Annotated in this window: 52 protein-coding genes (2 of these 52 running past the window's edge); 31 read left to right on the top strand and 21 right to left on the bottom strand. The window is 35.8% G+C overall.

What is annotated here, in order from left to right; genetic code table 11:
• From ACMA47_RS19890 to ACMA47_RS19860, 7 genes are all read right to left on the bottom strand, one after another.
• Positions 1–976 carry the 5' portion of a phosphotransferase enzyme family protein gene (locus ACMA47_RS19890; protein WP_413931181.1) on the bottom strand. The gene continues 56 nt to the left of window position 1, outside the view, so 976 of the gene's 1,032 nt are visible here — the first part of the coding sequence; the start codon lies at positions 974–976; the stop codon falls past the left edge of the window.
• Entirely contained in the window at positions 967–1,881 is a 915-nt protein-coding gene (locus tag ACMA47_RS19885) for a sugar phosphate nucleotidyltransferase (RefSeq protein WP_413931180.1), read from the bottom strand. The genes ACMA47_RS19890 and ACMA47_RS19885 overlap by 10 nt, the downstream gene beginning before the upstream one ends.
• On the bottom strand, positions 1,871–3,268 hold the full coding sequence (locus ACMA47_RS19880; RefSeq protein WP_062672061.1) for a Gfo/Idh/MocA family protein: 1,398 nt from the start codon (positions 3,266–3,268) through the stop codon (positions 1,871–1,873). Before ACMA47_RS19880 ends, ACMA47_RS19885 begins: the two co-directional genes overlap by 11 nt.
• A gap of 221 nt (positions 3,269–3,489) precedes the next feature.
• Positions 3,490–5,025: a hypothetical protein gene (locus ACMA47_RS19875; RefSeq protein ID WP_413931179.1), complete on the bottom strand. Its 1,536-nt coding sequence runs from the start codon at positions 5,023–5,025 to the stop codon at positions 3,490–3,492.
• Positions 5,026–5,080: 55 nt separating this feature from the next.
• Positions 5,081–5,773 (bottom strand): AIM24 family protein, encoded by a 693-nt coding sequence (locus tag ACMA47_RS19870; protein ID WP_034696363.1) that lies wholly within the window; start codon positions 5,771–5,773, stop codon positions 5,081–5,083.
• A 37-nt stretch (positions 5,774–5,810) separates the two neighbouring features.
• The gene (locus tag ACMA47_RS19865; RefSeq protein WP_413931178.1) at positions 5,811–6,299 is read right to left on the bottom strand and encodes a hypothetical protein; all 489 of its coding nucleotides are present in this window, start codon (positions 6,297–6,299) and stop codon (positions 5,811–5,813) included.
• 12 nt (positions 6,300–6,311) lie between these two features.
• The gene (locus tag ACMA47_RS19860; protein WP_413931177.1) at positions 6,312–6,524 is read right to left on the bottom strand and encodes a hypothetical protein; all 213 of its coding nucleotides are present in this window, start codon (positions 6,522–6,524) and stop codon (positions 6,312–6,314) included.
• Between the two features lie 154 nt (positions 6,525–6,678).
• Here ACMA47_RS19860 and queA point away from each other — a divergent pair, with 154 nt between their 5' ends.
• The 6 genes from queA to ACMA47_RS19830 all read left to right on the top strand — a co-directional run bounded on the left by queA (position 6,679) and on the right by ACMA47_RS19830 (position 13,213).
• Positions 6,679–7,728, top strand: a complete 1,050-nt coding sequence (gene queA, locus ACMA47_RS19855) for a tRNA preQ1(34) S-adenosylmethionine ribosyltransferase-isomerase QueA (RefSeq protein ID WP_034696367.1) — start codon at positions 6,679–6,681, stop codon at positions 7,726–7,728.
• Between the two features lie 70 nt (positions 7,729–7,798).
• Positions 7,799–8,833: a 23S rRNA (adenine(2503)-C(2))-methyltransferase RlmN gene (gene rlmN / locus ACMA47_RS19850; protein ID WP_413931176.1), complete on the top strand. Its 1,035-nt coding sequence runs from the start codon at positions 7,799–7,801 to the stop codon at positions 8,831–8,833.
• Between the two features lie 74 nt (positions 8,834–8,907).
• Positions 8,908–9,858 (top strand): sterol desaturase family protein, encoded by a 951-nt coding sequence (locus tag ACMA47_RS19845; RefSeq protein ID WP_413931175.1) that lies wholly within the window; start codon positions 8,908–8,910, stop codon positions 9,856–9,858.
• Between the two features lie 342 nt (positions 9,859–10,200).
• Positions 10,201–11,109 (top strand): hypothetical protein, encoded by a 909-nt coding sequence (locus tag ACMA47_RS19840; protein WP_413931174.1) that lies wholly within the window; start codon positions 10,201–10,203, stop codon positions 11,107–11,109.
• Between the two features lie 71 nt (positions 11,110–11,180).
• Positions 11,181–12,158 carry a polyprenyl synthetase family protein gene (locus ACMA47_RS19835; protein ID WP_413931173.1) on the top strand — a complete coding sequence of 326 codons (978 nt, stop codon included), beginning with the start codon at positions 11,181–11,183 and terminating at the stop codon, positions 12,156–12,158.
• 260 nt (positions 12,159–12,418) lie between these two features.
• Positions 12,419–13,213 carry a hypothetical protein gene (locus tag ACMA47_RS19830; protein ID WP_413931172.1) on the top strand — a complete coding sequence of 265 codons (795 nt, stop codon included), beginning with the start codon at positions 12,419–12,421 and terminating at the stop codon, positions 13,211–13,213.
• A gap of 210 nt (positions 13,214–13,423) precedes the next feature.
• Here the strand turns inward: ACMA47_RS19830 and ACMA47_RS19825 are convergent, their stop codons facing one another.
• Entirely contained in the window at positions 13,424–13,720 is a 297-nt protein-coding gene (locus tag ACMA47_RS19825; protein ID WP_413931171.1) for a hypothetical protein, read from the bottom strand.
• Between the two features lie 135 nt (positions 13,721–13,855).
• Between ACMA47_RS19825 and ACMA47_RS19820 the strand changes: the two genes are divergently transcribed.
• The 3 genes from ACMA47_RS19820 (at position 13,856) to ACMA47_RS19810 (ending at position 17,078) form a co-directional block, all read left to right on the top strand.
• Positions 13,856–16,288, top strand: coding sequence for a thiamine pyrophosphate-dependent enzyme (locus ACMA47_RS19820; protein WP_413931170.1), 2,433 nt, complete (start codon positions 13,856–13,858; stop codon positions 16,286–16,288).
• Between the two features lie 84 nt (positions 16,289–16,372).
• On the top strand, positions 16,373–16,723 hold the full coding sequence (locus ACMA47_RS19815; RefSeq protein WP_413931169.1) for a hypothetical protein: 351 nt from the start codon (positions 16,373–16,375) through the stop codon (positions 16,721–16,723).
• 67 nt (positions 16,724–16,790) lie between these two features.
• Positions 16,791–17,078, top strand: coding sequence for a hypothetical protein (locus ACMA47_RS19810; RefSeq protein ID WP_413931168.1), 288 nt, complete (start codon positions 16,791–16,793; stop codon positions 17,076–17,078).
• A gap of 38 nt (positions 17,079–17,116) precedes the next feature.
• Here ACMA47_RS19810 and ACMA47_RS19805 read toward each other — a convergent pair whose 3' ends face one another.
• Positions 17,117–17,509, bottom strand: coding sequence for a winged helix-turn-helix transcriptional regulator (locus tag ACMA47_RS19805; RefSeq protein ID WP_047388122.1), 393 nt, complete (start codon positions 17,507–17,509; stop codon positions 17,117–17,119).
• Between the two features lie 167 nt (positions 17,510–17,676).
• On the opposite strand from ACMA47_RS19805, the gene ACMA47_RS19800 reads away from it, so the two are divergent.
• Entirely contained in the window at positions 17,677–18,738 is a 1,062-nt protein-coding gene (locus tag ACMA47_RS19800) for an NADH:flavin oxidoreductase (RefSeq protein ID WP_413931167.1), read from the top strand.
• A 225-nt stretch (positions 18,739–18,963) separates the two neighbouring features.
• Here ACMA47_RS19800 and ACMA47_RS19795 read toward each other — a convergent pair whose 3' ends face one another.
• Positions 18,964–19,128, bottom strand: a complete 165-nt coding sequence (locus tag ACMA47_RS19795; RefSeq protein WP_157885757.1) for a bacteriocin-like protein — start codon at positions 19,126–19,128, stop codon at positions 18,964–18,966.
• Positions 19,129–19,323: 195 nt separating this feature from the next.
• Positions 19,324–20,526 carry an aminopeptidase C gene (locus ACMA47_RS19790; protein ID WP_413931166.1) on the bottom strand — a complete coding sequence of 401 codons (1,203 nt, stop codon included), beginning with the start codon at positions 20,524–20,526 and terminating at the stop codon, positions 19,324–19,326.
• Positions 20,527–20,732: 206 nt separating this feature from the next.
• Between ACMA47_RS19790 and ACMA47_RS19785 the strand changes: the two genes are divergently transcribed.
• The 13 genes from ACMA47_RS19785 (at position 20,733) to ACMA47_RS19725 (ending at position 40,279) form a co-directional block, all read left to right on the top strand.
• The gene (locus ACMA47_RS19785; RefSeq protein WP_413931165.1) at positions 20,733–21,251 is read left to right on the top strand and encodes an RNA polymerase sigma factor; all 519 of its coding nucleotides are present in this window, start codon (positions 20,733–20,735) and stop codon (positions 21,249–21,251) included.
• A 12-nt stretch (positions 21,252–21,263) separates the two neighbouring features.
• Positions 21,264–23,609: a T9SS type A sorting domain-containing protein gene (locus tag ACMA47_RS19780; RefSeq protein ID WP_413931164.1), complete on the top strand. Its 2,346-nt coding sequence runs from the start codon at positions 21,264–21,266 to the stop codon at positions 23,607–23,609.
• Positions 23,610–23,674: 65 nt separating this feature from the next.
• Positions 23,675–26,443 (top strand): hypothetical protein, encoded by a 2,769-nt coding sequence (locus tag ACMA47_RS19775; RefSeq protein ID WP_413931163.1) that lies wholly within the window; start codon positions 23,675–23,677, stop codon positions 26,441–26,443.
• Positions 26,444–26,446: 3 nt separating this feature from the next.
• A complete protein-coding gene (locus ACMA47_RS19770) occupies positions 26,447–30,967 on the top strand; it encodes a TonB-dependent receptor plug domain-containing protein (protein WP_413931162.1) in 4,521 nt (1,506 codons plus the stop codon).
• Positions 30,968–31,091: 124 nt separating this feature from the next.
• Positions 31,092–31,595, top strand: coding sequence for a GbsR/MarR family transcriptional regulator (locus ACMA47_RS19765; protein WP_034696386.1), 504 nt, complete (start codon positions 31,092–31,094; stop codon positions 31,593–31,595).
• A gap of 428 nt (positions 31,596–32,023) precedes the next feature.
• Complete coding sequence (locus ACMA47_RS19760) at positions 32,024–32,434, top strand: hypothetical protein (protein ID WP_413931161.1); 411 nt, start codon at positions 32,024–32,026, stop codon at positions 32,432–32,434.
• 132 nt (positions 32,435–32,566) lie between these two features.
• Positions 32,567–32,941 carry a hypothetical protein gene (locus ACMA47_RS19755; protein WP_413931160.1) on the top strand — a complete coding sequence of 125 codons (375 nt, stop codon included), beginning with the start codon at positions 32,567–32,569 and terminating at the stop codon, positions 32,939–32,941.
• Entirely contained in the window at positions 32,938–33,762 is an 825-nt protein-coding gene (locus ACMA47_RS19750; protein WP_413931159.1) for a DCC1-like thiol-disulfide oxidoreductase family protein, read from the top strand. The genes ACMA47_RS19755 and ACMA47_RS19750 overlap by 4 nt, the downstream gene beginning before the upstream one ends.
• Before the next feature lie 20 nt (positions 33,763–33,782).
• Positions 33,783–34,259 carry an SRPBCC family protein gene (locus tag ACMA47_RS19745; protein ID WP_413931158.1) on the top strand — a complete coding sequence of 159 codons (477 nt, stop codon included), beginning with the start codon at positions 33,783–33,785 and terminating at the stop codon, positions 34,257–34,259.
• A gap of 18 nt (positions 34,260–34,277) precedes the next feature.
• Complete coding sequence (locus ACMA47_RS19740; RefSeq protein WP_413931157.1) at positions 34,278–34,982, top strand: YqjF family protein; 705 nt, start codon at positions 34,278–34,280, stop codon at positions 34,980–34,982.
• A gap of 241 nt (positions 34,983–35,223) precedes the next feature.
• Complete coding sequence (locus ACMA47_RS19735; protein ID WP_413931156.1) at positions 35,224–36,123, top strand: TIGR01777 family oxidoreductase; 900 nt, start codon at positions 35,224–35,226, stop codon at positions 36,121–36,123.
• A 50-nt stretch (positions 36,124–36,173) separates the two neighbouring features.
• Complete coding sequence (locus tag ACMA47_RS19730; protein ID WP_413931155.1) at positions 36,174–37,616, top strand: alpha-L-fucosidase; 1,443 nt, start codon at positions 36,174–36,176, stop codon at positions 37,614–37,616.
• Complete coding sequence (locus ACMA47_RS19725) at positions 37,616–40,279, top strand: glycoside hydrolase family 3 N-terminal domain-containing protein (protein ID WP_413931154.1); 2,664 nt, start codon at positions 37,616–37,618, stop codon at positions 40,277–40,279. Before ACMA47_RS19730 ends, ACMA47_RS19725 begins: the two co-directional genes overlap by 1 nt.
• Positions 40,280–40,336: 57 nt before the next feature.
• Here the strand turns inward: ACMA47_RS19725 and ACMA47_RS19720 are convergent, their stop codons facing one another.
• Together ACMA47_RS19720 and ACMA47_RS19715 are read right to left on the bottom strand one after the other, a co-directional pair.
• Positions 40,337–41,218, bottom strand: coding sequence for a hypothetical protein (locus tag ACMA47_RS19720; protein ID WP_413931153.1), 882 nt, complete (start codon positions 41,216–41,218; stop codon positions 40,337–40,339).
• Positions 41,219–41,344: 126 nt separating this feature from the next.
• Positions 41,345–41,731 (bottom strand): hypothetical protein, encoded by a 387-nt coding sequence (locus ACMA47_RS19715; RefSeq protein ID WP_413931152.1) that lies wholly within the window; start codon positions 41,729–41,731, stop codon positions 41,345–41,347.
• Positions 41,732–41,920: 189 nt separating this feature from the next.
• Here ACMA47_RS19715 and ACMA47_RS19710 point away from each other — a divergent pair, with 189 nt between their 5' ends.
• From ACMA47_RS19710 to ACMA47_RS19700, 3 genes are all read left to right on the top strand, one after another.
• Positions 41,921–42,184: a hypothetical protein gene (locus ACMA47_RS19710; protein WP_238594268.1), complete on the top strand. Its 264-nt coding sequence runs from the start codon at positions 41,921–41,923 to the stop codon at positions 42,182–42,184.
• A gap of 227 nt (positions 42,185–42,411) precedes the next feature.
• Positions 42,412–43,800 carry a dihydrolipoyl dehydrogenase gene (gene lpdA / locus ACMA47_RS19705; RefSeq protein ID WP_309433916.1) on the top strand — a complete coding sequence of 463 codons (1,389 nt, stop codon included), beginning with the start codon at positions 42,412–42,414 and terminating at the stop codon, positions 43,798–43,800.
• A 259-nt stretch (positions 43,801–44,059) separates the two neighbouring features.
• Positions 44,060–44,860, top strand: coding sequence for a patatin-like phospholipase family protein (locus tag ACMA47_RS19700; protein ID WP_079242380.1), 801 nt, complete (start codon positions 44,060–44,062; stop codon positions 44,858–44,860).
• Between the two features lie 125 nt (positions 44,861–44,985).
• Here the strand turns inward: ACMA47_RS19700 and ACMA47_RS19695 are convergent, their stop codons facing one another.
• On the bottom strand, positions 44,986–45,423 hold the full coding sequence (locus ACMA47_RS19695) for a hypothetical protein (protein WP_413931151.1): 438 nt from the start codon (positions 45,421–45,423) through the stop codon (positions 44,986–44,988).
• A 445-nt stretch (positions 45,424–45,868) separates the two neighbouring features.
• Here ACMA47_RS19695 and ACMA47_RS19690 point away from each other — a divergent pair, with 445 nt between their 5' ends.
• Together ACMA47_RS19690 and ACMA47_RS19685 are read left to right on the top strand one after the other, a co-directional pair.
• Positions 45,869–47,806 carry an SPFH domain-containing protein gene (locus ACMA47_RS19690; RefSeq protein ID WP_413931150.1) on the top strand — a complete coding sequence of 646 codons (1,938 nt, stop codon included), beginning with the start codon at positions 45,869–45,871 and terminating at the stop codon, positions 47,804–47,806.
• 48 nt (positions 47,807–47,854) lie between these two features.
• A complete protein-coding gene (locus tag ACMA47_RS19685) occupies positions 47,855–48,289 on the top strand; it encodes a hypothetical protein (RefSeq protein WP_413931149.1) in 435 nt (144 codons plus the stop codon).
• Positions 48,290–48,328: 39 nt separating this feature from the next.
• Here ACMA47_RS19685 and ACMA47_RS19680 read toward each other — a convergent pair whose 3' ends face one another.
• The 4 genes from ACMA47_RS19680 to ACMA47_RS19665 all read right to left on the bottom strand — a co-directional run bounded on the left by ACMA47_RS19680 (position 48,329) and on the right by ACMA47_RS19665 (position 51,760).
• Entirely contained in the window at positions 48,329–49,024 is a 696-nt protein-coding gene (locus tag ACMA47_RS19680) for an ABC transporter ATP-binding protein (protein WP_413931148.1), read from the bottom strand.
• 80 nt (positions 49,025–49,104) lie between these two features.
• Complete coding sequence (locus tag ACMA47_RS19675) at positions 49,105–49,665, bottom strand: hypothetical protein (protein ID WP_413931147.1); 561 nt, start codon at positions 49,663–49,665, stop codon at positions 49,105–49,107.
• Positions 49,666–50,007: 342 nt separating this feature from the next.
• The gene (locus tag ACMA47_RS19670; RefSeq protein ID WP_413931146.1) at positions 50,008–50,703 is read right to left on the bottom strand and encodes a LytR/AlgR family response regulator transcription factor; all 696 of its coding nucleotides are present in this window, start codon (positions 50,701–50,703) and stop codon (positions 50,008–50,010) included.
• The gene (locus ACMA47_RS19665) at positions 50,696–51,760 is read right to left on the bottom strand and encodes a sensor histidine kinase (RefSeq protein ID WP_413931145.1); all 1,065 of its coding nucleotides are present in this window, start codon (positions 51,758–51,760) and stop codon (positions 50,696–50,698) included. The genes ACMA47_RS19670 and ACMA47_RS19665 overlap by 8 nt, the downstream gene beginning before the upstream one ends.
• Before the next feature lie 183 nt (positions 51,761–51,943).
• Between ACMA47_RS19665 and ACMA47_RS19660 the strand changes: the two genes are divergently transcribed.
• On the top strand, positions 51,944–53,059 hold the full coding sequence (locus ACMA47_RS19660) for an acyltransferase family protein (RefSeq protein WP_413931144.1): 1,116 nt from the start codon (positions 51,944–51,946) through the stop codon (positions 53,057–53,059).
• A 281-nt stretch (positions 53,060–53,340) separates the two neighbouring features.
• Here the strand turns inward: ACMA47_RS19660 and ACMA47_RS19655 are convergent, their stop codons facing one another.
• Positions 53,341–54,378, bottom strand: coding sequence for a serine hydrolase domain-containing protein (locus tag ACMA47_RS19655; RefSeq protein WP_413931143.1), 1,038 nt, complete (start codon positions 54,376–54,378; stop codon positions 53,341–53,343).
• Positions 54,379–54,624: 246 nt separating this feature from the next.
• Here ACMA47_RS19655 and ACMA47_RS19650 point away from each other — a divergent pair, with 246 nt between their 5' ends.
• Both ACMA47_RS19650 and ACMA47_RS19645 read left to right on the top strand, forming a co-directional pair.
• On the top strand, positions 54,625–55,134 hold the full coding sequence (locus tag ACMA47_RS19650; protein WP_413931142.1) for a DUF305 domain-containing protein: 510 nt from the start codon (positions 54,625–54,627) through the stop codon (positions 55,132–55,134).
• Positions 55,135–55,208: 74 nt separating this feature from the next.
• Complete coding sequence (locus tag ACMA47_RS19645; protein ID WP_413931141.1) at positions 55,209–55,721, top strand: hypothetical protein; 513 nt, start codon at positions 55,209–55,211, stop codon at positions 55,719–55,721.
• 325 nt (positions 55,722–56,046) lie between these two features.
• Here ACMA47_RS19645 and ACMA47_RS19640 read toward each other — a convergent pair whose 3' ends face one another.
• Both ACMA47_RS19640 and ACMA47_RS19635 read right to left on the bottom strand, forming a co-directional pair.
• Positions 56,047–57,510 carry a RagB/SusD family nutrient uptake outer membrane protein gene (locus ACMA47_RS19640; RefSeq protein WP_413931140.1) on the bottom strand — a complete coding sequence of 488 codons (1,464 nt, stop codon included), beginning with the start codon at positions 57,508–57,510 and terminating at the stop codon, positions 56,047–56,049.
• A gap of 10 nt (positions 57,511–57,520) precedes the next feature.
• Positions 57,521–57,671: the end of a SusC/RagA family TonB-linked outer membrane protein gene (locus ACMA47_RS19635; RefSeq protein ID WP_413931139.1), read on the bottom strand. It continues 2,804 nt past the right edge of the window; only the last 151 of its 2,955 coding nucleotides appear in the window; the start codon falls outside the window, past its right edge — the gene reads right to left on this strand; it ends in the stop codon at positions 57,521–57,523.

The raw sequence follows: 57,671 nt of genomic DNA, 5'->3' as shown, positions 1-57,671 counted from the left end.
TGTCCAGATTGTGTTCAGGATGCATGATAGAATAGTAGGTGCTTCCGTTAAGATAATCCGTTAAAAAGCGAAGTTCCTGAATATAAATGGCGACTTGTGCCGCATAATCAAGATTCTCAGATTCTTCAGGCGTCAGCTTTTCTTTTAAATGAAATAAAAATCCCTCTTTTACAACCTTATACATTTCAGGATTGAAATTGTTTTGAGCAGTTCCATCATCTTCCTGTGTTGTATTGGTGTAAGACTGAATCATGGTTCCAAAATCATACAGAATAGTAGAAATCATCATAGTATCCAGATCTATCACAGCTAACGGGTTATGATTCTGATCAAAGAGAATATTACTGATTTTTACATCGGCATGAATAATTCTTTTAGGAATCTGGTTGTTTTTTTCCATTTCAATCCATCGGTCAGGTAAGGACAAAAGCTGATTAGTGATTTCTATTTCAGCCTTGGCGTTTTCTTTTAAATAAGGCTCTGCATTTTTTAGGGAGTCTTTATAATCTGCAACCCTCTTCTCAAAATTGAGGAAATTGGGAAGAGAATCTTGAATGGCAGGTAGTTTTTCAGTATTTACCGTGTTTAGAAAATAACTGAAGGTTTTAGCCGCATCAAAAGCGGTCTGTAAAGATGGAGCAGTAAGGAATGTAATGCTGTTTTCCACAAAACTTAGCATACGCCATGGCTGACCATTTTTATCTTTTACCAGAATTTTGCCGGTAAGAGAAGGAATAGGTTCTATAATTTCAAATTGATAATTATTTGATCTGAGAACTTCATTAATCATTAAATGGTTATTAACGACCACTTCCGGCTGTTTAAAAACATGATTGTTGATTTTCTGCAGAATAAACTTTTTCCCTTGATCTTTATTTTCCAAAAGATAGGTTGTATTGATCAATCCATCAGTAATAGAAGTGAGTTCGTAATTATCAGTAGTGATAAATTCTGCAACAATATCATTTAGCTCCATAAATCTTCCGGGTATCTGTTATTTTTAATCTCTGAAGTCAGAAAATCTATAATTTCCTTTTTATCGTCAGCATAGGTAACTCCCATCCATCGGGATGGAGATGCTTTCACTTTTACTTTTACTCTGTTTTCGGTCATCATTTTTTGTACTGCGGAAGGAATATAAAATTCCTGATGGGGCAGTGGATCAGATTCGATGAAATCATAGAAATAGGCTTCCAGATAACAGAAAATATGAGGATGGAAAATAAAAAAGTTCATGGATACCAATGTTTCGGGATCTAATTTTATATTTTCTCCGTTTTCAACATAAATAATGGAATGATTGATCTTTTGAATAGAAGTTTGCTCCTCTACTTTGATCAGATAATTTTCAGCATCCAACGTACATATTCCTCTTGCTACAGCACCGTTACCACTCAATGTTGTACCAACAGGATAAGCAATCATCCCTAATTGTGTATCTGAAATATAATGATGGTTAATTTCATGGGCAGCCAGTTGATAGGCTTCTTTTCCGTAGAAATCATCTGCATTGATCATCACAAAAGGTTCCTGTATTGAATATTTGGCGCAAAGTACGGCATGAGCAGTTCCCCATGGCTTCTCACGATCGGGATAATCAAAGCCTTCCAGTGAAATAGGAATGGTGTCTATCTCCTGATATACCCAAAGCAACTCAAAATTTTTAGCTTTTGAAATGCCGTTGAGTCTTTCAATATAACTTTCAGGAATCAGTTTGTTGACAATAATAACTATTTTTTGGAAACCGGCTTCCAGAGCATCAAAGATAGAATACTCAAGAATCGGCGAACCGTTATCAAGTATTCCGTCTATCTGCTTAAGTCCTTTATACCTGCTGCCTAATCCGCCTGCTAATATGAGTAATGTTTTCCTAGAACTCATCGGTCATTCCAAATACAGGTTTACGGGTTTTCCATTTTCCATTGGTAAAATCAGGGATATCAACCACCTGACCGCCTTTGGCAATAGACTCTTCACTTAATGGGGTAATGGAATACCACAAGGCAAGATCATATACATCCATCGGGAATTCTATATTTCGCTTGATACATTCAATAAAGGTATTCATCACAAAGAAGTCCATTCCTCCATGCCCGGCTCCTGCAGCAGTAGTTTCAAACTTCTTCCACATCGGATGATCATATTCTTTCATCCACTTTTCAGTATTATCCCAACGGTGGGTATGGTTCATTGTTTTTTCAAAATAGATGTGTCCCTGGTTGAAATCTCCCCATCCGAAATCCTGCCACAATCCCTCAGTTCCCTGAACTCTGAAGCCAAGATCATATGGTCTCTGCAAACTTGTATCATGAGTAAGAAGAATAGTTTCTCCATTGGCACAGGCAATCTGTGTGGTTACAATATCTCCCTGGTTGAATTTTACTTTGGCGCTAGGATGGTTTTCTCCTCCTTTTGGATGTTCAACAATATACTTATGAAGGCCTACAGATTTTGATGAGAATGAAGAAAGCCTCGTTAAACGATTTCCTCTGTTGATATCCATCATCATGGCAACCGGACCTAATCCATGGGTAGGATAAAGCTCTCCATTACGTTTTACATAATGTTCGGTTCTCCATTTTGCTTCACTGAATCCTTTTTCTCCAAATTCAGCCCCGGAATTGTACGGATTAACTCCATCATTGAAAAGAACACCTCTCAGATCATGCTGATAACCGCCTCTTCCATGTACCAGTTCCCCGAACATTCCCTTGCGGACCATATTCAGGATGGCCATAATATCTCTGCGGTAACACACGTTTTCCATCATAAAGATAGGAACTTTCGTTTCCTCATATACCTTTACAAATTCCCAGCAGTCCTGAAGCTTTATCGCTCCGGAAACTTCCATGCCCACAATTTTTTTAGCGCGCATAGCTTCCACTCCTTGAGTAAGGTGCCATTCCCATGGAGTTGCAATGACAACAGCGTCTATTGTTTTTAATTTTAAAAGATTTCGATAGTCATATTCTCCGTTGGAAAACTCCTGAGCAGCCGGTTTATTGTTGTCTTTTAAGATTTTTTGAGACGCGGCAAGCATTCTTTTCTCCGGATCTGCAAATGCTACAATCTCTACATCATTACGTTTTGCCAGTAATTTTACATGCTCCTGACCACGAAGACCTACACCGATAAAACCGACGCGGACTTTTTTATCTGTTTTAAAATCATTGGAATAAGCAAATAAAGAATTGGGTAAAACCAATGCTCCAAAGCTTGCTAAAGCTGCTGTCTTAAGAAAGTTTCTGCGGGAGTTACTATTGTTCATCTATTTTTTTCTTAAATATATTAAAACTTTTGTAAATCCCGATAAAGTGATAGATAATAGGATAATGAAGTAATAGAGGTAGTTGGTAAGAATTTGTGGGTTGTTGGATTTTAAAGTTGAATGATTTTGGAATTGTTGATGTATAGGTTATTAATTTTCGCTTTTTTCTCTATTTTGATCATTTATATTTTTTTTACATATTTTATTATATGCGTAAAAAATTATTGATTGATCCAGGCTTTTCTTAATGCAATCTGTTTTGAATCGGGATTGGAAACAGGAGTTACTTTTCCATTAGTTTCGTCATAGTTGAATCCTGCTTTTCCCAGGTATTCTTTCAAAGGAATGGGTTGAGTACCCTCTACATAATCTTTGAAAAAAATACGTATTTCAGGGTAAGTCATTTTTGTAATTTCATCAAAAAGCTCATCATCATTAAAATATTTACCCGCTCCATATTTTTTCATAAGCATCTGCATCAGATCCTGAGTTCCTGTTTTACCGTTAGAAAGTTCTCTTAGCCTTATATCCAGACATAACCCGAGCAATGCTCCTTTCATATAAAAGTTCATATACTGATCCTGTCTTTCCATAGATTTTTTACTCATTTCTGTTAAAGATAGAGTGTTGTCAAATGCTTTCATGCCATTGATCTTTTCTTCCAGGCTTTTTTCAAAATCTTCCAGACTGATCATTTTTTGTTTGATAGGCATATGAATGGTAGCATATTCCGTCATCCCTTCATATAACCAAAGGTGTTGGGACATAACGGGATTCAGGAAATCATAATGCTGAATTTCTCCTGAATGAATGTTGAGTGGGGTAACAACATGGAAAAACTCGTGAGAAGCCACTCTGTTCAGAGCATTCGGAAGAAACTTCATACTTCCGGAACGGTATAGGCAGACCGTAGAGTGGGAATGTTCAAGTCCATCTCCTAAAAATCCATTCTCATTGGAAGATTCATAATAAATCAGAAAAGCATATTTGTTGACAGGTAATGTTCCGCCAAGATAAGCCTGCTGATTTTTCAGGATGTTTTCTATTTCGTGGGCAATTGTTTTGGAGTAATGTCTTTCCTTTTTGTTGTAGAATGATACAAGTACTTTGGTATGACCTATTTTCAGCCAAGTGGTATCAGGAACAGAATATAAAACGGGAGAATCTACCAATTCACGGTAGTCCTTTGCCCAAACCATATCCGTATTTTTATTTTTCTGTTGATAATCTAAAGCAGAAGAAGCATAAAAATCCTTGTTCTTGGAAATGGTAATCTGATAAGGAATATCTTTCATTTCTTCAAAATATCCCACTAAAGAATTATAGTTGATGACAAAAACGCTGTCTTTTATAAACATACTGCCGGCAGATCTGGCTTCATTAGATTCTTTTTCCAGAGAGTCCCATCCGTCAGCTACCTGATAAGATATTTTCTTTACACGGTTAAGATCATGTACCATCCAGCTGTTTTTATCCAGACGTTCGGTTACTACTTTTTTACCGTTTTTATCGGTGGCTGTGAAATCAGAAACATATTGTCCGAAATTCATAGCCTGATAAAACCCGGGTACCAGTTTGGGAATGATAAATTTGCCCTGTTTAAGATTGTTCTTTGGAGGCGAAAAAGATACCCGGACTTCATCATTGGACATATGAAGAAGATCTATAGAATATTCGTAATTTTTCTTTGAAGTCTGAGCAATCATTAGGTTGGGAAGTATAATGACTGCGAAAAATAGCTTGATAAGGGTCTTCATTGGCTGCATTTTAATGATTACGAATATTTTAAATCAATTCTATAATTTGTCTGTTTTATTTTTCCATATAGTATACCTCTTCATACGGTTGAATCAGTACCCATCCGTGCCCTGAGAACTTCATCTGAAACTCTTCACCGCTTCCTCTGCCGATAAGGCTTTTGAAAGAAACATTCGTTTTCAGTTCCGGGCTTAGGTTTCCAGACCATGCAACTGTGGCATTAGGATCTGTAAACACAGGAGTGTCAGGAGTTACAAGTAAAGTTAAAGGATCACCATGGGTGGTAATGGCAATATGTCCCGTTCCTGAAAGTTTTGCCTGAAAAAGCCCTCCGGACATCATTCCTGCAATACTTTTCAGCATGGTGATATCACTTTTTACGCTTTGTTCATGGGCAAGAATATCATTTCCGTTTACACATACAGATTCATTATTCAGATAGAGGATACGGACTTTCTTCCCGGAATCGGCTACATATAGTTTTCCTGTTCCTTCTGCTTTCATTAGCTTGGCACCTTCACCGCTGATCGCTTTCTTCAAAAGATTTCCAAGTCCTCCGGACAGCATTCCCTGTCTTTCAAAATTGATATTTCCCACATAGCTTACCATACTTCCTCTTTTGGTCCATACTGCCTGATTATTAAGATTGATTTCCAGAAGATGTTTCGTTTCCAGCTCAAAATAATCTCTTTGCTGCGGATTCTCTTTCGTTTCGTTGATAAATGCTTCAATTGAATATTTACTCATAATGATAATTTTTTAATTTGTTGTTTTTATAGTGTTATTACTTTAGTTTGTCGAGTTTATACTCCCTTTTGTTACTTTTAGGATTCAGATCTACAAATTCATACTCTTCAAAATTGGCAAGTCTGGCTTTGAACATTTCTGTTGCTTTTTCTAGTGACCATGTTTTGGGATAATGAAAACCTTCAAATTCAGCATTGAAAATCTGCGCTTTGAAATCATGCGAAAACTCGTCATCACCAGCATAGATCAATGCTATTTTACCCGTCCATGTAATATCATAGTTGTTATTGTCTGTTTTTGAAAACCGGATCTGGTGCCCTGCACAGCTGTCATGTCCTAGCAGATAGATGTTGAAGGCAAGGTCATCATCATCAAAATGGTGTTCAGAAGGGAGATCATTACTGAAAAGATCATTTTTAACAACGGTATCGAAGTCCAGTTTTTCATCAAGATTGTTAATTCTAATCCCTCTTTGTTCACCCCAATAGTTGGACGAAAGTGTACAGGCATGGTAGTTTCCCCACACGATTTTGGAGTCTCAGTCGGACAGATCTTCGTCGTCTTCTTCACTGTTTTCATCATCATTGGCGTAATAATTTTCAGTTTTTAAATGAAAATCAAACCAGATAAATCCATATTCATCAATTCTTCCGCTCCAGTTGAAAGTTTCAATTTTGTGACCATTAGGATACGGATTATCAATGAAGTATATTTTACTTACAGATTCCATAATGAATTTTAATTTTTCCAAAAATACTCTTTTTATGCCTTGGAAATCCCCGTAAAATCACGGTTTTATATTTGATTGTAAATAATACTTGACAAAGGAGTGTTCAATGTCGTATATTTGCACTCCGAAAATTACACCTTGTAATTTCAATAATTTTTAAACCGTAATTTAAAAAATGAAAACATCAGATTTTAATTTTGATCTTCCTGCAGAATTATTAGCAGAACACCCATCAGAGCACAGAGACGAAGCGAGATTAATGGTACTTGATAGAAAAACACAAACTATCGAGCACAAATTATTCAAGGATGTTGTGGATTATTTTGATGAAGAAGATTTGTTCATCTTCAACAATACTAAAGTTTTCCCTGCACGTCTTTACGGAAATAAAGAAAAAACAGGTGCTAAAATTGAAGTTTTCTTATTAAGAGAGCTTGATAAAGAAACCAGAGTTTGGGATGTTTTGGTAGATCCTGCAAGAAAAATCAGAATTGGTAACAAATTATTCTTCACAGAAGATGAGTCTTTGGTCGCTGAGGTTATTGACAACACGACTTCAAGAGGAAGAACATTAAGATTCTTATTCGACGGTTCTTACGACGAATTCAGAACGAAATTGAAAGAATTGGGAGAAACTCCACTTCCAAAATATATCAAAAGAGCAGTAGAACCGGAAGATGCAGAAAGATATCAGACGATCTACGCAAAAGTAGAAGGAGCAGTAGCTGCCCCTACAGCAGGTCTTCACTTCTCAAAGCATTTGATGAAGAGATTAGAGATCAAAGGAATCAATTTTGCTGAAGTAACGCTTCACGTAGGATTGGGAACATTCAACCCAATTGAGGTAGAAGATCTTTCTAAGCACAAAATGGAGTCTGAAGAGATCATTATTGATGAGAAAAATGCTGCCATCATTAACAAAGCAGTTGAATCTCACAGAAGAGTATGTGCAGTAGGTACTACTACAATGAGAGCATTGGAAACTTCTGTTTCTTCAAACAAAAAAATCTCTGCTTTCAACGGATGGACAAACAAATTCATTTATCCTCCTCACGATTTCGGAGTAGCCAACTCAATGATCACGAACTTCCACACACCGAAGTCTACTTTGATCATGATGATTGCTGCATTTGCCGGAAGAGATTTCGTAATGCATGCTTATGAAGAAGCCGTAAAAGAAAAGTATAAATTCTATTCTTACGGTGACGCAATGTTAATTCTATAAAAAAGATAATAGGTAATAGGTTGCAGGTAATAGTATCTGCAACCTGCCACCTAAAATCTACAACCTTACAATGAAAGATATCCGTACATTATCACTAGACCAGCTTAAAGACTACTTTGTATCTTTAGGAGAAAAACCGTTTCGTGCGAAACAGGTCTATGACTGGCTATGGAGTAAAAACCTCCATTCGATTGACGAAATGACGAATCTTTCCAAATCACTTCGTGAGAGAATTTCGGAAGAATATACCATTAATCCTGTTTCCGTAGACCTTCTTCAGAAAAGTTCTGACGGAACCATCAAAAACGGAGTGAAACTTCACGACGGACTGATGGTGGAATCTGTTCTTATTCCTACAGAAACAAGAACTACAGCCTGTGTATCTTCACAGGTAGGATGCTCATTAAACTGCGAATTCTGTGCTACAGCAAGACTGAAAAGGATGAGAAACCTTGAAGTAGCTGAAATTGTAGATCAGGTAGCGCTGATTGACAGCCAGAGTAGAATGTATTTCGACAGACCGCTTTCCAACATTGTATTTATGGGAATGGGAGAGCCAATGATGAATTACAAAAACGTAGTGGAAGCCATCAAAAAAATTACCCAGTCGGAAGGTTTGGGAATGTCTCCAAGAAGAATTACCGTTTCTACATCCGGTATTCCTAAAATGATCAAAATGCTTGCAGATGATGAGCTGCGTGTGAAGCTGGCTTTATCCCTTCACTCTGCTATCGAATCCAAGCGTAATGAGATCATGCCTTTCTCTGATAAATTCCCGTTGACGGATATTATGGAGGCTCTTCAGTATTGGTATCAAAAAACAGGTTCTGTGATTACTTTTGAATACTGTGTATGGAAAGGAATCAATGACGGAGATGAGGACATTAAAGCTTTAATCAAATACTGCAAACAAGTTCCTTCAAAAGTAAATCTTATTCAGTACAACCCGATCGGAGATGGAAAATACGATCAATGCAACAAACAGGCAGAAGAAAATTACATCCGACAGCTTGAAAATGCTGGGGTAACGGTAATGGTCAGAAGAAGCCGTGGAGGTGATATTGATGCCGCTTGCGGACAGTTAGCCAACAAAACAACAGATTAAAATTTCCTTAAAAAAAGCCTAAAACTTTCTTAAAAAATAGGTTAAAACCCTACCTTTGCACAAATTATTTTGTGATGATGGATTTTCTTATGAGCGAGGATGGGCTGGAAAATGTGTATGCATGGGCTATTCCGTTGCATGCTACTGTTATTTTAGCTGAAATGATTTACAGCCACGTTTCAGAAGCTAAGCTATATAGTGGAAAAGATCTTGCTACCAATGTTTATCTTGCATTGATGAACTTTGGTCTTGACCTTATCATGAAGGCATTTGCCATGGGAGTGATGTTTTTCTTTTACCATCACAGGATTTTCTCATGGGATCTTAGCATCTGGTATTTGCTGGCTTGTTTTATAATCACAGACTTTGCTTATTACGTACTGCATTATGTAGACCATCGTTCCAGAGCATTCTGGGCAGTTCATATTACACACCACAGTTCAGAATATTTTAACCTGACAACAGGATTCAGAAGCCCTGTATTACAGCCGCTTTACAGATATTTATATTTTTCACCGCTTGCATTTTTAGGATTCAATCCGTGGCATATCATGGTGGCTTACGCCATCGGACAAGTGTATGGAACATGGGTACACACACAGACTGTGAAGAGTATGGGATTCTTAGAATATATCTTGGTAACCCCTTCCCATCACCGTGTACATCACGCATGTAATGTAAAATATCTGGATAAAAACATGGGAATGTGTCTCATTATCTGGGATAAAATATTTGGAACCTTCCAAAAAGAAGATCCGAATGTACCCGTTAAATATGGAATCTATCCAAAAATGCCGGATAACAGACCGGATACCGTTCTTTTTTATGAATGGAGAAAAATCTGGAAAGATCTTAAGCAGCCAGGATTAAAATTTACAGACAGAGTTAATTATATTTTCAATTCACCGGGATGGAGACATGATGGAACCGGAAAAACGGTGAGACAATATCAGAAAGAGTATTTTGCCAGACAGGCCAAAAAGAAAGAACAACAGCAAAATCAGAAAGAGCAGAAAACTGCTTAACTTTTGATTTAAAATCAATAGAAATCTAAGTGAAAAGCAGGCTATTTTGGCCTGCTTTTCTTTTTTAAGAAGAGAGAAAAAGTAAAACGGAGAATAAGCAAAACAATAAATCTCTTCAAAAATCCAGAATTTTTTCCATTGACTCCATACACTATTTCATTCCGTAGAAATCTACTCTCTCCCCTCAAACCCTCAAACCCGCATCCCGTATCCCGTATCCCGAAACCCGAATCTCATATCTCATTCACACTCACCAACCCTCAAACCCTCAAACTCTCCAACCCTCCAACTCAACACCCGCATCCCGAATCTCACCTCAGAATAAAACCCTACTTTTGTCTTATGAAAAAACTCCTTCTGATTATTGCTCTTTTGGTTGGTCAATCTGCATTTTCCCAGCAGGCCGACTTTCTGAAAATAAAAAAATACAGAGTTAATTATCTGGATGACAAGATTGAGGAAACTTCAGGATTGAATATTTTCAACGGTAAGCTGTATACATTCAACGACAGTGGAAATACTGCTGAGCTTTTTGAAATTGATAAAAAGAATGGTGAAATTATCAGAACACTGAAAACCAATTTAATCAACACAGATTGGGAAGCTTTAGCCAATGATGGTGAGAATTTCTATATCGGAGATTTCGGAAATAATGCCGGAACAAGAAAGGATCTCATGATTTACAAAGTTCCTTACGAACGTCTTGATATGTCTAATGTAACTAATATTCCTGGTTCAGAAAGAGCTTTAGATGGAACGAAAATTCTTTTTTATTACCCTGAACAGACTGAATTTATTGCTAAAAATACAAAGAATGATTTTGATGCTGAAGCTATGATCTATCTGAACGGAAAGCTGCATATATTTACCAAAGAATGGGCTTCTAAATCAACTTCCCATTATATTGTTGATCCTGAAATTTCAGAACAGCAAAAAGCAGAAAAAATAGAAGCCTATAAAACTGGTTTCGTGGTTACAGATGCCTCTTATTTTGATAAAAAGCTTTATTTGGTAGGATATACCAAGAAAACAGAAGTCTTTTTAGATATTTTTAAAGAAACAGAACCAGGAATATTTTTTAAAGAAAAACCAAAGCATTATTACCTCGGGACTGCACTTTCATTAGCACAGATTGAGGGAATAAGTGTAGATGAAACGGGAATTTATATTTCAGGGGAAAAGTTCAGGTCTCCGTTAGGAACTACAAAACCTTCCTTTTATTTTATCCCGAAAGATCAACTCAAAGATTAATTTGCCTTAAAATTGAGCGAAAAAAATTATCTTTGTGAGAATTAATAATTATTCACCCAGCATCGCAGATTGTGGCAAACATTGTAGAAGAGATTAAACGACCGATCAATGATGAAATGAAACTTTTTGAACAGAAGTTTTATGAGTCAATGCAGAGTAAAGTAGCTTTATTGGATAAAGTAACCCGTTTTATTGTTACCACCAAAGGAAAGCAGATGCGTCCTATGTTTGTATTTCTTTGTGCCAAACTGGTGGGTGAAGTGACGGAAAAAACGTACCGTGGTGCTTCTATGATCGAGCTGATCCACACCGCTACTCTGGTACATGATGATGTAGTGGATGAAAGTTTTAAACGTCGTAATTTCTTTTCAATCAATGCACTATGGAAAAATAAGATTGCAGTTTTGGTGGGAGACTATCTTTTGTCAAAATCAGTTTTACTATCTACAGACCACAAAGATTATGACCTGCTTGGGGTAATTTCCAGAACAATTCGTGAAATGTCTGAAGGGGAACTTCTTCAGCTGGAAAAAGCCAGAAAACTGGATATCACTGAAGAAGTGTATTATGAAATTATCCGCCAGAAAACAGCTACTTTAATTGCTGCCTGCTGTGAAATAGGTGTTCTTTCCAATAATGCGGACGAAGCTCTTGCCAAGAAGATGATGGATTTCGGTACTTTTACCGGTATGGCATTCCAGATTAAGGATGACCTTTTCGATTATTTAAGTTCAAACGTGATCGGTAAACCTGTAGGAATTGATATTAAAGAACAGAAAATGACGCTGCCTTTAATTCATACCTTAAAGATCGCCAGTGAAAAAGACAGGAAGTATTATTTCGATACCATAAAACGCTACAATAACAATCCTAAGCGTGTAAAAGAGCTTATAGAATTTGTTAAAAGTTCAGGTGGATTGGAATATGCTATTACCATCATGAAAGATTTCCAGCAAAAAGCGAAAGATATCCTGAATGAGTTTCCGGATTCTGAAGCAAGGAGGTCATTGCATATTATGCTTGATTATGTTATTGAGCGAAAATTCTGATGTTAATATTTTTTAGTCGTTCTGATTTTTTTATTCACTTATTTTCATTTATTCCCGTGAGGTACATAAATTTTTCATTGTTGGAGAAAAAAATAGGGCTATCTTTCAATAATTCAAGTAGTTGTGATTAGTGGTATTTTTTTATGTTAGTAAATTACTGTAAACTAACATTTTGTATTATTCACATAAAGTGCTTGTTAACAATTCATTGAGTTTCAGAATAATTTTTGTTAATTTGTCACAAGAAAAAACAACAAATAATGAAAAAAATGAAATCAATGATGATAGCGTGTGCTATCACTTCAAGTTTTCTCACATACGCACAAGTGGGAATAGGTACACAGAATCCCCAAACAAGTTTTCATATTGACGGATCCAAAGACAATCCCGCTACAGGAGCTCCTTCTGCAGCTCAGCAGGATAATGACTTTAGTGTGACTTCAGGTGCTAGAGTAGGGATAGGTACAACTTCGCCAAGCGAAAAATTAGACGTAGCGTCCGGAAATGCCCGTATCCGTAATATTAATTCGAATATAGGGGTCGGAGGAACTGACAGGGTTGTGGTAGCTGATGCTACCGGCGTACTGAAGACTATAGACTTTACTGCTTATTCGCTTTTTCATGCACGTTTAGCGGCTAACCAGAACATCAGTTCTTCAACAATTACTACTTTATTATTCGCTGCACCAATAGCAACTTCTCCTTTCTATTCCTATAATACCGGAACTGGAGTAATGACTTTTAATCAGGCTGGGAATTATCTGGTAACATTACAGGCAAGTTTTACCAATATGCCTGCAGATACTCAGTTGCTTATTGGTATCAGACCTGTACCAGACGCTAATTATCTGGGAAGAGGAAGCCATTATAACGCGGTTGCAGCTTCAGGAACGGTAGGTGAACTGATGAATTATACAACCGTAGTAGTAGCTCCCACAGCAGGATATCAAATCCGGTTTACAGCAGCTCCCAATCAAAATGCTACGATTATTTCAACAGAAACAGGATCTACAGGAAGCGGAAATGTTACCAATGTAACTGTTCAGAAGATATAATTCTACCTTTTACTATAATTAAAACTAAAGTGTTTTGTATATGTTTTCAGGAATCTGGAAATGTATACAGAACACTTTCTCTTTTATATTCAGAATCTGATATTGATTCAGTTAAAAAAATAGGAAATAGCTTCTTATTAAATTCTCAAATTTTTATACGATTGCCCTTATGTATTACCGTAAATTACGCAATTGTGCGAAAATTTTAAATTAAATAATTTTCAGGGTTACAATAATAACGGCTAAAACTATACAAAATAAAGCGATTAAAAATAAATAATCCGCAATGTTCTCAAACGTAGATTCCCGCTTTCTATTACTAGTTCTGATTGCCAGAAATGAAAAGAAACAGCTACAGGCAAAAAGAATACAGGCAAATCCTGCAAATTCGTCCAAATACGTATTCTGACTGATCTTAGAGATTTTCAGTGACGTAATAATAATTAATGAAAATCCTAAAAGATTACTGGAAGCATTCAATATGTGGGGTGACTTTTTTTCCATCATTTACAATTTTTTTCAAAATAAAGCACAATTTTTTTTATTATCAAATTTTTAAAAAAGATTATTAAAAATTAAAATTAATTTAAAAAGTGTATATTAGCAAAATACTTGAAGATTAAAAAACTTTTTTACTTAGCTATGCAAACAACCTATATTGAAACACAGCAAATATCCTTTCAAGATTTTAAAAATCAGATACTTGGAGACTACAGGTTAGGAAGGATCTCTCGTGAAATGTCTTATCTCGGAAGGAGAGAAGTACTCACTGGAAAAGCTAAATTTGGAATTTTTGGGGATGGAAAGGAACTTCCTCAGCTTGCAATGGCGAAAGTTTTCAGAAATGGAGACTTCCGTTCAGGATATTACAGGGATCAGACTTTTGCATTGGCAATAGATGCCTTAACAGTAGAAAGTTTCTTTGCACAGATGTATGCAGATACCAGTGTGGAAAGAGAGCCTGCATCAGCAGGAAGACAAATGAACGGGCATTTTGCAACAAGAAGTTTAAATGAAGACGGAAGCTGGAAAGACTTGACAGCTCAGAAAAATATTTCTTCCGATATTTCTCCTACAGCCGGACAAATGCCAAGATTATTGGGATTAGCTCAGGCTTCAACGATCTATAAAAGCGTAAAATTTGACGGTTCAGAAAAATTCTCAAGAGAAGGTAACGAAATTGCTTTCGGAACTATTGGGGATGCTTCTACAGCAGAAGGACACTTCTGGGAAACTCTGAATGCAGCATGTGCTCTTCAGGTTCCTATGATTGTTTCTATCTGGGATGACGGATATGGAATTTCAGTTCCTACGAAAAATCAGAGAGCAAAAGCTGATATCAGTGAAATGTTAAGTGGTTTCCAGAGAAAAGAAGGAGAAAACCAGGGATGCGAGATTATCCAGGTAAGAGCTTGGGATTATCCTGCATTATTAGATGCTTATGCTAAGGCAGAACATTTTGCAAGAACAGAAAGTGTACCGGTGGTAGTGCACGTGGTAGACGTTACTCAGCCTCAGGGACACTCTACATCCGGATCTCACGAAAGATATAAAAACGAAGAACGTCTGGCTTGGGAAGCAGAGTATGACGGGCTGGCAAAATTCAAAGAATGGATCCTTAACTATTCTATCGAAATTGATGGAAAAGAAGAAGTAATTGCTACTGCTGAAGAATTGGATGCTATCGACGAAGAAGCGAAAAAAGCAGCAAAAACAGGTCAGAAAGTAGCTTGGGAAAACTATCAGAAAGCTATTTCAGAACTTATTCAGTCTATTTTACCTTTAGTAGAAAACCTTAAAGGACAAAATGCTGAAGTGGAAACTTATATTGCTCATTTCAACAAATTAGTTTCAAAAGCTAAGAAAGATATTTTCCATTTGGTAAGACAGACTTTACTGGCGACAAGAGGAACAAATTCAGCAGAAAGAAATCAATTAATGCAGAAATACAATGAAGTATCTGCTGTTGAAAAAGACAACTATTCCTCTCATTTATATTCTCAGTCTGAATGGAAATCGGAAAATGTTCAGGAAATCAAGCCTGTATATTCTGACAGCTCTGAGGATGTAGACGGAAGAGTAGTGATCAGAAACAACTTCGACAAAATTTTTGAAAAATATCCTGAAACTTTAATCTTTGGAGAAGATACCGGAAATATCGGTGACGTCAACCAAGGATTGGAAGGAATGCAGGAAAAATACGGTGCTTTACGTATCGCTGATACGGGAATTCGTGAAGCAACGATCCTTGGACAGGGAATTGGTATGGCGATGAGAGGTTTACGACCAATTGCTGAAATCCAATACTTAGACTATGTTCTTTACTGTTTACAGGGAATGAGTGATGACCTTGCAACGGTACATTACAGAACAAAAGGAGGTCAGAAAGCTCCGTTGATCATCAGAACAAGAGGTCACAGATTAGAAGGAATCTGGCACTCTGGTTCTCCAATGGCGGGTATTCTGAATCTTTCAAAAGGGATTTTAGTATTGGTTCCTAGAAACCTTACGAAAGCAGCAGGATTCTACAACACAATGCTTCAGGCTGACGAACCTGCGATCATCGTAGAATGTCTGAACGGATACAGATTAAAAGAAAAACAACCGGATAACTTAGGAGAATTCACAGTTCCTGTAGGGAAAATTGAAGTAACAAAAGAAGGAAAAGATGTTACTTTGGTAACGTACGGTTCTACATGGAGAATTGTAACGGAAGCTGCTAATGAATTGGAAAAATTAGGAATTTCTGCAGAAGTAATCGATATTCAGTCATTGATTCCTTTCGATTTATCTCATGAAATTGCAGAAAGTGTTAAGAAAACCAACAGATTAGTCGTGATTGACGAAGATGTGGAAGGTGGAACTACAGGATTTATCTTACAGCAGATCCTTGAAAAGCAGAAGGCATTCAGATATCTGGATTCAGATCCGTTGACGATCTCTGCAAATGATCACAGACCTGCTTATGCAAGTGATGGTGATTATTTCAGCAAGCCGTCTACAGATGATATGGTAGAAAAAATCTACGCCATGTTTAATGAAACAAATCCTCAGAAATATCCAGCGATATTCTAATTGGGATTTTAGATAAATTTAAAACCGCTTCCTTTGGGGAGCGGTTTTTTTGTTATATTTACTTAAATTCTTCAGTGATAAACCATGAAAATTAGACTCTTATATTTGATCTTAATATTAATAATTATAAGTTGTAAGAGAGCGAATAAAAAAGAAGTTTTGCTGGCAGACAGAGAAGCACCTTTAGGCTGGATCTATTTGAAAATGTATGATGATAACAGTTTCGAATTTATTTCTCAGGGAATGGTGCGGGATAAAGATGTGTATAGCGGAAGTTATGAGTTAAAGAATGATACCCTTTATTTTAAATACAAAGATTCAATTCCCAAAGCAGGTTCAAAAGCTGTGATAGAGAAAGGATTTGTAAATTATATCAATGGTAGTTATCATGAAAGCGTTCAAATAAAACTTAATAAATTATCAACTCATAAATAAAAGTTGTTGTAGTGATAACTTCATGTTGGTTAACTTTTTGAGAGTATTCAACTCTATTAAATAAAAAATGAAAGAAATAACGTTATTTTTGAAGTCTCGAAAATGGGCATTCATTATTTCGATGCTGTATGTAGGAATCGGGACATTAGCTGTCTGTTCAGCTTATGGCAGCGATCCATTATATGGTGAATGGACGTTATATGCTTTATTAGTAACATTTCCTGTATCAATTTTGAGTTTTGGGTGCAGATATGCTGATCCAAGTATATGGCCGATTTTATTGATTCAGTTTATTATGTTTTTAATTACATTTTTTATTTTGTCCTTATTTATAAAAAGTAAATCTGATCATTAATAAATGATTTTCGGAATTGTTTTAAAGCAAAAAAGCCGTCAAACATTGACAGCCTTCTTATTTTTTACATCCTCATTCAGAAAAGCACAATCTTTATCTTCATGTTGTCCTTTCACCTGATATTTCGCTTCCCATTCCTCCAGTAAATATAAAATAGGCAGCAAAGCCAATCCCTTTTCTGTAAGAGAATATTCTACTCTTGGAGGCAGTTCTTTAAACTCTTCACGGATCACCAATCCATCAGTTTCCATCTCCCTCAGCTGATCAGTCAGGACCTTTCTGGAAATGACATTAATGCGTACTGCCAGTTCCCCGAAACGTAACTTCCTGTCCTTGATAACCAGAACTATAATGGGTTTCCATTTGCTTCCCAAAGCGGCCATTGCTTTGCCCAGGGGACAGCTGTATTGCATTAATTCATTCTTTTTCATAAAGCGAAATTTATTTTAAATAATCGTAAGGAACATAAGTTTCATACGTTACCTTGATGTTACTAATGTAAGTTACTGCGAAGTTACCACTATTTTTTTAATAAAGGATACAAAAGTGAACTATTATTAGTTACTTTGTGTAACAATTATAAAATATAAATTTAAATATGAGCACATCATCATTATTTAAACCGTTTCAATACAAGAATTTACAGCTTAAAAATAGAATTGTAATGGCTCCAATGACCAGAGCACAATCTGATAATGGAGTTCCCACTCAGAACATCGCAGATTATTATGGAAGAAGAGCCGCTTCAGAAGTAGGATTGATTCTTTCCGAAGGAACTGTGATCAACAGACCTGGATCAAAGAACTTGCAGAATATTCCCGATTTCTATGGTACAGAAGCTTTAAACGGATGGAAAAACGTCATTGATACCGTACATCAGAATGGAGGTAAAATGGGACCTCAGATCTGGCACGTTGGAGATACAAGAATGTCAGAAGACTATCCGTTGGTTCCAATGGAAAAGGCTTCCACAATGACGATTGAAGATATTCAGGATACGATTGCTCAGTTTGCAGCTTCTGCAAAATCTGCGAAAGATCTTGGTTTTGACTGTATTGAAATTCACGGCGCTCACGGATACCTTATCGACCAGTTTTTCTGGGAAGTAACCAATACAAGAACTGACGAATACGGTGGTAAAACTTTAAAAGAAAGAAGCCGATTTGCAGTAGAAGTAGTAAAAGCGATCAGAGCAGTAGTAGGAGAGGATTTTACCATTATTATCCGTCTTTCACAATGGAAACAGCAGGATTATAAAACCAGACTGGCATTTACTCCCAATGAAATGGAAGAATGGTTATTACCATTAAAAGAAGCTGGTGTAGATATTTTCCATTGTTCACAACGTCGTTTCTGGGAACCGGAATTTGAAGGTTCTGACTTAAACTTTGCAGGATGGGCCAAAAAAATTACCGGACAGCCAACCATTACAGTAGGTTCTGTAGGCTTGAACGGGGATTTCCTGAATGCTTTTGCAGGACAGGGAACAGAAAAAAGAGATCTTACGGAACTGATCAGAAGACTTGACAATGAGGAATTTGATCTTGTTGCTGTTGGAAGAGCTATTTTGCAGGATCACCAGTGGGTACAGAAGATCAAAGATGGCAATACAGAGGCTCTTCTTGATTTTTCAGCAGAAAGTATGGGCGTTTTATTTTAATATCAATAATGAATTGTGAATTCGTTTCGCGGTGGTTTTTTAACAGCATAATTTATTCACTTGTGAAGAGGAATTGACGATTCAATCTGGTATTAAATCAGCATAATTCACTTTATTTTATATTTAATTTTCACCTATTTATTAAAGAACCCGATTTCAGAATTTCTGAAATCGGGTTTTTATTTGCTTTTTTATAAACAATTTCTAAAAGCTTTGAATTCCTTTTTATAAGAATCTGCATCCTGTTGCTGCTGGTTCGCATGACCAATAAGCAGGAACACCATTTTCAGCTTTATGTCGGCATGCAACAGTATCGCCTTCACATTGTGGAGCATTTCCTCCGATGATGTTCTTTAATGTCGATTTTGTTAATTTCTTTAGATTTTTCATGTTAATTAGTTTGTTGATTCATGCAAATATAATATTTTTTGTAAATCAAACAATACTTTGCACTAGAATGGGAAATATATTTTTTCAAATGGCATATTCTAAAAACAAACCCGCTTCCGGAATTTCCAGGAGCGGGTTTTAACAGATTTAAATATCTAAAACTGCCTTTAAACCGGCAGAAATGATTTCTTTATCTTATAAACCAATATTCTTAGTTGGCTTCAATTGTTTTAAGATGCTTTTTGGAATTGCATTTTTGTGAACAAGAATCGCTGTTGATTTGTATTCAACATAAGGTCTTGTTACGTACAGATATCCGGCAAAGTCATTGGTTACTCCCCATGAGTTTTTCACCATATAATATTCTTTACCCGTTTGATCTTTTGCCAAACCTACGATATGCATACCGTGGTCATCCGTTGTAGAAAGATTGTTAAGTGCTTTCTGACGCATGTCTTCAGTGATGGTTTTATCTTTTTTAGGCTCTGTAAACAAAGTTTGTTTGTTTTCTGCAGTAATTTGATCAAGATCCATGTCCGGAACGTAAGCTACCCCGTTTTTGTAAGAGAAATAAGGCTCAGAAACGTCCGTTGCCCAACCTACAGAATATCCTTTAGTTACAGCATTGTCAATGATTGCAGTAAGATCTTTCATCGGAACATTCCAGTCAGAATCGTGGCTCCAGTTATCAGGAATTGGAACTACAAATTTCTCATAGTAAGCATAATCTTTATAAGAAGATAATTCTACATAATCTTCAGGATTAATTCCTACTACTTCTTTAGCAAATGTTTTTGGAGTGTAGTTTTTTCCTTCATACGTAAAGTTAGCAGGTACTTTTCCTAAATATTCATCAAGAATAGCATCTACAGAATCCATCCAGTTGTCTGTCAGTTTTCCTTTTGAAGAAGCCTGAACAAGGCTGTCAAGAACTGGCTTCAGTTTCCCTTGCATTTCCTTGAAGTTGTTGGTTGTTTGTCCTGCTTTTAATCCAGTGTAAACATCCTGAGGAACTGCTCCGTACTTTTTGTACATATTGATTACATCGTGAAGTTCTCCTCCGTCACCCCAGCTGATAGCGCCATTATTCAAAACGTATAATTTTGCTTTATCGTGGTAAGAATTTCTCGCTGTAAAGATTTCAGCAAGATCTACAGGTTTTTTGCCCATTCTCTGCATTTCAGATTCAAGGAAAGAGTTTCCGGAGTAGCTCCAGCAAGTTCCTGATGAACCCTGGTTCTTTACAGAAGTTGCACCAACGTCTTTTAACGTTGTGAACTGAAAATTAGCATTTTGTGATTGGTTGTTTTTTAACTTATTGATTAAGTCATCTTGGGCAAACATCATACTTCCTGCAGACAAAACAAAAAGTAATGATGCAATTTTGGCATTTTTCATTACTATAAAAAGATTATTTATATTAAAAGTCGTTGATAATAGAGATTTGTTACAGATGGAAAAGTTAAATTTGAAATTAAAAAAAATACAAAAAGGCTGAAATAATAGAGGCTCATTTGCCAATTTCCCCTTTTGCTCAAAAAAAGTTGATCATGTTTCCAACCCTTTCAAAAGTTTCTGCATCTATAATAGTATAACTCCTGACTATGGAACAAGAATTATTATTGGAATGCCAGCGTAGCGACCGCAATGCCCAGCGGAAAGTTTACGAGAAAATGGCGGGTAGGCTTTACTCAGTCTGCAGACGCTATTTGAAAAACGACGAAGATATAGAAGAAGTATTAGCCGATACATTCTACAAAATTTTTACGAAAATTACCCAGCTTCAGAATGCGGATACGTTTGAAGCATGGGCAAGAAAAATTGCGGTGAACGAATGCCTTCAGAAATTAAGATCCAACAAGGGACTGTTTATTTCCCTGGAAGAAAATTTCATTGATCCTTCTGAAGGAACGACAGAAAACCTTTCTCTGGAAAAAGATATTCTGAACTTACTGAATTTTCTCCCGGAAGGCTGCAGGGCGATCTTTAATCTTTTTGCTATTGAAGGATATCCTCATAAAGAAATAGCAACCATGCTTTCTATTAGCGAAGGAACGTCAAAATCCCAGCTCAATTTTGCAAGGAAAAAGTTGCAGGAACTTCTCGTAAATCAAAACATTTAAACTTTTACAACAATGGAAAATAATCATATAGATCAACAATTCAATGAAGCTTCCAAGCTTTCAGAAGAACCAACAGTTTTTCCTGGTTTTGAGAAAGTATGGGAAAAGATTGAAGAGAAATTAGATAAAAAAGAAGAGAAAAAGAAAATCGTTCCTCTTTGGCTGCCGTATGGTATTGCTGCAAGTTTGATGATTGGTTTAGGGGCTTTCTACTTTATGAATAAAAAAGAGGTTGCAGAACCTTTACAACCTGTAATAGCAGAAAATAAAGGGTCAAACGTTCCTGGTAATAAAGTTGATATTGCAAAAATAGACAGCCTTACAAAACAGAATATCCAGAAAGAGAAGAATATTGTTAAGCCGGTAGAAAAACTGGCGATCAATACACAGCCAACTCATACTCAATATCCTGTGGGATTTCCTCAGAAAACATTATCCAATCCCTTGTTTTCAGAAAAAGAGAAAAATGATACTTTATATAGTGATAGAAAAGTAGATTATATCTATTCAGGGCAACGCAAAGATACCAACGCTGTTAAGAGTATTGAAGAAGTAGTGGTGATGGGATATTCAAAAACAGTTAAAAGTAAGACTGTTTCATCTGCTTCTACTGTGATGATTGCTTCCACAGACAAAACTTCCGCACATGCTCCGGTTGCAGTATCTTCATTGGCAGGAAGTGTTGCCGGGATAGAAGTAACCACTGGAATTAAAAAGCATGATGAAATATCAATCAGAGGAGCAAAAAGTATAGACGGTCGCTCGACGACTCCTTTATATATTGTTGATGGAATTGTATTAGGCAGAGAATCTGGATTTTTAAATACCATTGACCCTAAAAAAATAAAAGAATTAAAAGTACTGAAAGGGCTTGAAGCTACTGCCCTGTATGGAAGCAAAGCTAATAATGGAGTTGTTGTAGTCACCACGAATGGATTATCTAAGGATGAAATAGAAAAACTTAAAAAAGTTTCTTCAGAAAGTAAAGAGGAAATACTAAAAGAACCGGAAGAACCTGAAAAAGTACTTCCTAAAGCAGGTCAGTTGACAGCTGGAGAAATTAACGATTTTTCTAAGTGGGATTATTGGAAAGATATTGCCGTTCCTACTCTGGATCAGTATAAAAATACGTGGAAATTCTTCCCTGATAAAAGGGTTTCAGTTCAGTTGGTTAATAAAGACAGAAAACCGGTAATAGGGGAAAAGGTAAAACTATTGGATGATAAGAAAAATATTATCTGGGAAGCCGTTTCAGATAATCTGGGTAATGTGGAATTATGGATATCACCACTGACAGATGAAAACTCGGATTCAGAGAAATATTATTTGTCGGATCACACCGGACAGGTAATCAGCAATAATCTCAGAACTTTTAAAAATGGACAGAACCTCATCATTCTGGATCAGCCTTGCCAGCAGAAACGTATTTTGGATCTTGCTTTCGTAGTGGATGCCACAGGTTCTATGGGTGATGAAATTTCTTATCTTCAGTCTGAACTTTTGGATGTATTGAAAAAGATTGAAGGACAGCTTAAAAATACAACGGTAAGATATGGATCCGTTTTTTACAGAGATCAGGGAGATGAATATGTGACCCGGAAATTTGACTTTTCAGACAAAGCAGAAGACCTTGTAGGATTCATCAAAAAGCAGAAAGCCGGAGGCGGAGGCGATACACCGGAAGCAGTAGTAGAAGCACTGAAAGTTTCTGTTGATGAGCTGAAGTGGAGTACTGAAAATTCAACTAAAATTATGTTTTTAATTCTGGATGCTCCTCCACACCATTCAGAGCAGAATATAAAGGATTTATACAGTACAATTAAGACTGCTGCAAAGAAAGGGATTACCATTATTCCACTGGCAGCAAGTGATACGGATAAACAAACGGAATATCTGATGCGTACATTTGCTTTACTCACTAATGGGACCTATACGTTCCTTACAGATGACAGTGGAATAGGAAACAGCCATATCAAACCTACCATAGATTCTTATGAAGTTGAAAAACTGAATGATTTATTATTAAGATTAATCCTTCAGAGAGCTGTTTTGCCAGAATGTAGCGCAGGAATTTCAAATGATCATATCAATAAAAAAATGGAAAAAGAAATTGACAACCAGGGTGAGAGTAAAACTGTACTATTTCCGAACCCAACAAAAGGTCTGATGCAGATAAAAACAAGAAAATCAATTGAAGAACTGTTTATCTATGATCTTGCCGGGAAAATTATTATGAGAAAAGAAAAATTACCCGAAGGTAAAAATACAATTGATTTAACTTCTTATCCTCAAGGGATTTATCTTGTACGTATTCATACGAATGATCTGTGGGAAACATTTAAGGTCATTAAAAATTAACTTTTTAAAAAAAGAAATTTCCCCGGAAATTTCTTTTTTTATATTTTTAAACATACTAATAACTGATGAAAAAGAATTATTTGCTGTTGCTGCCATGTACAATAACCCTATTACAGGCACAAAATTCACAATTGTACTATTCCGGAAAATTTTTGACATCTAAGGATAAAGAACAGAATTTTTTAAAGGTTTATAATAAAAACAGCGGTATCTATGAACTGACTGATGAGAAAGGATTTGCCATCATCGCTGCCAAGCCTTATGATACCCTAGTGTGGAACCAAGGGAAAAATACCCATGTTATTTCTTCTTATGAACTCAGAGAATTAAAAACGATTCTGGAAAATCAGACAGGAAGTAAAAGTGTTGAAAATATTTACAGTAAAGCCTATGACAGTCTTGTTTCAAAGGAAATTAAAGACGATTTCAGTATTGAAAAAACTAAAACCCAACTCAGTAAAAGATCACATTCTTATTTTGATAAAATAAGAAAATTAAAGCAAAAGAACGATAGTGTTTATGTTGTAAAAAGGATCAATGAGACAACATTGCTCTTTAACGGAAGTTTTACCACATCCTTTGATATTAAAAGCAGGAATGCTGTTCCGGGGATTCAAAATAAGTATGCCCAGGGAAGATCTGAAAATGGAAATCTTGTTTGGAAAGGCCCTGAAACGAATGAAATGTTCAGTTTTGGACCAGATCTATCTACGCTTGGATTTAACGGATTACCTTATGAATACGATCAGAATGGAAAACTGATTCCGTGGGTTGATGGACTTCAGCGTGCAAAAAGATATGATAATAACCTTTTTAAAACCACAGTAGGTTATAATAACCAGTTGAATGTAAATGTTTTTATAAAACAGGGTAACAATGAAAAACTCCGTCTTTCACTGAATCTGGGGCAGCAAAAGAACCAGATGTATTTTATTGATCAATTTGATATTACCAATACCCTTAAAGCAAAACTGAATGCAGATTTGGGTAGATATTACATTAATCTTGCTTTTAATTACGAAGAAGATAAAGCTACGAATACCAATAGAATAGGGTTGTTCAACAGAGCTTACCAAAACTCATTGTTAACACCGGTTTCTTTTTCAAATGAACAAAATACTTTCCTGAATAACGGCTCACAGAGAAGCTACAGCAAATATGCAGACAATCCTTCATTCCTTTTTGAACAGGATAGCAAATACCGCTATAAGAATCGGGACAGGCAGTTTAGTCTGAACGTAGCGAAAGACTGGGATCAATTTAAATGGAATATTACTCAGTCCTATGAAAGTATTACTATCTGGAATCAAGATCAGTATAAACCTTCTACTTATGGTTTCATCAGCGGTGTATCGAATGAAAGGATTCAAAACAACAGCTCCTATCATTCCAATATACAAGGTTCTTATTCATTGGGAGACTATGACTTTAGAAATACCTTCAGCCTGAATTTTATTTTAAATGATAAAAAATCTGACATTTATAACAGCCTGACCCATCAAAAATATCTCTATCAGAGAACTTCACAGGATCATATTTTTAATTATAATATGAATATCCGCGATTACGATTTTGAAGCAGGTTTTAATCTTGGGAATTCATTTTATATATCCAATACTTCTATTAAAAATAATTATTGGCTTCCAAAAGCTAATTTCTATTTAAAATTCAAGAACATGTTCAATTGGTATAATTATGATTTTAAATTATTGGGAAGCTATACTCAATTAAGCTCAGAACCGGAAATAACAAGGTCATACGCTTCCTATTCCAGTACTATGCTGAATGCAGAAAATTATAATCAATACTTTCCAATCCAGGAAGTAGAAAGCTTCAGGGGTTTATCTAATATGAATACTCAGGAATGGAAGATTGGAGCTAAGCTAAACCTTGGTTATAATATCAGTGTAGATGGAGAATATTTTAATAAAAAGAATACTGACGATATATTTCCTGTTTTTGAAAACAACCAGTTTAGACTTAAAAATATAGCAGATCATACGTACAGCGGATATGAATTCAATTTTGCATACGAACGATTACGTCTGGGACACGATATGTATACCACCCATAAAGTTTCCTTTTTCAAATATAAGGATATTGTAGACCGGATAGCTCCGGGATATAAGGATCTGGCGGTTTCAGGATTCAAAGATATTTATAAAACACTATCAGAAGGACAGGTTTTAGGTGCTGTGATGGGCAGTTACTTTGAAAGAAATGCAGCCGGACAATTGATCATTGATGAGTTGGGGTTTCCTAAAAAAGCAGACGGAATGAAAATTATTGCAGATCCTACACCGGATTTTGTGATGAAGTTCAACCACAGTTTTGCCTATAAAAACTGGTCTTTAGATATCAATTGGGAATGGAAAAGAGGAGGCCATCTCTGGAACGGTACACAGGCTGTTCTCGATTACTATGGTCGTTCTTATGGCTCAGGAGAAGAAAGGAATATCAAAAATTATATTTTCGAAGGTGTTCATCCTAATGAAACTGTTAATCAGATTCCTGTAGATTTCTATGATCCCAACCGGAATGTTATGGAAAACAGATGGTCGAGGTACGGTTATTTAGGGGTGGCTGAAAATTATGTTCAAAAGGCAGATTATATAAGAATCAACAATATATCCCTTTCCTCAGATTTCCCGATTAACCATAATAAACAGACTCTCAGACTGACTTTTTATGTAAATAATATCATGCTTTGGCAGGCCAATAAAGGCGTAGATCCTAATCAGAATTTCTACGATATGAGTAATGGAAGAGGACTGGATTTTTTTAATCTTCCTTCCTTTAAAACATTTGGCTGTATTGTTTCACTTAAATTTTAACTCATGAATCTCAAGTTTATATCCACTTATATCATCCTGCTGTGCTTATTGTTTTCAGCCTTTTCTGTGAAAGGGCAGCAACCATTTCAGGATTTTGAAAAAGAAAAGACCTACATCCAGACCAACCATGTTTTTTATAAACCTGGGGAGCAAATGTATTTTAAAATATATGTTGTAAAAGGAAACACTAATTTACCGGTCGAAGAAAGCAGGGTCGTAAATTTCGAAATAACAGATCCTGCAGGAAGTGTTGTGAGAAAATTAAAATACGAAATTACCAATGGATACGCCCGGGGAGACTTCTATTTTGCCGAAGATATGAAAGGAGGCATCTATAAAATCAGAGCTTTTACCAACTGGATGCAGAACGAAGAAGGAAAAAATACCTTCGAAAAAGAAATTACCCTTCAGAAAATTGTATCTCCAAGGATTTTAATGAAACTGGATTTTCCTAAAAAAGGATATGGCCCGGGAGATGAGGTAAGTGCCGATTTTTCAATGAGAAGTCTGAGTAATCTTCCGATTCCTTTTTACGAAGCAGATTATACCGTAATGCACAACGGAGAAACCATTTCAGAAGGAAAACTTATTACCGATAAAGAAGGCAAAAAATTGTTGACCTTTAAGCTTCCTGAAGTTTTGAAATCCTCTGATGCTCTTTTGAATATCAAAGTGAATTTTGACGGATTTACAGAATCGATCTCCAGAAATATTCCTATTGTCCTGAATAATCTGGATGTGAAATTCTTACCGGAAGGCGGAACTTTTATCAATGGAATAGAACAGAACATCGCTTTTAAAATTCTGGATGAGTTTGAAAAACCTGTAGATGCAGTGTTGGCAGTTTACAATCAGAATCATGAAAAGATAAAAGAAATTTCAGCTTATAATTTTGGAATGGGAAGTTTCCGGTTTACCCCTACAATAGGAGAATCTTATTATGCAAAAGTTATAAAACCGGAAAATATTACCCAAACTTTTAATCTCCCGGTAGCAAAAAATGAAGGACTGGTTTTGAATATTCGGAATGAAAATAAAAACCTGAATTTTACCATCGTTTCTACCCGTGAAAAAACAATTACCCTGCTGGGAAGTTTCCGCGGAAAAGACATTTACAACAAAAGCATTTCGCTGAAAAAAGGAATGAATTCTTTGGAAATTACAGAAAAGGATTTCCCCACAGGAATCTGCAGGTTTACCATTCTGGAAAACAGTATTCCGCTTGCAGAACGGATTGTTTTTACCAATAAAGTAAACCAGCTGAATATAAAAGTTACCCCTGTAAAGCAGAATTATCTGCCGAGGGAAAAAGTAATGCTGAATATTGAAACTACAGATGAAAATAATCAACCTGTTCCGGCTAATCTGGGAATAAGTGTGGTAGATGATAAGCTATGGACGTATGCTGATGATAAGCAGAATCATATTATTTCCTGGCTTTTAATGGATTCTGAGCTCAAAGGGAAAATTGAAAAGCCTCAGTTTTATTTCGATAAAAAAGAAGAAAAAGCAGATAAAAGCTTAGATCTTGTGATGCTGACAAACGGTTACCGATATTTTGAACCTATTCCGGAAATTCTGAAGACCAATAAATATAAATACCTTCCTGAAAAGAAAAACACAATCTATGGGGTTATAGAAGATGAAAACAAAAAGCCGGTGAAAGCAGATGTTTTTCTTTTGGATACAGATAATAAAAAAATTCTCAAACAGACCGTTGCAGAAAACGGGAAGTTTCATTTTTCGGATTTAAATGCAAATAATTCTTATAAGATTATTGCAAGATCTTTTCAGCCCAAGCATCAGCTTAAAATCAGGATTCTGTCTTACAATCTGGATATTAATCCTTTAGTAAAACAGAAACTTACCAATATAGACGTAGAAGAAATTGTAAAGGAAGCTGAAAGAAAAGAAGAAGTAAAAACAGAAAATAAAAACAATACCAGTCAGTTAAATCACCCACGAAGATCAAAAACTGATACAATCAGAAGGAATACAAGTATTGAAGAAGTAGTTGTGCTGGGGTATAGTGTAAAGAAAGACCAATTAGCGGTTGCTTCTACAACAGTAGCTTCTTCTATGGAAATGCAGAATGCCAGCGTAACTTCTTTATTGAGTGGAAAAGTTGCCGGATTAATGGTAACAAGTGCCGGGCAGCCGGGAGCAGGAGAACAGATCAATATTAGAGGAACAGCCTCCATTACCAATAAAAATCCGTTATTCATTGTGGATGGCATTCCTGTCGAAAACTTTAACACGACGATCAATCCAAATGATATCAACAGTATTACCGTTTTGAAAGATGCTGCTGCTACCGCTATTTACGGAAGCAGAGCCGTGAATGGAGTAGTGATCGTCAACTCATCCAAAAACAGAAAATCAGAAATAAGTTTTGATATTACCCCGAAATCTTACCTCGCCATACAAACTTTGCCTTATGGAAAGCTTATTTCATATGCCGGGGCAAGAGAATTTGTTTATCCTGAATATAAAACAACCAATACCTCTTACCGTTTTGATTACAGAGAAGCGCTTTACTGGAATCCGGTAGTAGAAACGGATAAAAATGGGAAGGCAAAAGTGGAGTTTTATAATTCAGATGCCAACTCCACTTTCAGAATTATGACAGAAGGAATTGCTGCATCAGGACTTTTGGGAAGAGATGAAACAACGTATGCTGCCCAGAGTCTGATTTCGATAGATACTAAAATTCCTCAGTACCTGACGAGAACAGATCAGATGACAATTCCTGTGGTGATTAAAAATAATTCTCCTGAAACACGCAGAATGACCATGAACGTTATTGTTCCGAATCATGTAAAACTCATCAGTTCTGATAGCATTATCACTCTGAAGCCCTTAGAATCAGGAAGATTATTTGTCAGAATACAGACAGATGAGGTGGTGAATTCCAATATCCAGTTTACCATCAAATCAGGAGAATTCAGGGAAACCATGATTCTTCCGTTTAAAGTAGAAGAAAAAGGATTCCCTCATCAGTTTTCCATCATTAATAATAAAACAGAAGATCTCAAAATCAATATTCCTGAGTATATCAATGGAAGCCTGTATTCATCGTATTATGTATTTGAAAGTACAGCACTGAAGTTATTCGAAGATCTGGAACAGCTCAAAAAAGAACCTCATGGATGTTTTGAACAGCTTTCCTCAACGGTATATCCAAACATTTTTATTCTGGATTATTTAAAATCAAGTAAAAAAATAGATACAGCTACAGAGAATCAGGTGATTAAAAGCCTGAAAAAAGGCTTTCAGAAGCTACTGAGCTATAAAAATAGAGATGGAGGTTTCGGATATTTCAGTTCTGTAGAATCGGATGTCTCCCTTTCAGCATTTGCATTATTGGAGTTCATGGAATTAAAAAGATATGTAAATCCTGATGCCAGGCTCATTCGGGAACTCTCCTCATTAATTTTGTCAAAGAAGAATGCCAACGGATTATTTGAAGTAAGAAAATCCTATGAGTCAAAAAAAGACTTTTCTGAATTTTCCTGGTCGAGAAATATGTATGTTGTATATGCTCTGTCCAAACTTGGGTTTAAAAATGAAATTGAAGACTCCTTTCAGGTAACACTCAAAAGAGCTTTAGCTACAAAAGATTCTTATCAGTTGGCTTTACTTGCTAATGCGGCAGCACATCTGGGGAAACAAAAAGAATATGATGATCTGATAAACATTCTGGACAAACAATATGAAACAAAGAAGGTAAAATCTGAAGTTACTTTTACAGGTTCATGGGGAATGTCTGCAGATGCAGAAACACTTTCATTATATATTATGGCGCTTCAGAAAGATGAGAAACTTAATCAGTTGAAAATTGCTGAAGCAGCTGATAAGCTTATTGGTCTCAATGGATATTACGGATTCGGTTCTACACAGGCTACGACACTGGCAATACAGGCATTATCTGATTTTTTCTCTAAAAATGGAAAATTGTATGGAACTGAAAAACCAGATATCAGGATTAATAATGCAAAAGCCTCACCTATGATAAGTGCTTCATCAGCATTTAAAGCCGGAGAAAATACTATTAATGTTCATTATCCAAATAAAAATGGACTTCCTTATAAGCTGGAATATCAATATTATACACTACAGGCTCCGGAAAGCAAAGATATTCCTGTTACTATGGAGACCAAATTAAAACCTGGAATGTCAAAAGCAGGGGAGACCAAGAGAATGACCATTACCGTAAAAAACAAAATAAACGGTGAATTGCCAATGACCATAGCAAAAATTGGTATACCGGCAGGACTAACGCTGCAAAATGCTTTGCTAAAAGATATGGTTGATAAAAAACAGGTTTCTTACTATGAGATTTTTGATAACTATCTGGTTTTATACTGGGAACATTTCAATGCAGAGGAAACGAAAACCATTAATCTTGATCTCAAAGTAGAATTTGCCGGAACGTATACAGGAAAATCAAGTAATGTATATCTGTATTATATGCCGGAAGCAAAGTACTGGAACCAAGGGATTACAACCAGTATTGAACCTTAATTTTTATAAATTGAAACAGACATTCTAAGGAGGTCTGTTTTATTTTAAAAATTAATTTTCAAAAATTATTGAAAATTCAAAAAATATAATTACATTTGTTACAGAAATTAAAAAAGGAAATAAGATGCAACTTTCAGAAGCAAAAGAAAAATACATTCAGACCTGGGGAACCTTTGCTACCAATTGGGGAATCAATCGTACGATGGCACAGGTGCATGCATTGCTTCTGGCGAGCGGAAAACCTCTTTCTACTGATGAAGTTATGGAACAGCTGGAGATTTCAAGAGGAAATGCCAATATGAATCTCCGTGCTCTGATAGACTGGGGAATCGTGAAAAAAGAATTTGTAAAAGGCGACCGTAAAGAGTATTTTGTAGCTGAAAAAGATGTATGGTATCTGTTCAAGCAAATTACCAAAGAAAGAAGAAAAAGAGAGATTGAACCTGTCATTTCCTTTCTTGAAGAATTAAAAAATATTGAGGATAAAGACTCTGAAGAAGCTCAGGAATTTATCAAACTGATGAATGATTTCAGTTCTGTAACCGGAAAAATCAACAATATCATGGATCTGGCGATAAAAAGTGATGACCACTGGCTGGTAGGGAAGATTACCAATCTGTTGAAATAAAGAACAAAAGAGGATGAAAATCCTTTTTTATTTCAATTTAATTTTCAAAAATTACTGAAAATATAAAATTTATAAAATGTTTAATATTGTTTCATATCTGATTTTCCTTTGCATCAGTTCATATATAACAATTGATGTAGGAAGAAGATGCTATCACGAAGGAAAATCCTACCTTATATACTTGCTTCATGATGATGGACTTTGTCTCACCATTAACAGGATACTTCTTGGATGTTATTATCTGGTGAACTTAGGGTATATCGCAATAAGTCTTACAACCTGGAGCATAATAAACAATCTTGAAGATATGATAACTGTCACAGCAACAAGAATTGGAAGTATCATTTTAATTCTTTGTGTGTTACATTACTTGAACATTTTCATTCTTTACTTTCTGAGAAATAAATTAACATTAAAATAATACTATTATGGCAACTACAATTTTAACCGAAACGTATAATTTTTCCGCCTACATGATCTATTTACCGATCGTAATTACCCTTACCGTATTGGTATCCCAGTTTTTATTTAAAAATTCAAAGACATTCATGATTGATATTTTCCATCAGGAAAAAGAAATTGCTATGGCAACCAACTCTCTTTTTAAAATAGGTTTTTACCTTTTAAACATTGGTTTTGCTCTTTGTATCATTGAATTTTTCCAAATTGAATCCATTGAAAGGCTGGTAGTAGCATTGAGTAAAAAAATTGGTGGATTTTCAATTTATTTAGGTATAATGATGCTTTTAAATCTATTATTATTCCTGAAAGGACGTAAACATGCATTGAGAAAAGAAAATATAGAAAGCAATCAGACTACTGATTTGGAAAGAAACTGATTTTTTATTTGAACCAATGTTTCAAAAATTACTGAAAATTTTAAATGAATAATAATTATGAAAAATTTAATCATTCACTTATTCCTGATTATTTATTTCAGACGAAAAGGATCACTTTAAATAATAACCACCATGAAAACATTTTTAAAATACGATTACTTTATCCAATTGATCATTCTCATAGTCTGTATCGTAGGTGCTGTAATGCATTACAAAGACTGGAAGTTTATAGAATTCTATTATGTGGTTGGAGGAGCGCAATTGATAAGTTATTTGATCAGGTTGTTTTTAAAACTAAAACAATCATCTGAGTTCAGAGTATATGGATTAACCATCATGCCGGTCTGGATATGTTTAGTTCTGGTGGATCAAAAAATTTATAATGAATTCACAATGGCTCTCATAGGGATATTTCTGCTTCTTGCATTGCTTTATACTCCGATAATGGCCATTCTCTATGTATATGATTGCTACAACAGTTATGAACCCTATAAATTACGACTATGAAAACGCTCAAAAATCACACCTTGATCTACGACAATGAATGTCCAATGTGTAATTTGTATTCCAAAGGTTTTACAAAATGCGGAATGCTGGATGAAGAAGGAAGAGAAGCCTTTACAGAAATCACATTGAGAAATAAAACCCTGATAGATTTCAACCGTGCAAAAAATGAGATTGCATTGGTAGATCATAACAGAAACGAAGTTGTATATGGATTAGACAGTCTGCTTCTCATCATAGGAAACTCTTTTCCGTTGTTGGAGAAAATAGCAAGAATGAAGCCTTTGTATTGGCTTTTTAAAAAACTGTATTCCTTCGTTTCTTATAACCGGAAACAGATCATTCCTTCTCAAAAAGACGATACAGAACAATCCTGTGTTCCTGATTTTAACCTGAAATACAGAGTTGCATACATCAGTTTTGTGGTTATTTTTTCGGCATATATCTTAAGTATATTTTCTGGTAAACTGAACTTGAATTTAGAGAAGAATTTCGTGAGAGAATTTGCCGTTTGCCTTGGTCAGATCCTTTGGCAGACTATCTTTTTAAAAACTTATCTCAAAGATAAAATCTGGGATTATCTCGGAAATATGATGACTGTTTCTTTAATCGGAACTTTACTGTTAATTCCTACGCTGATAAGCAGTTTTACTCCTGTTTTTTATATGATCTATTTTGGAATTGTAGTATTGATCATGTTTTTGGAACATATCAGGAGATGCAGAATATTAAAGCTGAGTTATCTTCCTACCATTTCCTGGATATTATTTAGAATAACAGCGCTAACAATCATTATTCTGACCACTTTTGGAATTAAAATATAATAAGCTAAAACGTTTTAAAAATGTCAACCATCTATTTAAATACAGTCATCAAAGCAGATATTCACTATGTTTTTGATCTGGCAAGAAATATTGATCTTCATCAGCAATCCACTTCAAAATCTCATGAAAAAGCCATTGCAGGACGTACTTCAGGACTGATTGAAAAAAATGAAACCGTAACCTGGCGGGCAAAACACCTCGGAGTATATCAAAATCTCACCACAAAAATTATCAGTATGGAAAAGCCGTTTCAGTTTATTGATGTCATGCAGAAAGGAGCTTTCAAATCTATGCGTCACCGACATATTTTTAAATCTGTAAACGGAAATACCCTGATGACAGATATTTTTGAATTTGAATCTCCGCTGGGCATCATTGGAAAACTATTTAATGCTGTTTTTCTCAGAGGGTATCTCAAAAACTTTCTGATCCGAAGAAATGAAATGATCAAAACCATTGCAGAATCTTCTGTCCGTGACGGAATAGCCGTTTTTTAACCTCCAAAACATGCAATTATGAACTTTTTAAAAGCAGAATGGCGAAAGCTGGCCATTATCAATTACGAAATCAATCCTGAAATTTTGCAACCTTACCTTCCAAAAGGGACAGAACTTGATTTTTATAAAGGCAAATGTTATGTAAGTCTGGTTGGGTTTATGTTTTTAAATACCAGACTATTGGGAGTTCCTATTCCTTTTCACCGGAACTTTGAAGAAGTGAATCTAAGGTTTTATGTAAAGAAAAAAGAAAAAGGAATCTGGAAAAGAGGAGTGGTGTTTATCAAAGAAATTGTTCCCAAACCTGCATTAAGCCTGGTTGCCAATTCTATTTACAAGGAAAATTATCATACCATGCCTATGAAAAACCAGATGGATGAAAAAGAAGATGAGCTGCTGATCAGGTATTCCTGGAAAGATAAAAGCTGGCATTCCATTCAGATTACAGCCGAAAATAAAGCAAAACCAATGGAAGAGAACTCAGAATTTGAATTTATCACGGAACATTATTTTGGTTTTACAAAAAAGGAAAATATAACTTCAGAATACGAAGTCTGCCACCCAAAATGGGAATGCTATACTGTAAAAGAATATGAATTAGAAGTAGATTTTCAAAAGATCTATGGAAATGATTTCGAATGCCTGAATCATCAGAAACCTCTTTCCGTAATGCTTGCCGAAGGCTCAGAAATTCAAGTCAAAACCAAGAAATACATCAGCTGAAAAATAAAGAGATTAAAACATCTTGCACTATTCATAAACATCTGTGAAAATCTGTGTCATCTGTGGAAAAAAAACACTTTCCAATAATAGTTGCGACAAATTATTTTAAACACAAATATCACCAATGTTTTCACAAATACGCACAAGGAAAATACAACATAATCATCTGTGAAAATCTGCAAAATCTGTGGTTAAACCTTAAACCTTAAACCTTGAACTCAAAACTTTAAACTTCAAAACAATGAAAATAATCATAGCCGGAGGAACCGGATTTCTCGGGGAAAACTTAGAAAAATACTTTGCAGAAAAAGGACATCAGGTTTACATCCTTACCCGAAATCCTCAACGTAAAAACGAAATCTATTGGGATGCCCAAACGATAGGTGAATGGAAAAATAGCCTTGAAAAAGCAGATGTACTGATCAACCTGACAGGGAAATCTGTGGATTGCCGATATCATGAGAAAAATAAACAGGAGATCTATTCCTCAAGAATCAACAGTACAAGAATATTACAGAAAGCGGTAGATGAATGTTCTGATAAACCAAAAATATGGCTGAATGCCAGTTCTGCAACCATTTACGTTCATTCTGAAAAGCACCTCAACACAGAAGAAAACGGAATTATCGGAGACGATTTTTCCATGAACATCTGCAAAAGCTGGGAGGAAGAATTTTTTGCAGTTAAAAATGAAGAAATACGAAAAGTTGCCCTCCGAACTTCTATCGTCCTTGGAAATAATGGCGGTGCTTTTCCAAAACTGAAAATGATTACAAAACTGGGGTTAGGAGGAAAACAGGGAAGAGGCAATCAAATGGTAAGCTGGATTCATATTGAAGATTTTTGTAGAGCAGTGGATTGGATTATTCAGGATCAGAATCTTTCAGGAACAGTGAATATAACCGCTCCGACTCCGGTTTCCAATGAAAATATGATGAAAAAACTAAGACATAAAATGAAAGTTCCTTTTGGGCTCAATGCTCCTGTATGGCAGCTGGAAATAGCCTCCCTATTCCTGAATACAGAAACGGAATTATTATTAAAAAGCAGAAACGTTTACTCTGAAAAACTTATAAAAAGTGGATTTAAGTTTTCATATTCTACCTTTGATGAAGCGATTCTTAATCTCTTGGAATCCTAATGTTTGCGGGTTTCCCAAAGGATAATTAAATTAGCAGAAAACTATTCCATATGCTGGTTATATCCAAAATAAAACCCTTTTTTCTTTCATCCTTTTTAATAAGTTCAATCGCTTTTTCACAAGCTCATAATGTATCAGAAGGCTATCAGAAGCCCACAGACCCGTTGGTTGTCCAGAATCTGGAGCAATGGCAGGATATGAAATTCGGACTGTTTATGCATTGGGGAACCTATAGTCAGTGGGGAATTGTTGAAAGCTGGAGCTTATGCCCGGAAGATGAATCATGGACACAGAGAAAACCTGAACACGGGAAATCTTACTACGAATATGTGAAGAATTATGAAAATCTTCAGACAACTTTCAATCCAACTCAGTTCAATCCTCAGAAATGGGCTGATGCAGTAAAAAAGGCCGGAATGAAATATGTGGTTTTTACCACCAAGCATCATGATGGTTTTGCCATGTTTGATACTCAGCAGTCGGATTATAAAATCACTTCTTCCAGAACCCCATTTTCAAAAAATCCAAAATCTGATGTGACGAAAGAAATTTTCAATACGTTCAGAAAAGAAGGATTTAAAATAGGAGCTTATTTTTCAAAACCAGACTGGCATTCCGATGATTATTGGTGGTCTTATTTTCCACCCAAAGATAGAAATGTCAACTATGATCCCAAAAAATATCCCGAAAGATGGGAGAACTTTAAAACATTCATCTTCAATCAGCTGAACGAAATTACTTCCAATTATGGGAAAGTTGATATTCTTTGGCTGGATGGCGGCTGGGTACGCCCTTTTCATACGATAGACCCAAAAGTAGAATGGCAGCGCACCATCAAAGTAGAGCAGGATATCGATATGGATAAAATAGGAACAATGGCCAGAAAAAATCAGCCAGGGATTATTATTGTTGACCGTACGGTTTCCGGGAAATGGGAAAACTATGTCACTCCTGAGCAGGCAGTTCCGGAACATGCTCTTTCCATTCCCTGGGAAAGCTGCATCACCATGGGAGATTCCTTTTCTTACGTTCCCAATGACAACTATAAAACCTCCCCAAAGATCATTGAAACATTAGTTAAAATCATTTCAAGAGGGGGAAATTACCTTATGAATATTGCGCCCGGACCTAATGGAGATTACGATCCCATTGTATATGTAAGGTTACAGCAAATTTCAGGTTGGATGGAAAAAAATCAGTCCTCGGTTTTTGCAACAAGAAGCATTGCTCCTTACCACGAAGGGAATTACTATTATACACAAAGCAAAGATGGAAAGACAGTGAATATTTTTCACTTGGATGAAAAAACAAATTATGAGTCTCCATCAACATTAAGTTTTACAATCCCTGATCATTTTAACCCAAAATCTTTGAAAGTTTTAGGCTTATCAAACAAAATTCAATGGAAAAAATCGGGGAATTCAATTGAAATTAATTTGCCGAAAGAAAGAGCTCAGTTAAAATATTCAACTGTAATTCAAATCGTTCAATAATGAGATGTATTTGTTTTAAACTTGCCGGAGCCGCATTATTGCTGAATGTTGTGATTACTTTTGCTCAAAAACCTTTATATAAAGATCCCAAACAACCGATTGAAGCCAGAGTTCAGGATCTGTTGAAGAGAATGACCCCAGAAGAAAAATTCTGGCAGTGTTTTATGATTCCCGGAGATCTGGATAACGTTCCGAAAGGACAATATTCCCATGGGATTTTTGGACTTCAGGTAAGCGCAGGAAATCAGGGAGGCGGAGCAGCAGGACAACTGCTGAAATACAATGCCAGCGAAGATGCAGAGAAATTAGTGAGAAAAATCAATGCCATTCAAAAATATTTTGTTGAAGAATCAAGATTGGGAATTCCCATCATTCCTTTTGATGAAGCTTTACACGGATTGGTTCGGGAGGGTGCTACTGCTTTTCCGCAAGCCATTGGTCTAGCTGCTACTTTTAATCCGGAATTAATGACTAAGGTTTCAACAGCGATTGCAAAAGAATCAAAACTGAGAGGAATCCGACAGATTCTGACCCCTGTAGTAAATCTTGCCAGTGATGTAAGATGGGGAAGAACAGAGGAAACCTATGGGGAAGATCCATTTTTGACCTCCGTAATGGGAGTAAGCTTTGTCAACTCATTTGAAAATATGGGAATTATTACCACTCCCAAACACTTTTTAGCCAATGTAGGAGAAGGAGGAAGAGATTCATACCCGATTCATTGGAGCAGAAGATATCTGGAAGAAACCCATTTAATTCCTTTTCACAATGTTTTTACAAAAGGAAAAAGCCGTTCTGTCATGACTTCTTATAATTTGCTTGATGGAAGGCCGTCAACTGCAAACCATTGGTTATTAACAGAAAAATTGAAAAAGGACTGGGATTTCAAAGGCTTCGTTATCAGTGATGCAAGTGCGGTGGGTGGAGCAAATGTTCTGCATTTTACAGCAAAAGATTATGATGATGCCTCTGCACAGGCAATTAATGCGGGTCTTGATGTCATATTTCAGACAGAATATAAACATTATCAGCTCTTTATTCCTCCGTTTTTGGATGGAAGGATTTCAAAAGAAAGAATAGATGATGCCGTATCAAGAGTATTGAGGGCCAAATTTGAACTTGGACTATTTGAAAATCCCTATGTTTCTGCAAAGGAAATTGAAGAATTAAAAAAGCTTACTCACAAACCTTTGGCAGAAAAAGCAGCTGCAGAGTCTTTCGTATTGCTTCAGAACAATAGTCAGACACTTCCTGTTCCTGAAAATGTTAAAAAAATTCTTGTAGTGGGAACAGATGCTGTGGATGCAAGATTAGGAGGGTATTCAGGGCCTGGAAACAAAAAAGTAAATATCCTGGATGGTCTTAATAATTATGTGAAAAATACAGACACTGAAGTGATATATTCAAAAGGAATTGATTGGAATGTAAAAGACTTTATCACTATTTCCAATGAATATTTATCCTCTGAAAACAAAAAAGGATTAGCCGGAAACTATTTTTCCAATACGGATTTAAAAGAAAATCCTGCTTTTGGAAGACAGGATGAACAAGTCAATTTCAAATGGACTTTATATTCTCCTGATCCGGAAAAATTGCAGCCTGACAATTATAGTATTCGATGGACCGGAAAATTGGAAGCTCCAAATTCCGGAAAATATCAAATTGGCTTGCGTGGAAATGATGGCTTCAGATTATACCTGGACGGGAAATTAGTGATTGATCAATGGGAAAAGCTAAGCTATTCCACCAAAACAGTTGATATAGATTTTGTAAAAGGCAAGAAATATGACATTAAGATCGAATTTCATGAAAATCGAGGTGAAGCCAATCTGGAATTGATCTGGAACTATGGTTTATATGATTATCTGAAAGATTTTAAGGCAGCTTTAGATCTTGCCAAAAAAGCTGACTATATCCTTGTTACATCTGGAATTCATGAAGGTGAATTTCAGGACAGATCATCACTAAGCCTGCCTGGAAATCAGGAAGCGTTTATTCATGAGGTTTCAAAACTGAAAAAACCTGTAACAGTTCTTCTGGTAGGTGGCTCTGCTATAAAAACAACAGCGTGGAAAGACAAAGTAGGAGCCATTTTAGATATTTGGTATCCGGGAGAAGAAGGTGGAAATGCTGTGGCAAAAACACTTTTCGGGGCAGAGAATCCATCAGGTAAACTGCCTGTCACTTTTCCTGTTCAGGAAGGTCAGTTGCCTTTAACCTATAATCATCATCCAACGGGAAGAGGAAATGATTATCATGATCTGAGTGGAGAACCCTTATATCCGTTTGGCTTCGGACTCAGTTATACCTCTTTTGAAATTTCTGAGTTACAATTGAGCAAAACTCAGTATTCGGAAAATGAGACCATTGTAGCTAAAGTCAACGTAAAAAATACAGGTTCAAAAGCTGGTAGTGAAGTCGTTCAGCTGTATGTAAGAGATGTATTGGCTTCAGTTTCAAGACCAATTATTGAGCTCAAAGGATTTCAGAAAATAGAACTACAACCCGGAGAATCAAAAACGGTCACCATAGAAGTTCCGGTAAAACAATTGCAGTTTTTAAATGAAAAAATGGACTGGATTGTAGAAAAAGGAACATACAGAATTATGGTAGGCAATTCCTCCAGAAATCTTCCTTTAAAACAAAATATTGAGATTTTATAGAAATTAAAAAAGAGCAGAAATTTCTGCTCTTTTTTTGGTATATAGTATTGAAGATATTTAGTATTTTCTGGCCAACAGAACGTTCAATAAGAATGTTCCTGCCCAGTTACTGTTATTGGCACCATTAGTACCTACAAAGTCTACACGGGCTACAGATACGGTAAGTCTGGTTCTTCCGGCTGTACCATTATTGGCGAGGCTTACAAAAGACGCTGTAAATACATCCGGGAAACTTGAATTGTTTCCTGCTGTAAGAATAGGATACATATTGTTAACATTGAAAGGAGCGCCCTGGTATTCATACACAAGGGTCATTCTACTTGTATTGGAGTAGCCGGCAGTATGTGCCCTGTCTACTGAAGCTTTACTCACGATCCACCATCTGTCATTTGCCGCTCCTGAATCATAACCAGCATTACCATGAGCGGTCCAGTCTGCTATAGCCGAAGCTCCATTGGCATGAGGAGGGATGAAAAGCTGTGTACCGTAAATTTCCACGTTGCTTGGTTTAGGAAGAACCGTAAAAGATAAATCCCATGTACCTCCCGAAGTATTGCTGTTGTTTACTACTTCGGCATATGCCCCTGTAGGAATCATAAAAGAAGCAACAGGAGTATTGTCAATTCTTAAAGTATTTCCACTGGATGCCTGTAGGGTAATGGCATTCGGAGAAATGTTTTTAATCTTGTAAATCCTTCCTGTAAAACTGGCTGTTCCAGTTCCGATCACAGGTAGAGTAAACGTAGCATCAGCAGTGCCATTATAAGTAATGTAATGATCAGTAGTCAGAATGTTATATGTAGTGGCACTGATTTCAGTATAGCCAGCCCTTAAGGAACCATTTACAGCAAGTGTACTGTTGGGTGTTGTAGTGTTAATACCTACTTGTGCAGTTAAGGGAACAGCTGCGAATAAAAGGATCGAGATGTATTTTTTCATATTGTATAAATTTGGATTTAAACAAAAATATAAAAAAAAATAGCTAAAAATCACCTAAAAATGAATATTTTAAATAATTTTAATGAAAATCACTTATTGGTGATAGGAGTTATTTTTGAAAATTATTTAGATCAATCTGCAAGGGACTTCCAAGTCTTCTGTAAGATAATAGCTGGAACACAGGCGGTGGTATCCATCTGCAATGATCAGCTCATTTTGCCCTCTGACAAGCAGTATTGGAGAAAGTTTTTTGTTTTTTTCTACTTTTTTAAGGTTTTCTTTCACATGAATATTCGTTTCCGGTAACAAGGTAAGCTTACTGGCTCTTAAAATATCTTTCGACTTCTTTATAATAGTAGGAGCGGCCTTTAATTTTTTAACCAATTTTTTTGCTTCATCAGGTTGAAAAAGAAGTTCAAGATAGTCCTGGGCTGCAGGGAAATCGTGATCTTCCGGTTCTTTCAGCCAGATATTGTCTTTGGTCAGGTGAGTTTTTTTTGCAGAAGTCTTCATAAGTGCTTATTTAAAAGATGAATAAATGTATGAAAAATAGATCGTCATTTAATAAATAACTATGAATACATTTTCCTTTTTCTTTCTTACGAAAATCTTGGTATGATATATGCAAGATTTATCATGAACCGGAATGAATTTCATTAAATAATATTGAATTAATTGAAATCATTCAAAAATATGAACATTATGAAAAAGTTATTAATTTCAACAGTATTGTTATTAGGTTTATCCATGAATGTCTATGGACAAAAACGTCCGCCAGAACCACCACACCCTTCAAAAAGCGAGTTGGTGAATATTAAAATGCAGGAGCTTACTAAAAAATACAATCTTGAGAAAAAGCTGATTCTTAATCATCCGCTTGCTACCAAACAGATGAAGAGAGATCAGATGAAAGCCTTAAATCAAAGATATGCGACTGAAAAACGATTGCTTAGACAGGCTAAATAATACAGAATTTTTACAGTTATTAAAATAAGAAAAGCTGTTTTTTATATCTTAAACTTTGAGAAGTTTTCAATGTAAAGGAAAATTTATTGAAAGAGAATGCGTTTTGTGTTCTCTTTCTTTGTTTAAAATTGAATAAAAATAGCTTTGTTATGCATTTTAAGAACCATCTGAAGAAACATAAAACATCCAATATTTTTCCTTAAATTCGCATAAAAATTTTTAAAGTAATGAATTACGATATTATTGTCATTGGAAGTGGTCCTGGTGGATATGTTACTGCGATCAGAGCAGCGCAATTAGGTTTCAAAACCGCAATTATCGAGAAAGAAAATTTAGGAGGAATCTGCCTTAACTGGGGATGTATTCCAACTAAAGCTTTATTGAAATCTGCTCAGGTTTTTCATTATATCAACCATGCTGAAGATTATGGTTTGAATAAAGTGGAGGCAAGCTTTGAATTCCCGAATGTGATTCAGAGAAGCCGTGGTGTTGCCAGCAAAATGAGCAAAGGAATCGAATTCTTGATGAAAAAGAATAAGATTGACGTAATTCTTGGTACTGCAAAAGTACAGAAAGGTAAAAAAGTTTCTGTTACAGATAAAGAAGGTAAAGTAACTGAATATACAGGTACTCACATCATTATCGCTACAGGAGCTCGTTCAAGAGAATTACCAAACTTACCACAGGATGGTAAAAAAGTAATCGGATACAGACAGGCATTATCTCTTCCTGAGCAACCGAAATCTATGATTGTTGTAGGTTCTGGAGCTATCGGAGTAGAATTTGCTGATTTCTATAACACAATGGGAACTAAAGTAACTGTTGTAGAATTTATGCCAAACATCGTCCCTGTTGAAGACGAAGAAATCTCTAAACACTTAGAGAAATCTCTTAAAAAGACAGGAATCGAGATCATGACAAACGCTTCTGTAGAAAGTGTTGATACAAGCGGGGAAGGAGTAAAAGCTACTGTGAAAACAGCGAACGGAAACATTACCCTTGAAGCTGATATCTTATTATCTGCTGTAGGTATTGCTGCTAATATCGAGAACATCGGATTAGAAGAAGTAGGAATCCAGACAGATAAAGGAAGAGTATTGGTAAACGAATGGTACGAAACTTCAGCACCTGGTTACTATGCGATTGGTGATATCATCCCAACTCAGGCATTGGCTCACGTTGCTTCTGCAGAAGGAATCACTTGCGTTGAGAAAATCAAAGGAATGCACGTTGAGAAAATCGACTATGGCAATATCCCTGGATGTACTTACTGTCACCCTGAAGTAGCATCTGTAGGTCTTACTGAAAAGCAGGCTAAAGAAAAAGGATACGAAATCAAAGTAGGTAAATTCCCTCTTTCTGCAAGTGGTAAAGCTACTGCAAACGGAAACACAGACGGATTTATCAAAGTGATTTTTGATGCTAAATATGGTGAATGGTTAGGATGCCACATGATCGGTGAAGGGGTAACTGATATGGTTGCTGAAGCTGTTGTAGCTAGAAAACTAGAGACTACAGGTCATGAGATCATCAAGTCTATCCACCCGCACCCAACAGTTTCTGAAGCTATTATGGAAGCTGCTGCTGCTGCTTACGGTGAAGTGATTCACATTTAATCTGAAATACAGAAATCTATATCATAAAAGCCTGGAGAAATCCGGGCTTTTTTTGTTGATGCTGCGCAGAAATAGGGCTCAATTAAACCTAACAGGTTCCAAAAACCTGTTAGGTTTATTGTTTATGATCCGTTTTTCTTAAAAGGCTTCTGATGAAATTTTAGCTTGTATACAATGGATTTTCTTAAAATAATTTTAAAATCAGCATATTTATAAAAATTAACTTAATTATTTCAGCCTGTTTTCTTACATTTATTCAATGAATTTTGAGAGAGTAGGACTTGTTTTATCAGGAGGCGGTACCAAAGGAATCGCTCATGCAGGAGTATTAAAATTCTTAAGGGAAAAAGGAATTGAAGTAGATATCCTTTCCTGCTGCAGCGCAGGCTCTATTGTCGGATGCCTTCATGCTATAGGAAAAACTCCGGAAGAAATCCTGGAATTTTTCAATTCCGTCTATTTTTTCAACTGGAAACATTTCACATTCAATCAGCCTGGGCTTGTATCTTCGGTAATTTTCAGAAACTATCTGAAACCTATTTTCCATGAAATGAAATTGGGAGATCTTGATATCGAAGTGAAAATTGTAGCCACAGAGCTTGTTGCAGGAACCCAGAAGATTTTTGATAAAGACTTTGAGATTGTTGATGCTATTATTGCTTCATGCTCCATTCCGGGAATCACCACTCCTTACATCATTGGGGATGAAATGTATTGCGATGGAGGCGTATTGAATAACTTCCCTGCAGATATCATCAGAGAAGACTGTGATAAGCTGATCGGTGTATTTGTATCGCCGCCCAACGAAGCAAAGATCAAGGATCTGAACTCCATTAAAGCTATCGTTTCCCGTTCTTACGATCTTTTGTCGTACAGGATCGAAAAAATAAAATTTGATTATTGTGACTGGTTCATTTCTTCCCAAAAATTGTCTTCTTACGGAACTTTTGAACGCAGAAAAGACAGACTGGAAGAGATTTTCAATATCGGTTACAAAGCAGCAAAAGAGAGCTACGAAGAAAGTATCTTTTTTACAGAATTAAGACAATCCGGAACATAAAAAAAACCTGTATCAATTATACAGGATTTCTATTTTATAAAAAAGGATTTTGAGTTCTTAAAGAGAAGCTATAGGCGGACTATAGCAACTTCCATCTTCAATCCTCCATCTTCCAGCCTTTATACTTAATTCTTCACTACATATCCGTCCTGACGAACAATTTCACGGTCATTCGCATCATTTACAACCAATGTATAAGGTGCTTTTTTCGGAGAATCTGTAAGATAATTTCTCCAGATCTGATAACTGTGACCTTCATTATTGAAGTTGATGTAATAGTTTCCTCCAGTGCCATCAGGAATCAGCTCACCATCACTGATGATCATGCTGGGCTTTGCCGTAATCTTTGTGTTGGCATTCCACGACTGGTAAAGGTACTTGCCATTCGGTTGTTTGTCGATTCTGATCTTGAATTTTTTGGTTTTGATAATCACAGTCTTCGGTACCTGCTGAAGGGCGGAAGATGTTATCAGAACATCTGTTTTTGGATTCGGAACTTCTTTGGCATAAACGAAAGAAAACTGAGCTAAGCAGAAAGTTCCTAATAAAATATACTTTATCATATTGAGTGGTTATTGGTTAACATTTCAGACTCTATCAAATATAGAGCCATTTTTTATTAAAAAGAAGGCTTATAGTTCTGAAAAAGAAGTTATTAAGACTTTTGTATATTGGTTTTTGAAAATAATGATATTGATTTTCAGTTAATTACTATTTTGTTTGCGAAATAGTATCAAATTCTGAAACAACTGAATACTTTTCTTATGTACATTTGTACCATCAAAGGATCTCGTTCCTTTATTATCAAAATGAAACTAATTAACTTTAAGTTTTTTCTATTAAAAGTATCAGAAATCATCTTCACGATTTTTAATACTTCTCCTCCAGTAATTTCTTAATTTTTTTCGAAAGAATTATCACATAATTCGTACTCTGTTTTTTCGTATTCTGAAGAATCAGAGCGCAATCCCTGTTTTAAAATTTAATTAAAAAAAACAAAAACAAACTATGGAATTAGGTTTTCATGGCTGGATGATTCCGGCCGTAATGGCGCTTTTGTGCGTACTTTTTTACAAATTCATTTTGAGAATTTTCTTTGGATTGATCATTGTTCCTCAGGACAAAATTGGTTTAGTGACCAAAAAATTTGTGTTGGTAGGAAAACAGGAACTTCCGGAAGGTAGAATTATTGCTACCAATGGAGAAGCGGGTTTTCAGGCTCAGACATTGGCTCCGGGAGTGTATTTTGGAAAATGGATCTGGCAATATTCTATCGATTTTCAACCATTTACAGTGATTCCGACCGGTAAAATAGGTTTATTGCTGGCAAAAGATGGGGTAGAACTGGAAACAGGAAGGATTTTAGCCAGAAAAGTAGACTGTGATTCTTTTCAGGATGCTGAAGCCTTTTTAAAAAACGGAGGAAGAAAAGGCCGTCAGACTGCAATTATTGCCCCGGGATCATACAGAATCAATACGTTATTGTTTGAAATAGAATTAACGGATATGACTCAAATTCCTGACAATGCAGTCGGAATTATCACCACAATGGAAGGAAGTCCTTTGGAAGAAGGTCAGATTGCGGGTAAAATTATCAATGATCATAATAAGTTCCAGGATGTAGACACTTTTTTAAATAATGGAGGATATAAGGGCCTTCAGGAGCAGGTAATCCTTGCAGGTTCCTATTTTCTGAACCCTTGGTTTACAAAAGTTGAAATGGTAAAAATGACGGAAATTCCGATTGGCCATGTTGGCGTCATCATCAGCTATGTAGGTGAAGAAGGAAAAGACCTCAGCGGCGTTGATTTTAAACATGGAAATATCGTAGAGAAAGGGCATAAAGGCGTTTGGGCAGAACCCATTGGCCCCGGAAAATATCCTATTAATCCTTACATTATGAAAGTTGAGCTTGTTCCCACCACCAATTTAGTCTTGAACTGGGCTTATGAAAGAAGCGAATCTCATCAACTCGATAAAAATCTTTCAACGATTACGGTGCGAAGTAAAGACGGTTTCCCTTTCAATCTTGATGTTTCCCAGATCATTCATATTCCTACTTATGAAGCTCCAAAAGTAATTGCCCGTTTCGGGAATATGATCAATCTTGTGAGCCAGGTTTTAGAGCCTACGATTGGGAACTATTTCAGAAACTCAGCGCAGGACAGTGATGTGATTGCATTTTTAGGAACCCGAAAAGAAAGACAACAGTCGGCAAAAGATCATATCAGCAGTGTTTTGGAACAATATAATGTGAACGCTGTCGATACTTTGATAGGAGCGATTGTTCCACCGGAAAGTTTAATGAAGACCTTAACAGACAGAAAACTGGCGGAAGAGCAGAAAATAACTTATGAAACTGAAATGCTGGCTCAGGAAACCCGTCAGGCTCTGGAAAAAGAAACGGCTGTTGCAGATATGCAGAAAGAAATTGTAAAAGCAGATCAGGGCGTTGTGATTGCAGAAAGAATAGCGGATGCATCGGTGAAAAAAGCAACCGGAGATGCCAATTCCGTAAGACTGCAGGCGAATGCAGAAGGAGACCGATTGAAACTGCTGGCAACCGGAGAAGCTGAGAAGACAAGACTTCTCGCAAAAGCCGAAGCAGAAAAAATAGAGTTACTGGCCAAAGCAAGTGCTGAGCAGATTTCATTGACGGGTAATGCTGAGGCAGAAAAAATTCTGGCCATTGGTAAATCTAATGCAGAATCTTACAAACTGTCTGTAGAAGCAATGGGCGGCAATAATTTCACCCAATTAAAAATCATGGAAAATATTGCGAATCAGAATGTAAGAATAATGCCTGAAGTATTAATCGGAGGAAGTGGAGATTCTGCGAATGGAGGAATCAGTGGACTTTTGGGACTTCAGCTGTTGGAACAGGTTCAAAAGAAAAATATTGAAACAGTTGCTGCTCCTGAAGAGAAGACAGATAACAACTCTTAACTCAATTGACAAATAACTTAAACTTAACTCAAATTTTGAATTTTTAAAATGATTTATATCGTTCAGATCATTATAGCATTACTGATTATTAGTTTTTTTGTTTTCTCCATTATTGAAATCTATTGTGAAATTGTGAAAAAAAGTTCTAAGGCCTTTTTTGGTATGCTCATTAGCTTGATTTTATTTTTTTTAATGATTACAGTACGCAATCATATGGTTAAAAATGAACTTGTAGAAAATATAAATGCTTCAAAAATAGAACAGAGTAATTCCTCTTTTTCAAAAAAAGAATTGTCCAATATTCACATTGTAAGTGAGAAAATGAGAGTGACTGACAAGGATATGTATATTGTGCTTATGCCTCAAAAAGATACGCTTTACATGAACCAGGATTTTCATGATAAAAATAAATTCTGGATTCACTATAAAAAATTTGAGATTTTAAAATTTACAGCACCTGTAGGATATATAATAAAAGACTAAAAAAATCGCCCGAAGAACTTTCGGGCGATCTATTATTTTTTATGCGGTATAACTTGCAAAAGCATCTTCCAGGCTTTCAAATTTGCCTTTAAACTCATCAATAGGGCAGTCCTGAAGAATATTTCCTTTATGGATCAGAATGACTCTTGAGCAAAGCGCTTCCACTTCCTGCATGATGTGAGTAGAAAGTAAAACAGTCTTTTGCTGTCCTATTTCTTTTACCACATTACGGATTTCAATGATTTGGTTAGGATCCAGACCATTAGTAGGCTCATCCAGAATCAGTAAATCCGGTTGATGAATAATGGCCTGTGCAAGCCCTACACGCTGTTTGTATCCTTTAGATAACTGTCCGATCTTTTTTGATTTTTCGGGAGTAATTCCTACCAGTTCGATCACCTCATCTACTCTGGATTCAGAAATTTTGTGGATGTTGGCAACAAACTGAAGGTATTCTTTCACATACATTTCCAGATAAAGCGGATTATTCTCAGGAAGAAAACCGATTTTATTTTTGCTTTCGATCTCATAATCTGAGATATTCATTCCATTAAAAATAATTTCTCCCTGATCAATTTTCAGTGCACCGACAATAGATTTCATCAGGGTAGATTTTCCGGCACCGTTTGGGCCAAGAAGACCGATGATCTCATTTTTATCAATAGAAATGTTGATGTTGTCAAGGGCGGTCTGTTCACCAAATTTTTTGGTTAAATTGATTATCTGAAGCGGCATAAGTTTTACGATCTTTTTGCAAAAATAAAATAAAAAAACTCATCCGATAGAATGAGTTTCGCAATATTTATAAAATATAATTATTTTCTTGATTTTTTCTTGGCTCCGCCTGATGCAGGAGTTGCTGTAGAGGCTGTATTTGTAGCGCCTTTATTACCCGTTGGGTTTATCGTGGCAGGTTTGTCATACATAGCATACTTTCCATTGGTTCTTCCAAAGATTTTTTCCACCTGTTTTTGGGTTAAAAACTGTGATTTTCCAATGTATTTTCTGTTTTTGTTGATCACCTGGATAAACTGCATGGTTTGTTGGCCATAGTTTTTTTCATAATGAAGCTCTATGATGTCATTGGGAAGTTCCAATACAACATTTTCTTCTGGAGTGGTAACAAAACCATCCATAATAAGCTTATATAATCCGGCCACATCACCATTAAGATTCTGGAATGAAAAAGAGCGGATTGTGTTCAGGTTGCTGGTATTCAGATCCTGGTAGTTGACTGTAAATTTATCTTCCTTTTTATAGAGACCAACGGAATTATCTTTACCAATTTCCACCAAACTTTCATTTTTCAACACTTTGATCTGTGAGAAAACTGAAATACCGAACATACATGTAATAAGTAGAATTATTTTTCTCATGGAATGAATTTTAATGTTTTATAACTTGGTGCACATAAATTTACTCATAAAAAAGCTAAAAAACAATTTTATTCGTTAAAGCAAAAGTAACACTTTTTTTTAATATTTATACGTGATCATCTGCTGATGCTATGGATTTCATCGTTTATATAAAAGTTTGGTAACCATGAGATTAATTCTATTTTGTTAAAGTGCTGTGATGTCTGTTTGAGATAGATTTTGATCATTAAAAGGATGTAATGTGTTGAAAAACAGATTAAAAATCCTTTACGTGAGATTAAATTAAAAATTAATTTAAAATAAATATTAAAAATGAGATTTTGTGAAATAAAATTAAAGAAATTATAATAGTTTGTTTTTAGAAACAGTGGCTACAAAAGCATCAAATTCTTGTTTGTAGCTTCTCCCAACAGGGATCTGGCGTTTATTGACAATCAGTTCATTATTGTTAAAAGCAGTCACAAAAGCTGCATTAATGATAAAAGACCGATGAATTCTTACAAAACCTTTATCAGACAAAGTGGTTTCCAGATCTGTAATTTTATTTTTTGAAATAAAACTTTCCTGTGTTGCCATTACAACTTTAATATCATTTCCCTGGCTTTCAAAATAGACGATCTCTGAAAGGGAAAGCTTGCGGTGCATTCCCTCTGTTTTGATGATGATAAAGTCTTCTTTATTGCCGTTCGCATTTCTCAATATACGTTCTACAGCTTTGAAAAAACGTTCGAAGGTAATGGGCTTCAGGAGATAATCTACAGCTTCCAGTTCAAAACCTTCAATCGCAAAATCGCGATAAGCGGTAGTGAAAATTGTTTTAGGCTTTTGAGGAAGCGATTTCAAAAAATCAATTCCATTGAGATGAGGCATCTGAATATCCAGGAACATCAGATCAACGGATTGGTTTTGCAGTATTTTATAAGCTTGCATAGCATTTTGAGCCTTTCCTGTAAGCTTCAAATCATCAATTTTTGAGATATGATTTTCCAGTAATGATGCAGCCAAAGGTTCGTCATCTACAATAATGCAGTTAATCATAATGGGAAGGTGTTGTTATTTCAACTTTAAAAATATTGTTTTCCTTTGAGATCCGAAAGGTGAAATTTTCCTGATAGTGATATTCTAATTGTCTTTGTATGTTCTGGAGTCCAATTCCTTTTTCATGATTTGTCGGATGGTCCGAAAAAGTATTTTCAATGGTAAAAACAGAATGCTGCTGATTAGTTTTGATCTCAATCCTTATTTCTGTGGTCTCTGAATTTTTTCCGGCACCGTGTTTAAAAGCATTTTCTACGAGAGTGAGATACAGCAGTGGCGGAATGGTATTGGGAGAATGGATGGTAATATACTTCTGAATTTTTAACCTTTCATCATGATATCTAAGGCTTTCCAAAGCAATATATTGATCAATAATATCCAGTTCATCAGAAACCTGCACCCATTTCTTCTGACCTTTGTATAAAATATAATCCAGAATATCTGACAGTTGGCTGATGGATTGTGAAGTTTTATCGGAATGGCTGATGGACAGAGAATAAATATTATTCAGGGTATTAAAAAGAAAATGAGGGTTGAGCTGAGATTTGAGAGATTGAAGCTCCAGCTCTGTCTTTTCCTTCTGTAGTTTGATAGTACGTTCTTTTTCATCCTTATACCGAATGATAAACATAATTGAGATAAAGATAAATGTACCGCTGATAATCGGAAAAGTATAATGAAGCAGCAGGTAAGGAATATCTGTGAAAATATCAAAAGGACTGTTTTTCAATTCATTGATGAATAGAGGTTCTGCAACATAAACGATAAAAAAACGGTTAATGACAGAAATAATATAAAGGCTGAGAAGAATAGACAGGATTAATTCAATATACTTTTTCCGATCAAAAAAATGACGGATCAGAACAAAATAAATAAAATTGGCTCCCGCAATCTGGAAAATCCAGTGGCAAAAATTATAAATGATCATTCCTTTGAAAGTATCAACATTGTATTCTCCATACATTCTTACCGTTCCGAATAAAAATAAAGCCGTCCAGAAGAGCAGCTGGAAGTATAGATTTTGTCTGATCTGAATTTCTGACAGAGTTTTCATCATCCCCAAAAATATAAAATCTTAAGTAACCTTAGGAAAATGTTATGCTAATGGTTTTAAAATAATGACAGACTACATTATTCACGGTATAAACTGCATATTTTGTCGTTTATCTTGAATAAGCAGTTGTCCGGATGCTATGCCAGAAATAAGTCTGGAATTTGTCAACATTTGCATAAAAAAATAATGAAGGAATATTCAGAAAGGCTTTACGGATTGGATCATCTCAGAGCTATTGCAATTTTATTGGTGCTCATGTATCATTACAGGGCATTCAAACATCCTGACTGGATAGATCGTATCGGAAGGTTTGGCTGGACGGGAGTAGATCTGTTCTTTGTTTTAAGCGGTTTCCTGATCTCAGGACAATTGTTCAGAGAAATAAAGAATAAAGGAAATATCAGTCTGAAAACATTTTATATAAAACGGTTTTTCAGGATTTTTCCGGCTTACTTTTTTACCATTTTCCTTTATTTTACATTCCCTTTTTTCAGAGAGCGTGAAGCTTTATCTCCGTTTTGGAAGTTTGTTACTTTTACCCAAAACTATGGGCTGGATGTCATCAACCGTGGAACATTTTCCCATGCATGGTCATTGTGTATCGAAGAGCAGTTTTATCTTATTCTTCCCTTGTTTCTCTTAATTTTAATCCCTGCAAAACTTTTCAAGCATCTGGCAGTTCTGATGATAGCTGTTATTGGATTTTCTATTGTATTCAGGTTGATGATATGGAATGAATATATATCAGGACTGGATACAGCTTCCACTGATTTCTGGAAACTATGGTATATGAAAATATATTACCCCACTCATACAAGACTGGATGGTTTGGGGATAGGTGTTTTGATCGGCTACTTGATGCAGTATTCATCACAATTCAAAAAAATAGTGAATCACAATGGTAACAGACTTTTCTTTTTGGGAATTGTGCTGTTGGGAATATCTTTCTGGGTATGTAATGAGCAGGCTTCAAAAACAGTTTCCATATTTGGATTTACGTTGGTAGCTGTAAGTTTTGGAGTTATTCTGATGGCAGCAGTTTCCCAATCATCTTTCCTGTATCGGATAAAATCTTATCTCACTGCTCAACTGGCCGCTTTGTCCTATGCTGTTTATCTTTCCCATAAAGGAATTATTCATCTCGTGCAGGAAGGCTTTGATTATTTTAAACTTGAAACATCAGATAATATAAGTCTTATGGTTTGTTTCTTCGCCTGCATACTTGGAGGCTTATTCTACAGGTTTGTGATAGAAAAACCTTTCTCTGTTCTTAAAACTAGAGTTTTGAAAAGAATTGTATAATATCTGTCACTTTCGGGATAGATTTGCAAAAATTGAAAAGTAGTATCCTTGCTAAAAATCTTTGATTTTTTTGCGCCTTAAAAAAATATAATATTTAAAAAACTTTGCGCCTTTGCGTTCTCCAAAAAAACATATATAGGAAAGGTTGAGTTGGAAAATCGCAAAGGCGCAAAATGGTATTAATAAAGTTGTTATAAGACGCAAAGATTTTATCTGCGATAAAATTGCATGCTGTGTATTTTGAAATCTTTGACAGATCCTTTATAAAACAAACTTTTGACTTACTTAGAAGTGATTGCCTTCAGAACGGTATTTTTTATTGCAGCTTCTTTGAAACTCCAGTATTCACTGTTTTTAGGCATCTGATTTTCAAGGATGATGAGCGTAGTATCTGTAGAAGGAAAGTAAGTATTAAGACAGGTAAACCCATCACCAAGACCGGTCACGGCAAAATAATCCAGACCTGCTTCTTTGATGAACCTTACATTATACCCGAATCCCATGCTTTCTTTTCCAAATACATCATGCTGAGAACGGGTAGAAGGAGTCATCATTTGTTTCTGAAATTCCGGGGAGAGAAGCTTACCTTTAAATAAGGCCTGATCCCATTTTGCCAGATCCTGTACGGTGGAAATAATTCCTGCAGCAGGAACGATATCTTCATTCAGAAATGATTGTGTTACTTTCTCAAACTGATTATTTTCATTCATATAACCGGGAACGAGAGATGGGTTATTCTTTGTGTTATAAACAAAAGTCTGATCCATTTTTAGTTTTTTGAAAAGAGAACTGGCCAGCTCCGTGAAGCTTTTTCCAGTTGTATTTTTAAGAATTTCCCCAAGCATCATGTAAGAGAGGTTACCATATTTAAACTGGGAACCGGCTTTAAAAGCTGAGGGTTTTTCCAGTTTGGTAATTCCGTGAGTATGATTAAGGAGATGGTGGATTGTTACTGTATCTGCCCAGGTCTGGGTAAGAGTGGGAAGATATTTTTTGATAGGAGTATGAAGATCCAGTTTTCCCTGTTGGGCAGCCTGTAGAACTAAAACTGCGGTCACCTGCTTGGAGTTTGACATGATTTCAAACTGATCATCTGTTTTCAAAGGAATCTTTTTTTCAAAATCCTTGTAACCATTGGACTTGAGGTATTGTATTTTTCCTTTTTGAGCGACTAAAACAACGCCATTGAACTTTATGGGGCTGGTAGCAGTGATAATGCTGTCAATTTTCTGAGCATATGTGTTTTTTTTCTGAGCCGAAGCAGTAAAAGATAGCAGGGTAAAAGATATACTGGTGAAAAATAATTGTGTTTTGATCATTATTGATGTTTTATTGCTGAAAATTGAGATGAGGAATGAAAACTACTCTCATTGAAATCTTTTTGCAACTGAGCAATTCAAAAGATTTGAGTTCCCAAATATATCTTTTTCTTTTGATTGTACAAGGAAGTATTTTCGTCAATTATTATGAGTATAAGCATAAACCTGTCAGATAAATAGTATTATTTTTATCACAAGTTTTTGAATTATATAATATTATTTACAGTGCCCTCTCTTATGGAAAATATGAAGCGTAAAAATGGAATCTCTTCTTTGAAAGAAAATAAAAAACATTCAATTAATTCTTCAGTAATGTACAGCAGATTTGTACTTATGGCTTTGATGATGTTCTGTTTTATGTATATCATTATGTACACGATGATAGACAACCCGAGAAATTTTATTTCAAATATTAATAATTTATACATGACTCTCATGATGGTTTCAGCCATGTTACTTATTGAATTATGGGTTATGCGAAAGAGGTATAGGAACAGAACACTCAATTGGATCATTGTAAGTATCGGAGTGGTGACAAGTCTGTTTTCCTGGTTTGGAATCAGAGAACAGGTGAATGTGGATGACAGGCAGTTTGTAAAAAGTATGATTCCTCATCATGCAGCAGCCTTATTGATATCTGAAAAAGTACACCTCAGTGATCCACAGCTGATTATTCTTCAGAGAAATATTTTTAAAACCCAATCTGCGGAAATTAAGCTGATGAAAAGAAAACTCCGGGAGTTTGAAGGAAGGTAGAGTAGGAGGCATGAAATAACAAGAATAGTGATCTACTGTTATTTTATTCAGGATATTTTAATAATTTAGTTCTTATGAAAATTAAAATTATTTGCCTTTTTGTACTTCTTTTCTCCATTATTTCCTGTAAAAAAGATAAAGAATATCCTGAATATGTTGAATTGGAATCGGGGAATGGAAGTTATTCACTTTATATAAAAGATGGAAATTTCGAATTTTTAAAAACAGAACATGTAAGCTATGATCAGATTGTAACAGCACCTTTTTCAGAAGGTAAATATAAGATATCAGGTGATGAACTGATTTTGAATAGTGATAAAGGAAAAAAATATATTTTCAAAATCGGGAATGACTCTGAACTGATCCCTGAAAAAATGGATTCTCTGAAAGACCTGAAAGGATTATACCCTGTTCAGATTCTTCATAACAACAAAATGCCGAAAGAAATGGGACGTCTGGATTCTTTAGGAAGAAAAAATGCGTTGTGGCTTTACTTTAATGAAAAAGGAAAGGTCATTAATCAGAGATTGTATAAAAATGGCGAGCTGGTAAAAGATCATTACAAGTCTGATATTGTTATAAAATAAAAAATCTGCAAGAGACTTGAAAATAAACAGTATTCAATTTTATCGCAGATAAAATCCTTGCGCCTTATAACAAATTTATTAATACCATTTTGCGTCTTTGCGTTTTCCAACTCAACCTTTTTTATTTGTGTTTTTTTGGAGAACGCAAAGACGCAAAGCTTTTTAATTCTATGCATAATTTTAAGGCGCGAAAAATCAAAGATTTTTAGCAAGTGAAAGTCAAAAAAATATCATCCCTTACCTTGGTCAATAAAAAAGGCACCACTTACAAGTAAATGGCGCCTCGTCACTGAATATATTTGAATGTAAAATTGTTTCTGTTTATCTATTCATTCTGTTTGATTTGTGGGTTATTATTAATCTCTTTATTAGGAATCTGGAATCTGAATTTATCCGGAGTCAGGTTGAATCTTCCAAAAGTATGATTCGTTCCTGTGTATACTCTTTCTAAAGGAGTATTGAGTCTTTTCATATCAAACCAGGCGTAGCCTTCACCCCAAAGTTCTATTCTCTTTTGCAGGACAATTTCATTAATCAGCTCGCTGCCCGACTTTGTAGACAATGTATAAGCCTGATCTCTTTTTGAGGTAATGTTAAACAATACCTGTCTTGCTTCGGCTTCTCTTCCTTGTCTGGCAAGGGCTTCAGCCTGGATATAATATAATGAAGATGCTCTGATGTAAATATAATCTCCTTCAAAAAGTGTAGGATCTTTAAATTTCCAACTTACATAAGGCGGATAATTTTTCGTTTTTCCATTAAAAGTATACGCTGCATTCTGGCTTCCATTGAATACTTTTTTACGGTAATCCGATGCCGGAATGGCTTCATAAAGACGCTTGTCTATCAGCTTACGGATCTGTGCTGCTCCGGCATACCCTTCATTGGTATTATCAAACATGGAGAAGAAAGAAGCGTAATAATTTCCGATGCTCATCGTGGAAATGGTATTATGAAAACCCCATATTACCTCAGGATTATTAATGTTGGAAAATCCGGTATTGGTATAATCGTCCTCGGTCATCAGGGCAATTCCCTGCTTACTTTCCTCAGCGTATTTAGCTGCTTTGATATAATCTGCTGTTTCCAGAAATACTTCGGCTGCAATAGCTTTGGCAGTTCTTTGGTCTATCTGGGCTCTGGAAGGTCTGGCGTAAGTATCTAAAAGCGAAACAGATTCTTCTATATCTTTCTTGATTTGCGTATACACCTCAGCAACCGTTGATCTCGGAAGTCCCTGACTTGGATTATTTGCGGTAAGTACCAATGGAAGACCAGGTTCAGACTGATGTCCATTATAATCATTGGCATAAAAACGAACCAGATAGAAGTAGGAATAAGCTCTTAAAGCCAGAAGCTGCCCTGCAATGGCTCTGTTTTTTGCATTGGCATTTTTATCCAGACCATCAAGCAGCTTGTTGATCACAAATATTCTTGCATAAAAAGTAGTCCATACAATCTCAGAAGCAATATTACTGGCATTGGTGGCTTCGTAATTATAAAACATTCCTAAATGCTGGTTGGTAGACTGGATCACATCGTTTGACATCAGATCAGCACCTGCTTTGATTCCCATGATTCCGAAATCTGAGTGAACGGTAGTACCGCCAGCACCATTGCTTCGAAGATCAAGATAGATTCCACCCAGAATTTTTTCCGGACTGTTGGCATCGTTATTGAGCTGCTCACCGGAAATATCTCCTTCCGGCAACGTATTGAGATCATTAGCACAGCTGGTAGTCAGAAAACTTAGGGTTGCAGCTGTTATAAAGTATTTTATTGTGTTCATTCCTGTTCTTTTAAAAATTAAGTTTAAACCCTAAAGAGACACTGGATAAAAGAGAATATCGGTAGGCATCAGAAACTCCCGTCAGTGAAGCTCTTGGGTCGTATCCTTTTCTCTTAGACCATAGATATAGGTTGTTTCCTGTTACATAAATTTTCAGTCCT

It is taken from the genome of Chryseobacterium sp. T20 (assembly GCF_047345655.1).
Taxonomy (GTDB): domain Bacteria; phylum Bacteroidota; class Bacteroidia; order Flavobacteriales; family Weeksellaceae; genus Chryseobacterium.
Note: the sequence above shows the minus strand (reverse complement) of the source record. Positions and strands in the feature narration are given on the sequence as shown.

What these genes read in the sequence shown, in the direction of transcription:
- ACMA47_RS19700 (WP_079242380.1), top strand. Translation starts at nt 44,060, where the DNA reads ATGAATTTTGAGAGAGTAGGACTTGTTTTATCAGGAGGCGGTACCAAA.
- ACMA47_RS19645 (WP_413931141.1), top strand. Translation starts at nt 55,209, where the DNA reads ATGAAAATTAAAATTATTTGCCTTTTTGTACTTCTTTTCTCCATTATT.
- ACMA47_RS19750 (WP_413931159.1), top strand. Translation starts at nt 32,938, where the DNA reads ATGAAAACGCTCAAAAATCACACCTTGATCTACGACAATGAATGTCCA.
- ACMA47_RS19840 (WP_413931174.1), top strand. Translation starts at nt 10,201, where the DNA reads ATGAAAAAACTCCTTCTGATTATTGCTCTTTTGGTTGGTCAATCTGCA.
- ACMA47_RS19760 (WP_413931161.1), top strand. Translation starts at nt 32,024, where the DNA reads ATGGCAACTACAATTTTAACCGAAACGTATAATTTTTCCGCCTACATG.
- ACMA47_RS19825 (WP_413931171.1), bottom strand. Translation starts at nt 13,720, where the DNA reads ATGATGGAAAAAAAGTCACCCCACATATTGAATGCTTCCAGTAATCTT.
- ACMA47_RS19815 (WP_413931169.1), top strand. Translation starts at nt 16,373, where the DNA reads ATGAAAATTAGACTCTTATATTTGATCTTAATATTAATAATTATAAGT.
- ACMA47_RS19780 (WP_413931164.1), top strand. Translation starts at nt 21,264, where the DNA reads ATGGAAAATAATCATATAGATCAACAATTCAATGAAGCTTCCAAGCTT.
- ACMA47_RS19805 (WP_047388122.1), bottom strand. Translation starts at nt 17,509, where the DNA reads ATGAAAAAGAATGAATTAATGCAATACAGCTGTCCCCTGGGCAAAGCA.
- lpdA (WP_309433916.1), top strand. Translation starts at nt 42,412, where the DNA reads ATGAATTACGATATTATTGTCATTGGAAGTGGTCCTGGTGGATATGTT.
- ACMA47_RS19785 (WP_413931165.1), top strand. Translation starts at nt 20,733, where the DNA reads ATGGAACAAGAATTATTATTGGAATGCCAGCGTAGCGACCGCAATGCC.
- ACMA47_RS19665 (WP_413931145.1), bottom strand. Translation starts at nt 51,760, where the DNA reads ATGATGAAAACTCTGTCAGAAATTCAGATCAGACAAAATCTATACTTC.
- ACMA47_RS19810 (WP_413931168.1), top strand. Translation starts at nt 16,791, where the DNA reads ATGAAAGAAATAACGTTATTTTTGAAGTCTCGAAAATGGGCATTCATT.
- ACMA47_RS19770 (WP_413931162.1), top strand. Translation starts at nt 26,447, where the DNA reads ATGAATCTCAAGTTTATATCCACTTATATCATCCTGCTGTGCTTATTG.
- queA (WP_034696367.1), top strand. Translation starts at nt 6,679, where the DNA reads ATGAAAACATCAGATTTTAATTTTGATCTTCCTGCAGAATTATTAGCA.
- ACMA47_RS19885 (WP_413931180.1), bottom strand. Translation starts at nt 1,881, where the DNA reads ATGAGTTCTAGGAAAACATTACTCATATTAGCAGGCGGATTAGGCAGC.
- ACMA47_RS19650 (WP_413931142.1), top strand. Translation starts at nt 54,625, where the DNA reads ATGAAGCGTAAAAATGGAATCTCTTCTTTGAAAGAAAATAAAAAACAT.
- ACMA47_RS19745 (WP_413931158.1), top strand. Translation starts at nt 33,783, where the DNA reads ATGTCAACCATCTATTTAAATACAGTCATCAAAGCAGATATTCACTAT.
- ACMA47_RS19660 (WP_413931144.1), top strand. Translation starts at nt 51,944, where the DNA reads ATGAAGGAATATTCAGAAAGGCTTTACGGATTGGATCATCTCAGAGCT.
- ACMA47_RS19675 (WP_413931147.1), bottom strand. Translation starts at nt 49,665, where the DNA reads ATGAGAAAAATAATTCTACTTATTACATGTATGTTCGGTATTTCAGTT.
- ACMA47_RS19690 (WP_413931150.1), top strand. Translation starts at nt 45,869, where the DNA reads ATGGAATTAGGTTTTCATGGCTGGATGATTCCGGCCGTAATGGCGCTT.
- ACMA47_RS19755 (WP_413931160.1), top strand. Translation starts at nt 32,567, where the DNA reads ATGAAAACATTTTTAAAATACGATTACTTTATCCAATTGATCATTCTC.
- ACMA47_RS19685 (WP_413931149.1), top strand. Translation starts at nt 47,855, where the DNA reads ATGATTTATATCGTTCAGATCATTATAGCATTACTGATTATTAGTTTT.
- ACMA47_RS19740 (WP_413931157.1), top strand. Translation starts at nt 34,278, where the DNA reads ATGAACTTTTTAAAAGCAGAATGGCGAAAGCTGGCCATTATCAATTAC.
- ACMA47_RS19800 (WP_413931167.1), top strand. Translation starts at nt 17,677, where the DNA reads ATGAGCACATCATCATTATTTAAACCGTTTCAATACAAGAATTTACAG.
- ACMA47_RS19655 (WP_413931143.1), bottom strand. Translation starts at nt 54,378, where the DNA reads ATGATCAAAACACAATTATTTTTCACCAGTATATCTTTTACCCTGCTA.
- ACMA47_RS19845 (WP_413931175.1), top strand. Translation starts at nt 8,908, where the DNA reads ATGATGGATTTTCTTATGAGCGAGGATGGGCTGGAAAATGTGTATGCA.
- ACMA47_RS19640 (WP_413931140.1), bottom strand. Translation starts at nt 57,510, where the DNA reads ATGAACACAATAAAATACTTTATAACAGCTGCAACCCTAAGTTTTCTG.
- ACMA47_RS19680 (WP_413931148.1), bottom strand. Translation starts at nt 49,024, where the DNA reads ATGCCGCTTCAGATAATCAATTTAACCAAAAAATTTGGTGAACAGACC.
- ACMA47_RS19875 (WP_413931179.1), bottom strand. Translation starts at nt 5,025, where the DNA reads ATGAAGACCCTTATCAAGCTATTTTTCGCAGTCATTATACTTCCCAAC.
- rlmN (WP_413931176.1), top strand. Translation starts at nt 7,799, where the DNA reads ATGAAAGATATCCGTACATTATCACTAGACCAGCTTAAAGACTACTTT.
- ACMA47_RS19670 (WP_413931146.1), bottom strand. Translation starts at nt 50,703, where the DNA reads ATGATTAACTGCATTATTGTAGATGACGAACCTTTGGCTGCATCATTA.
- ACMA47_RS19820 (WP_413931170.1), top strand. Translation starts at nt 13,856, where the DNA reads ATGCAAACAACCTATATTGAAACACAGCAAATATCCTTTCAAGATTTT.
- ACMA47_RS19795 (WP_157885757.1), bottom strand. Translation starts at nt 19,128, where the DNA reads ATGAAAAATCTAAAGAAATTAACAAAATCGACATTAAAGAACATCATC.
- ACMA47_RS19880 (WP_062672061.1), bottom strand. Translation starts at nt 3,268, where the DNA reads ATGAACAATAGTAACTCCCGCAGAAACTTTCTTAAGACAGCAGCTTTA.
- ACMA47_RS19710 (WP_238594268.1), top strand. Translation starts at nt 41,921, where the DNA reads ATGAAAAAGTTATTAATTTCAACAGTATTGTTATTAGGTTTATCCATG.
- ACMA47_RS19830 (WP_413931172.1), top strand. Translation starts at nt 12,419, where the DNA reads ATGAAAAAAATGAAATCAATGATGATAGCGTGTGCTATCACTTCAAGT.
- ACMA47_RS19765 (WP_034696386.1), top strand. Translation starts at nt 31,092, where the DNA reads ATGCAACTTTCAGAAGCAAAAGAAAAATACATTCAGACCTGGGGAACC.
- ACMA47_RS19715 (WP_413931152.1), bottom strand. Translation starts at nt 41,731, where the DNA reads ATGAAGACTTCTGCAAAAAAAACTCACCTGACCAAAGACAATATCTGG.
- ACMA47_RS19695 (WP_413931151.1), bottom strand. Translation starts at nt 45,423, where the DNA reads ATGATAAAGTATATTTTATTAGGAACTTTCTGCTTAGCTCAGTTTTCT.
- ACMA47_RS19720 (WP_413931153.1), bottom strand. Translation starts at nt 41,218, where the DNA reads ATGAAAAAATACATCTCGATCCTTTTATTCGCAGCTGTTCCCTTAACT.
- ACMA47_RS19790 (WP_413931166.1), bottom strand. Translation starts at nt 20,526, where the DNA reads ATGAAAAATGCCAAAATTGCATCATTACTTTTTGTTTTGTCTGCAGGA.
- ACMA47_RS19730 (WP_413931155.1), top strand. Translation starts at nt 36,174, where the DNA reads ATGCTGGTTATATCCAAAATAAAACCCTTTTTTCTTTCATCCTTTTTA.
- ACMA47_RS19725 (WP_413931154.1), top strand. Translation starts at nt 37,616, where the DNA reads ATGAGATGTATTTGTTTTAAACTTGCCGGAGCCGCATTATTGCTGAAT.
- ACMA47_RS19735 (WP_413931156.1), top strand. Translation starts at nt 35,224, where the DNA reads ATGAAAATAATCATAGCCGGAGGAACCGGATTTCTCGGGGAAAACTTA.
- ACMA47_RS19775 (WP_413931163.1), top strand. Translation starts at nt 23,675, where the DNA reads ATGAAAAAGAATTATTTGCTGTTGCTGCCATGTACAATAACCCTATTA.
- ACMA47_RS19870 (WP_034696363.1), bottom strand. Translation starts at nt 5,773, where the DNA reads ATGAGTAAATATTCAATTGAAGCATTTATCAACGAAACGAAAGAGAAT.